We start from the raw sequence: 57671 nt of genomic DNA on the forward strand, positions 1-57671 counted from the left end.
CGCGCCTCAGCGTCAGTTACAGCCCAGAGAGTCGCCTTCGCCACTGGTGTTCCTCCACATATCTACGCATTTCACCGCTACACGTGGAATTCCACTCTCCTCTTCTGCACTCAAGTCCCCCAGTTTCCAGTGCGACCTGAAGTTGAGCCCCAGGTTTAAACACCAGACTTAAAGAACCGCCTGCGCGCGCTTTACGCCCAATAATTCCGGACAACGCTTGCCCCCTACGTATTACCGCGGCTGCTGGCACGTAGTTAGCCGGGGCTTTCTTCTCAAGTACCGTCACTCTCATAGCAGTTACTCTATGAGACGTTCTTCCTTGGCAACAGAGCTTTACGATCCGAAAACCTTCATCACTCACGCGGCGTTGCTCCGTCAGGCTTTCGCCCATTGCGGAAGATTCCCTACTGCTGCCTCCCGTAGGAGTCTGGGCCGTGTCTCAGTCCCAGTGTGGCCGTTCACCCTCTCAGGTCGGCTACGCATCGTCGCCTTGGTGAGCCGTTACCCCACCAACTAGCTAATGCGCCGCAGGCCCATCCCCAAGTGACAGATTGCTCCGTCTTTCATTATCACATAATGCTATGTAATAAATTATCCGGTATTAGCTACCGTTTCCGGTAGTTATCCCAGTCTTGAGGGCAGGTTGCCTACGTGTTACTCACCCGTCCGCCGCTAACCATCAGGAGTGCAAGCACTCCATCAAGTCCGCTCGACTTGCATGTATTAGGCACGCCGCCAGCGTTCGTCCTGAGCCAGGATCAAACTCTCCAAAAAGGTTTGACTTGCTCATTTAGAAACTGACGAGAATTTGTTCAATTCTCTATTTCAACGTTCCACCGAAGTGGTCCGTTTTACTCACTCGTTGTTCAGTTTTCAAAGATCAACTTCTTCGTTGTCGGTGCTTCTCGTTCGCACCAGCAACTCTTATAATATATCACACTCTCAAGTACTTAGCAAGCTTTTTTTTGAAAAACTTTCTTTCAATGAAAGCTGCGATATATATCCGCTCAGAAGCGGCAAGAAATAATATATCACAGCATTCTTATGTAGGTCAACCCTTTTTTTAAAACTAGGAAATGACTTCTTCTATATAGAGCTGTCGCTGCTGCACCAGATTGATAATCTCCCCTTGAACCGATACCATCGGCCTTGTCGGATGCTGGCTGTCGGTAAATACAATTTCCCCTGAGCTGCCATTGCTTAGACGCACCCTGGTTCCTGAATGCAAGGCTGTCACTTTATGAATGAAGGTCTGAACGATCTTCGGATCCAGTTTGCCGAAGGCTTCAAGCTGAATCTGTTCCAGCACTCGATACGGAGACTGGGCATTCCGATAAAACTTGTCCAGGGTCATCGCATGAAAGATATCCGTTACGGCTACGATTTTGGCATAGATATGAATCTTATTCCCTTCAAGACGAAGCGGATAACCTGAGCCATCTACTTTTTCATGATGCTGCAGGGCCGCGAGCCGCACCCCTTCATTCACCGCCGCCACATTCTTAAGGATCTGATATCCGTAAGTTGTATGCTGGCGCACTTCCTCGTTCTCTTCTTCGGTTAGTTTGGAAGGTTTGTTTAACACAATCGGATCAATTTTAGCATTGCCGATATCATGCAGCAGTCCCGCAAAAGCCACTTGCATCCAGTCTTTCTGCGGAAGCCCTACCCACTGTGCCAGCTTATATGAAGAAAGGGCACAGAGCACAGCGCTGTGATACCGGTAATCATGACGATTTGTCATGCGTGGAATAAATTTGAGAATATGATAATCCTGCTGATGCTTCAATAAATTATCCAGCTGATTACGAACCTCATACATTCGAAGCTCGCCCGTTATTGCAGATTGATAACAGTTTTTGACCAAGATCATGGTTTTGTCGTACTCTTCGTGCAGGGGAAGGTCTTTTCGAACGGGTGCCTCTTCGGTCCCATCCCCCTGCTGACTCCCTGTAAAAATCAGCGACGGCTTCTGCCCTGCAGATTTTACAGTTGGTATTCTTGTACTATCTCCTTCTACAGACTCTACAGCAACCTGATCCACCATAAAAGCTTTGAGTACTTCCAGATCCCGCGGAAGCAAGACCTTTCCTTTTTGAAGCAACAATCCTCCAAGAGGCGTGTGCACATCTTTAGCCAGCTTCACACCGGCCACCACTTCATTCACGGCTTTGATCGTCATGATCAACCCTCTCCATCTATTAGGCTGCACCATGGCAGCAAACTTCACCTTATATTATACATATTATAGTTCGACTTCCGCAGCCTGTACAATACCAATTCCCTGAATTTGTAATCCAAAAGCACAAAAAAAGAGCATAGATGCAAATCTGCATCTATACCCTCTTACTTCGTTATTCTTCAGTTGCCTCTGTCGGCGTTGTGTCGCCGTCCTGGCCTTCTTCATCTTCATCATCCGGTTCCGGATCATCGCTCTTATCCGCACGGCACACCGTACCAACAGAATCGTCCTCACGGATGTTGATCAATTTCACACCCTGAGCATAACGGCCCATGGTGGAGATGCCTTCCATGCTAGTACGGATAATGGTACCGCTAGACGTAATGATCATGAGATCTTCTTCCGATTTCACGACCTTCAATGCTACAACCGGTCCATTCTTCTCCGTAATATTAATCGTCTTGATCCCTTTACCGCCACGGGTCTGGCTGCGGTAATCACTCGCTGGCGTCCGCTTGCCGTAACCTTTGGTCGTTACAATGAGGATATCAAGCTCCCGATCCACAACGTCCATGCCGATGACTTCGTCATCGTCATCCAGCGTAATCCCTTTTACGCCTGTCGCACTTCTTCCCATCGAGCGCACATCGCTCTCCTTGAAGCGGATGGACATTCCCTGCGCCGTTCCTATAATGATCTCCTGCTGACCGTCTGTCAGCTTGACCTCAATCAAGGAATCATCCTCGCGCAGGTTAATTGCAATCAGACCTCCCTTGCGGATATTCACATAATCCTCAAGCGGGGTTTTCTTGACAACACCTTGGCGTGTGGCAAAGAACAGGAAATTATCGCTATCAAAGTTCTCCACCGGGATCACGGCATTAATCGATTCACCCTGCTCAATCTGAATCAGGTTGATGATCGGTGTTCCGCGTGCCGTACGACTAAGCTCCGGAATCTCATAGGCTTTCAGTCGATACGCCTTCCCTTTGTCCGTGAAGAACATGAGGTAATGGTGAGAATTCGTCACGAAGAGATGCTCAACAAAGTCCTCGCTCTTCGTGTCCATCCCCACGACGCCACGTCCACCCCGCTTCTGGCTGCGATACGTGTTCGCAGGCAGACGCTTGATATAACCGGTATGCGTAATGGTGATGATCACTTCTTCCCGTGGAATCAGATCCTCATCCAGGATGCTGTCTTCCCCAACCGTAATCTCTGTACGGCGCTCGTCGGAGAAGCGCTCTTTAATCTCTTGAAGCTCATCATTGATGATCTGAAGCACAAGATGCTCGTTCGCCAAAATTTCGCGCAGTTCCGCGATTTTGGCAAGAAGCTCCTGGTATTCATTCTCAATTTTCTCGCGTTCGAGACCAGTCAGACGCTGCAAACGCATATCCAGAATGGCCTGCGCCTGCTCTTGACTGAGACCAAAACGTTCAATCAAGCCCTCGCGAGCGGCCTCTGTCGTCTGGGACGCACGAATGAGCGCAATGACCTCATCAAGGTGATCCAGCGCAATCCGCAAACCTTCGAGGATGTGGGCACGCGCTTCCGCCTTTCTGAGTTCGAACTCGGTACGGCGGCGAATAACGATGACTTGGTGCTCCAGATAGTAGAACAACACGTCCCGCAGGTTCAAAATTTTCGGCTCATTGTTAACAATGGCAAGCATGTTAATACCGAAATTCGACTGCATGGCCGTATGTTTATAGAGGTTATTCAACACGACATTCGGGTTGACATCCCGGCGCAGCTCAATCACGATCCGCATACCGTTACGATCCGATTCATCCCGGAGATCCGTAATTCCGTCAATCCGCTTGTCACGAACCAACTCGGCAATCTTCTCGACCAGACGAGCCTTGTTCACCTGATATGGAATCTCATGAACGACAATGCGCGCCTTGTTGTTATTCTCTTCAATCGTTGCCTTCGCCCGCATCGTAACGGAACCGCGACCGGTGCGATAGGCTTGACGAATACCTTCACGTCCAAGGATAAAACCCGCTGTAGGGAAATCCGGACCTTGGATATATTCCATCAGCTCCATCGGTGTGATGTCAGGATTACGAATCATCGCCTGAACCCCATCGATAACTTCACCAAGATTATGAGGTGGAATATTGGTGGCCATACCTACTGCGATTCCTGATACGCCGTTTACCAGCAAGTTAGGATAACGCGCAGGAAGAACAACCGGTTCATGTTCCTCACCATCATAGTTTGGAGCAAAGTCTATAGTCTCTTTATTAATATCACGCAGCATTTCCATGGCAATTTTCGATAAACGCGCCTCTGTATACCGCATAGCCGCTGCCATATCGCCGTCAATGGAACCGAAGTTTCCGTGACCGTCAACAAGCATGTAACGCATGGAGAAGTCCTGCGCCATCCGAACCATGGATTCATAAACTGCGGAGTCACCGTGAGGGTGGTACTTACCGATAACCTCGCCAACGATTCTTGCCGATTTCTTATGCGGTTTATCCGGGGCCATTCCGAGTTCAGACATCGCATATAAAATACGACGGTGTACTGGCTTCATTCCGTCCCGTACATCCGGCAAAGCCCGGCTGACAATGATGCTCATCGCGTAATCCATAAAGGACTCGCGCATCTCGGTACCAATGTCCCGATCTTTGATTTGGGAGAAATTTTCTTCCGCCATGCTGGACCTCCTTCATTTTCCTATCAACCATGCCTTGATCTATGTGAAAAAAGCAGAATAGTGATCAGAAACCTAGAAACGCACTAACCTTTATTATATTACTTTCACAAACCGCGCACAATTAAACCCGGGATGGATAGTGAAAGAATGATTTTTGCCCGGATACCGGGATATACGCCCTGTCCTCCGTGCCGCTTTTCACATACAATGCATTGCAAAGAACTTTTTCGAATCATCACATCTTTATATTATACCACTGTTTGTCATACTTGTCCTATGTTTTCCGGGTGCAGCCTCTCTTGCTGGAGTCGGTCCAAATCTTTCATATGAGCTCGGATAAACATGACCTTTTGTTACGAGACAGGCAAAATCCTGTCACACATCACACGGCCGGAAAGGATGAAGATGGTTGGCTATACAACGCGTTGCAAGTAAATGGGCGAAAACGAAAATACTCTTGAACAATAAAGGTCTCGCCTCTTATATTCCCTCTACCCGCCAATATTCTATGGAGGCGCTTGAAGATATGCTTAATACGCACACGCTTGTGTATATTAAGCCGGATCGGGGGACCTACGGCATCGGCGTCATGTCAGTCGAACAGCTCCATTCCCTAAACGCTGAACCTACCGGGACCTCAACTGCTTCCTACAGGCTTCGTTATGACCAAAAGAACGATGTGTTTACCTCCCTCGAGAGTCTCCATAAAACACTGAACGCTCTGTTTCAAGGCCAAGAGTATCTGATTCAGCAAGGGATTCATCTTCTTCGTCATAAAGGGCGCCCCTTCGATCTTCGAGTACTTACACAGAAGAGTCCATCGGGTCAATGGGTGAGCACGGGCATTATTGGCCGGGTGGCAGCCAAGAACAAAATCATTACCAACCACCATAGCGGCGGCGTTGCCCAACACTATAAACCGCTGATGATTGAGCATATGACAGCACAAGAAGCAGAGAACATCCGAAGAGAGCTGAATGTGCTCGGGGTTAACGTCGCGGCTCAGCTGCAGAAATCCTATCCCAATCTGAAAGAGATCGGTCTTGACGTTGCCATCGATGAACGGTGGAACATCTGGATTTTGGAGGTTAATACTAAACCTGCACTATTCCCGTTCAAGAAATTTTTCAAAGATCCAAGCGTCTATAAACAGGTTAAAAAATATGCTGACGCCTACGGTCGCAAGTTATCCAGCAAGAAAAAAGCGAACTAACTTCTACTGTCGTACGATTCGGTCCTGATAAAGCTTGAACGATTTGTATAACAAGATCGTGAGAATCATATTCCCTGATGATAAAGCAATGTTGGCAAAAAAATAAAGGGGCCCCCAGGCCATCAAAGACCTTGGGATGCCCCTTTTGGCTTACATCCGTTTATACGTCCAAATTCCGGACCGTTTTTGCATGCTCTTGAATGAAATCTCGACGCGGCTCAACGTTGTCGCCCATCAGGGTATCAAACAATGTATCTGCCAGGATTGCATCCTCGATTGTCACCTGAAGCATGGTACGGCTCTCAGGATCCATTGTTGTCTCCCACAGCTGGCCGGCGTTCATCTCACCGAGACCTTTGTAACGCTGTACGTTGATTTTGACGTTCTCGCCGAATTCCTTAATGATCTCGTCACGCTCTTTCTCACTGCCGGCATAACGGATCACCTTGTTGCGCTCGACTTTAAAGAGCGGCGGTTGAGCGATATATATATATCCCGCTTCTACCAGCTTACGCATGTAACGGTAGAAGAACGTCAGCAGCAGGGTACGAATATGCGCACCGTCGACATCGGCATCGGTCATAATGATGATTTTGTGATAACGGGCTTTGGACAGATCGAAATCCTCTGCAATCCCCGTACCCAGAGCCGTAATAATCGCCCGGATTTCGGCGTTGGACAAAATGCGGTCAAGCCGCGCTTTCTCCACGTTGAGGATTTTACCACGCAGTGGCAAAATGGCCTGGAAATGTCGGTCGCGCCCCTGCTTGGCGGATCCGCCGGCAGAGTCACCTTCGACGATGTACAGCTCACTGATGGAAGCATCCTTGGAGGAGCAGTCAGCCAGTTTACCTGGCAGAGCACTCACTTCAAGCGCACTCTTCCGGCGTGTCATCTCCCGGGCTTTACGCGCAGCTTCACGCGCACGCGATGCCTGGAGCGCCTTCTCCAAAATTCGACGGGACACCGACGGATTCTCCTGCAGGAACTCCTGCAGCTTCTCAGCGAACAAGGACTCCACAATACCACGCACTTCGCTGTTGCCTAGCTTGGTTTTGGTTTGTCCTTCGAACTGTGGCTCCGGCACCTTGACCGAAATAATGGCCGTCAATCCTTCACGTACATCATCACCTGACAGGTTGTTGTTGTTATCCTTGATCATCCCGGTTTTGCGGGCATAGTCATTGATAATCCGAGTGAGCGCACTCTTAAAGCCGGATTCATGCGTCCCACCTTCGTGCGTATTGATGTTATTCGCAAAAGAGTAAATATTCTCGGTGTAACTGTCGTTATACTGAAGCGACACTTCAACCTGAATATTGTCCCTTGAACCCTCAACATAAATAGGATCTTCGTGCAGAGCTTCCTTCTTCTCATTCAGGAACTTGACGTATTCAATGATTCCGCCCTCGTATTTGAAAAAGTCGGACGCACCCGTACGTTCATCCGTCAGTGTAAGTGCAATGCCCTTGTTCAGGAATGCCAGCTCACGGATCCGTGTTAGCAGGGTGGTGTACTCATATACCGTCGTTTCCGTGAAAATCTCCGGATCCGGCAGGAAGGTTACGGTTGTGCCGTGCTCATCGGAATCACCGATGACTTTGATGTCATATTGAGGTACGCCGCGATGATATTCCTGCTGGTAGATGTGTCCGTCACGTTTAACCTGAACCACGACTTTAGAAGACAGTGCATTCACAACCGAAACGCCGACGCCATGCAGACCGCCGGATACTTTATATCCGCCGCCGCCAAATTTACCGCCGGCATGAAGGACGGTCATAACGACTTCCAACGTCGACTTCTTCAGCTTGGCGTTCTCACCGACCGGAATTCCGCGCCCGTTATCGATAACCGTTACACTGTTATCCTCATGGACAATAATCTCGATATGGTCGCATATTCCCGCCATCGCTTCGTCAATACTATTGTCCACAACTTCCCATACCAAATGATGCAAACCCTTGGCACTGGTAGATCCGATATACATCCCCGGACGTTTACGAACGGCTTCCAATCCTTCCAGTACCTGAATCTGATTCTCATCATATGTCGGTTGATTCATAGACATGCGTTCACCTACTTCTACAGATTCTGTTATGCCTGAGCTACAAAATGATTCGCTCGTTTCTTAAGCGTTGCAGAGGAGATCGGGGAGTAATAGACGATCGTTTTCGTCACCACAATGGATTTCGGATCTTCTTCGCCAATCATCTCCACGACTTTATGCTGCTGGGCATGCGTGACGAACTGCTTGGAGATCTTCGAAGATTTCTCTATCGAGATATCAAATATCCCAACCAGCTCTGACGAACGGATGATCTTCTCTCCGCCCAAATGAATATACATATGGAATCACTCCTTAAGAGCCCACCTGTCCATCATGGACATGAAAAATGCTGGCACCCTTCAATTTGTCGGTATTCAAACTCTCAATTCCCGTCGCCGTGATGAATGTCTGCACTTTGCTCTGGAATGTCTCGATCAATTGTGTCTGCCGGTACGGATCCAATTCAGACAGCACATCATCCAGAAGCAGCACCGGATATTCACCGATCTCTTCCTGTATCAGCTCAATTTCAGCCAGCTTCAAAGATAGCGCCGTCGTCCGCTGCTGGCCTTGGGATCCATACGTTTGGACTTCTTTGCCATTAATATAAAAAGCCAGATCATCTCGATGAGGACCTGCCAATGTCATACCACGCCGTATTTCTTGCTCTTTCATTTGTGATAATTTTATCATAAATGTCTCAAATAAGACAGCTTCATCTTCTTCCTCCGCGTCAGCAAAGGACGGAAGGTAGTGCAGCGAGAGATCTTCGAGGCCGTTTGTGATGCCCTGATGGATGCTTTCGGCCCACTTTTGCAGCTTTTTTATAAATTGTTTCCTCTTCTTGACGATTTTAACACCATGTTCTGCCAATTGGCTGTTCCAAATGTCCAGCATCGCTTGCTCGGCGCTGCCTTTTCCCCATAATTGCTTCAGCAGATTGTTGCGCTGCACAAGCACCTTCTGGTATTGCTGCAGATGAAACAGGTAGCTTGGGGCCACCTGCCCGATCTCCATGTCAAGAAACCGGCGGCGAACCCCCGGCGTGCCTTTGACAATCTCCAGATCCTCGGGCGCAAACATCACGACATTGAGCGAGCCGATGAAATCGCTGAGCTTCCGCTGCTCCAGCCCGTTAATCTTTGCCTTCTTCCCCTGCTGAGACAGACTCAGCTCAAGCTTTAAGGCGCCATACTTGCGATCGATCTCTGCCGAGACATGGGCATGCGATTGCTCGAATCCAATCAATTCGCGATCCTTGGAGGTGCGGTGGCTCTTCGTTAAAGCCAATACGAAGAGCGCCTCCATCAAATTCGTTTTTCCTTGCGCATTGCGTCCGATAATCAGATTGACATCACCAAACGCCTCAAGCTGCAGCTTCTCATAGTTGCGATAGTGCTGCAGGCTGACATTTTTGACAAACAAGCTTATCCTCTCCCTCGTCTTCCGCGCTTAGCGCCAAAGCGGCTGCGGGAGGCTGTCTATTGTGCTGCCACCTGAAACGTTCCGCAGTCCTCCACCTTGATGATGTCGCCGGGAACCAGTTTGCGTCCGCGCCGCTCTTCCTTTTCGTCGTTGACCAGGACTGCTCCTTCCTGCAGCAGAGCCTTTGCCATTCCACCTGTGGATACGCAATCTGAAAGCTTCAGGAACTGATCCAGCTTGATATATTCACTGTGGATAAATATTTGCTTCATGACTTCGTCCTTTCATCCCTATCAACATGGGGATAACTTTAATTGGCCGTACGGTACGGCAGAATAATATATTGGCTCTTGCTGTCGTCCAGCGGCTTCAGAACGATCGGGCTCATCACGCCCATAAAAGCGATCATCAGCTGTTCACTCTCAACTACCTTCAACACATCGAGCATGTACTTTGAGTTAAACGAGATGCGCAGCGGCTCCCCTTTGAAATCAATCAAATCCAATTCTTCACGCACTTTACCGAGCTCCGATGAGCTGGAGGAAATTTCAATGCCTCCGTGTTCCATCGTTTGCAGGAGGACAATGTTCGTTTTTTCCTCTTTGGAGAGCAGATAGGCACGATCGATCGACTCGCTCAATTTTTTTGTGTCCAAAACAAGTTCTGTTTTATGCGATGTTGGAATAATTCTAGAAGTATCGGGATAAATTCCATCGAGTATACGGGAATAGAACAGAACACGGTCAATTTTAAATAATACCTGATTATCTGCCACAACGATATCTACAAGTGTATTTTGGTCCGGAATGATCTTGCTCAGCTCATTGAGTGTTTTGCCTGCAATAACGACATTGTTGAACGAAATGTCCTGAGTCCCCTCAAGCTGTGCTGAACGCGTAGCCAAGCGGTGACGGTCCGTAGCGGTAAATTTCAGCTCGTTATCGTTAAGATTCCACAATACCCCTGTCAAAATAGGCGTTGTTTCATGGGTGGAGATCGAAAATACCGTTTGCTTGATCATATTTTTCAGCAGATCCCCGGGTATAGACACGGTTTGGCTGTCTTCAATGTTGGGCAATACCGGGAATTCTTCGGGATCCAAGCCGACCATCTGAATTTCCGTTGCTCCTGAAGAAATAAAGGTTTGGAAGTTGTCTTTAACCTCCATCTGAATTTCTTGGGAAGGCAGTTTCTTGATGATTTCAACGAAAAATTTAGCCGGCAGCACAACACTACCAGGCTGCTCTACTTGCACGATCGTATGTTTCTCATCTTCCGAAGGAATAAACGATTGAATGGAAATATCAGTATCGCTAGCGGTTAGTGTAACACCTGAATAAGTGACGTCCAGTTTAATGCCGCTGAGGATCGGGATTGTGGTTCGGCTGGAAATCGCCTTCGATACGTGTTGAATGGATTCGTTTAATACATTTTTTAATATGCTGATTTTCATCAATTTCACTCCTTACGGAAAAATGAGAGGGGTTTTTATCACGTGGCGAATGCCATGATGATCCCCCTCTTTATGGTTAATTTATTTATTAATTATTATTAGTAATAGTAATAGGGGCACTGAATATGTGGATAAGCCCCAGAAAAGGCATAAAATTAAGCCTATCCACATGTGTATAGATTGTGCATAGGCTTTGAACTTGTTCAGGATGGATTTTTGATTTTCTCTGTAAGATTATTGACCACTTTGAAAAGCTCCTGGTCATTTTTCAGAGATTGGGTAATCTTCTCATGGGCATGTATGACAGTGGTATGATCCCGGCCTCCGAATGCCTCTCCGATCTTGGGAAGAGAGTAATCGGTCAATTCGCGGGACAAGTACATGGCAATTTGCCGCGGAAACGCGACGGCTTTGGTCCGTTTACGGGCTTTGAAGTCTTCGAGCCTCAGGTTGTAATACTCGCCAACCTTCTGCTGGATGTCCTGAATCGTAATCATTCTCGGCCGGCTGGACGGGATGATATCCTTCAATGCCTCAGCTGCCAGATGTGTTGTAACGTCCTGATTGGTCAGGGAGGAATAAGCAACTACACGGATAAGGGCACCTTCCAGCTCTCGAATGTTCGTATCGATCTGATTCGCGATATACATCATGGCTTCGTTCGGGATATCCAAATTCTCGGCCTTCGCCTTCTTGCGAAGGATGGCGATCCGTGTCTCCAGATCCGGCGGCTGAATATCGGTGATTAGTCCCCATTCGAACCGGGAACGGAGCCGTTCTTCCAGCGTCGGAATCTCCTTAGGCGGACGGTCACTGGATATGATAATCTGCTTCCGCTCTTCGTGCAGGGCATTGAACGTATGGAAAAATTCCTCCTGCGTCGACTCTTTGCCTGCCAGGAACTGAATGTCGTCAATAAGCAGAATATCGACGCTGCGGTACTTGTTGCGGAAGCTTTCAGCGCGGTTGTCCCGAATGGAGTTGATGAATTCGTTGGTGAATTTCTCGGAGGAAATGTACACGACTTTGCTGCTGGGATTGTGCTCCAAAATATAGTGGCCGATGGCATGCATCAAGTGTGTTTTTCCAAGCCCTACCCCACCATATAGGAATAATGGGTTGTACGCCTTAGCCGGAGCTTCGGCAACAGCGAGTGAGGCAGCATGTGCAAATCGGTTGCCCGAACCGATAACAAACGTGTCAAACGTATACTTCGGATTCAGCATATGGGACTGAATTTCTTCCCCGGATATCTCAAGCGGCGGCGATGGCTGCTGCAGCACAGGTTCGTGTCCTTTTGCCTCTTCAATAACAAAGCGAACATCAACCTGCTTGCCCACCACCTCCAATACAGTTGCACTAACCAGCTTGGTGTATCGGCTCTCCAGCCATTCCACCGCAAATGTTGTCGGTGCAGAAATGACGACGGAGTGATCGTTAATGGTCAATGCCTTCGTAGCTTTAAACCAAGTGTCAAAACTCGGTTTGCTCAGCTTGGTTTGTATAATCGATAATATTTCTTGCCATAATTCGGAAGTATGGCTTTCCAAAACTGTCACTCCTTTAAATCTTCCAAATGTGGCTAGAGCCATGTGTGGAAATGTCGAAAGAAAATGAATGATGTCTAATTATCCCCAGAACTAAACCCTGTGGAAACAAAAAAATATGGATAAATTGAAATTGTTCACAACTTTATCCACAGCCTGTTGATAATATTATAGCTTCATTCACATATTCACAACCAAAAGTAATATCATCATAGCAAAAGAAGGCCTTATTTTCAATGTATGTCGCTAATTTATCCACAAATTCAATACGTTGTGCATAATTATTATTCACACCACTATATATTGTTTATAATCTGTTTAGCTTTCGACATCATCGGCTTCAAAGCGCGAAAAATTATTCACAGGTTGTCCGATTCGCAAGCAGAATTTTCTTCTCTCACCATCTGTTCATAACTTTTGGTTGAATGTTCTAGCAGTAAATAAATCGACCAAAGGTGAAAAATGGCTGTGGATAGTCCTCGATGAAATCGAAAGATTTCAATTTGAGGGCTTTTTTTGATAGGGATATTGTGGTTTTGCATTTATGATGAGCTGTATAAACTATCAAATCGATGCATCTCATGAGTAGAACTCACATTGGCAGGTTTATATTACGCTGGATGTTGCTAGGGGCTGGAACGCTGGAAGTTTCATTGCAACCTTCTTTATCCTGAACCCGTACTATTAAAAAATGGGATTGGGGGAAACCCAGCATGTGGACAGAGGAGGAAAGCAGCTTGGAGTGGAGAAAAATAGGGCTTGTACTCTTCTTAGCCATCGCATTGGTTCTGATCGGAGTGTGGGCGAAGGGCTATTATTCGAAGAAAGTGTTTTATGTGGAAGGAGTAAAGTACTCGAAAGTTGTCGAATCAGGGAGCGGGGTCATCGAATACAGGGCTTCATTCGGCCGTGGGGAGCCGTTATACGTCCATTCCTATGATGAGGAAAAACGGGTTGAGATGGGCGGCGAGCAGTATGAAATCCGGCCGAATGATCCGAAAACGGGCCATTCTACGTCATATGATGTGCTTTATCCTGACGGAAAGAAATATCGTGTGGAATTGTTCGGAGAACGGAACGGAAATTTATTTCATACGATGAACAGGGGGAAATGGTGATCCCCGGCATGAGGTTCACGGATAGCGCTGGCCAAATTCATCGATCCGATCCGCAAGAGCCTCGCTACTATCCTTCAGAGCTTGCTAAAGCTTCTAATGAGCAGTTTCATGACCCCAACGGCAGCGTAGGATTCTTTTTGATAGCCCTCGGGTTAGGGATCATGAATTGGTGTTTTTTCAGATATGAGCCTTTTCAACGTTTTATGTTTCATATGTCACCCTCGAATCTGATGATAGATAATCCGGAGCCTAGCGATTTCTACTTCTTTATGTGCAAGGTGGGGGGCATATTCGGTATGGGATTTTCTCTGTGGATATTTTTTAGTCATGCGCTGTAATAAAAAAATAAGAAAAGCCCGTTTTTCGACATGGATTTCCTCCGTCGAAAACGGGCTTTTACTTATATAGTAAGTTTACGATTGTTCGAATCTGCGCTGGAATTCGGTAATCGCTTCATAATCTTCCTCCAGCTTCCGCGAAATGCGGATAAAGATGGGCAGCAGCGCCTTATAAACGTCGGAGCTTTCTTTTACAGGATGGTGTTCGTGGGTACCGCCGACCATCGTTCCAACGATGTCGAGTGATTCCGCTCTTCCTGTAGCGTACAGACCGAGCACCACGGCACCAAGACAGGAGCTTTCATAACTTTCCGGTACGATAACCTGCTGATCAAAGATATCCGCCATCATTTGCCGCCAGATGGGAGAACGGGCAAAGCCGCCGGTGGCGTGGATTTTGGCCGGTCGGCCGATTTGCTCCTCCATCGCCAGCAGCACGGTGTACATATTAAAGATCACACCCTCCAAAACGGAGCGGATCATATGCTCTTTTTTATGATTCAGGGTCAAGCCAAAGAACGATCCCCGGGCATTAGGATCCCATAATGGTGCACGTTCTCCGGTCAGATACGGGTGAAAGAGAAGCCCGTTCGACCCTGGTGGAATACGGTCCGCGATTTTGGTTAACACATCATACGGATTGATGCCAAGCCGCTTGGCCGTTTCAATCTCCGAGGCTGCGAATTCATCCCGCACCCAGCGGAATATCATGCCGCCGTTATTAACCGCGCCTCCGATGACCCAGTGCTTCTCGGTAAGGGCATAACAGAAGATACGACCCTTGGGATCGGTCATCGGCTTGTCCACTACGGTGCGGATCGCACCGCTCGTTCCGATCGTGGCCGCAACGACGCCCGGCTGGATGGCGTTCACGCCCAAGTTGGATAGAACGCCGTCGGCAGCTCCCATCACAAATGGCGTGGACGGGGAGAGGCCCATGGCTGCAGCAAATTCATTTTTCAAGCCCTTCATGATATGGGTGGTGGGTACAATCGTGGACAAGTGGTCTTCGGTGATGCCGGCAAGTTCGAGGGCCTGCTGATCCCATGCCAGCTGCTCGAGGTTCATCATCCCGGTGCTGGATGCAATGGAATGGTCGACAACATACTGCCCGAATAATTTGAAATAGACGTATTCTTTAATCGAAATGAATTTGGCAGCTTGATTATATACGGATGGCAGCTCGTATCTCATCCACATGAGTTTGGTGACAGGGGACATGGGATGAATCGGTGTTCCGGTACGTTGGTACAGCTCCATGCCGCCCAGTTCTTTTTTTAGCTTCGCAGACCAGGCTGCGCTGCGGTTATCCGCCCAGGTGATGCAGCGGGTCAGCGGGGTGCCATTCCCATCAACGGCAATCACGCTGTGCATGGCCGCGCTGAATGAGACAAACAGGACTTGAGCAGGGGCTATTCCGCTCTGTGTCATGACCCCTTGGACAGAAGCAATGACGGTTTGAAAAATTTGCTCCGGATCTTGCTCTGCCGTAGAGGGGGTAGGGGTGAGCAGGGGATATTCACCGCCGGCTTTGGCTACAACCTCGCCATTCTCTTTGAACAGCACCGCTTTGGTGCTTGTTGTTCCGATATCAACACCGATCATATAGTTCTGCGTACTCAAGAGACATACCTTCTTTCTACGTAAGGGCACCCAGGCAGCTGCTTGAATATCAGCCTTCCGGGAGCCCTCATGTGTCTTATAGCTTTATTATACAATTACATTCAGAACAAGAGCCAACACAAGTCCAGTTACGGACAGGATGGTCTCCAGCACGGTCCAGGATTTGAGGGTCTGTGATACCGTCATATTGAAGAATTCCTTTACCATCCAAAAACCTGCATCGTTTACATGAGACAATACGATGGAACCTGCGCCGGTAGCGAGCACCACAAGCTCCACATTGACGCCTGGCGTCATGGCAAGCACGGGAGCGACAATACCGGCTGCTGTTGTCATCGCAACCGTTGCAGAGCCGGTTGCGACCCGTATAAGCGCAGCGACAAGCCATGCAAACAGTATGATGTTGATGTTTGCACCCGTCGCGATTTCGGCGATGGCGTTACCAACGCCGCTATTGATCAGCACCTGCTTGAACGCACCGCCCGCCCCGATGATCAGAATGATCGTTGCAACAGGGGCGAGACATTCACTGGTGAAGCGGGAGAGATCATGTTTGTTGAAGCCGCGGGCGAATCCAAGCGAGAAGAAGGAAAAGACCGCAGCAATCAGCAGTGCAATGATCTCATGACCGACGAATTTGCAGAACACGGATATAAAGCTGTTGGACTCCGGATCGATAATATCAGCCGCAGAACCAATGAGCATCAGAATAACCGGCAGCAGGATCGTAAACAGGGTGATGCCGAAGCCTGGCAACCCGCGGTCCGCTTTGCTTGAGAATTGCTCGGCCAGCTCTTCAGGCGGATCCGTCATGATACGTTTACCGATAAATTTACCGAACACCGGTCCAGCAAGAATTGCAGCAGGTATTCCAACCAGGAATGAGTACAGAATGGTCATGCCAAGGTCCGCATTATAAGCTTCAATCGCGATCATTGGAGCGGGATGGGGCGGCACCAGACCGTGTACGGTGGACAATCCGGCCAGAATGGGAATACCGATGTGCAGCAGGGACATTTTTGTTTTGCGGGCAACCGTGAAGACGATAGGGATCAACAGGATGACACCAACCTCGAAAAATACCGGTATACCTACAATAAAGCCGACAACCATCATGGCCCAGTGGACGCGCTTCTCACCGAACCGATCCACGAGGGTGGTTGCGATTTGCTCAGCGCCGCCGGATTCCGCCATCATTTTCCCGAGCATCGTACCCAGGGCGATAACGATTGCAATCGTTCCAAGCGTACCTCCTAAGCCGCCTGTAATCGAAGTAATAACGTCTGCAGGCTGCATGCCTGTCAATAAGCCAAGCATCAGTGCGGAAATCAATAGCGTAACGAAAGGATTCCATTTATATTTGGATATCAGCACGATCAGGAAGACGATCGTCAGCAGTGTCCAGATCATCAAAGTAGCATTATGACTGAGACCGAATAGTGAATTCATACCTTGCTTCCTCCTATAGTTGACCCATATTGAATCAGGAAAAAGATAATAGTTGAGATGTTCCGGGATAGTATACCCAAAACAAAGCGAATCTCATTGTATACTTGTCGACAACTTAAAGCATGCCAATCGTCATAAAGGAAAGGAGGATTAACCTAACCCTCCGGAAAACTAAGATGAAGCGTTTGACGGGAATCATCAAAATAACGCTGAACCGCCGTCTGAATCCTTGCCGAATCCAGGGATTCCATCTCTGCGATGAGCTGCAGATGTTTATCCATGACATAACGGACTTTGAATTCCCCACCACTGAACACCTGACGTGTCGTAATTAACATGACAGTGATCACGATCGGACGAATGCTCTTCCATAGATGAAGAATTCGTTTATGACGGGCTTCCGTAATGATTCGTTCGTGGAATGCCAGATCCTGATAGGAGAACTCAACCGGGTCCTGGTGCTTGGCGGCAAGCTCCATTCGGTCCACGATTTGTTTTAATTGTTGGACTAATTCAGGCTGCGGATGTACAAATACATGTCCCTGAACGAAGCTCTCAATAAGATAGCGGACATCGTACAATTCCTCAACTTCCTTAAGCGATAAGCCCATAACCACTGCGCCCATGCGTTCCAATTGGATTAACCCTTCGCTGGACAGCGTTTTCATTGCTTCCCGGACAGGGGATCTGCTGGTGCCGAATTCTCCCGCGATTCGGTTCTCGGACAGGATTTCCCCCCGTTTTATGGTGCCGCTAATAATTTGCAGTCTCAGTTCACTTGCGATGGCCTCTCCGAGAGAGGCTCCCTGAAGCCAGGTTGAGGGATATTTCATAGCATGATTCTCCAATCCGATGCTGATTCTTGTGTTTCTAGTGGTAATAATACCACATGCGAAGAGAAGGGGACCATGAATGCGTTCTGCGCAGGATGCCCTTATGTATCAGCAGGGATTAACGAAGAAAAGAGCTATTCCGATTTCTCAACTGCATGGCCGCCGAATTCATTGCGAAGCGCGGCCACGACCTTGCCGTGGAACGCATCCTGGTCAAGGGAGCGGTAGCGCATAAACAGGGACATGGCGATAACCGGTGCGCTTGCTTGAACTTCGAGTGCGGTTTCAACGGTCCATTTTCCTTCGCCGGACGATTGCATAACACCTTTAATGCCTTCGAGCTTGGGATCTTTGGAAAAAGCATTCTGCGTCAGCTCCATAAGCCAGCTGCGAATGACGGATCCATTCGACCATACCCGAGCAACGTCCTCGTATTGGAAGTCAAATGCGCTTTTCTCCAATACTTCAAAGCCTTCCGCAATGGATTGCATCATGCCGTATTCAATTCCATTATGAACCATCTTCAGAAAATGGCCGCTGCCGCTGTTCCCTGCATACAAGTAACCGTTCTCAACTGCCATATCTTTAAACAGGGGTTCGATGGTAGCAAATACGTCGCGGTTGCCCCCGATCATAAAGCAGCCTCCGTTATGGGCACCTTCCATGCCGCCTGAAGTACCGGCATCAAAGTAGTGGATCCCTTGGTCCGTCAGTTTGGCTGCGCGGGCAATGGAATCTTTGTAATGGGAATTCCCGCCGTCAATCAGAATATCGCCTGGCTCCAGTAGAGGTGAGAGAGAATCGATGACGGAATCTACGATATTTCCTGCAGGCACCATCATCCATAGGATGCGTGGTTTATCCAGCTTGGCCACAAGAACTTCGGTTGACGATGCGGGTTCGGCTCCATATCCAGCAGCTTGACTGACCAACTCCGTATTTAAGTCGTAAGCGACGACCTGATGCTGCTGATGAATCAGATTTTGAACCAGATTGAGGCCCATTTTACCTAGACCGATCATGCCAATTTTCATAAAACAATGCAGCTCCTTCTTAGGTGTATACTTGTATACAACTTTAATTCAGTTATTTATACTACTCTTTTATAGCTCCTGTGTAAATAAGGAAGCTTTGGAGAAATGGAAAGGACATGATGATGTCCGAAATGACATTCTCAAGTTGTTTAAATAGGTTATCCCCATGTGGATAATTCAAAACTAGCAAAAATGACTACTTGTGGAAAACTTATGTGTGGGAGCAGGACAAGTTGGGTTTGACTTTTGGGCACGAACGTGATTAAATATATAAAGGCATTTTCTGTGAAGATGAGAACATTATCCGCTTGCTTTTAGCGGTCTGTTTACAAGATATACGTCCATAGACGTCGGTTCAACAAATCGCGGTCTATTCTTCCGTGAAAGTGCGTCAATTGACGTTTTGATCTTAAAATATGGGTAAGAGAGATTCCTGTAAGGGGGTGCATTAATTCATGAGACCGACTTTCAAACCGAATGTGAGCAAACGTAAAAAGGTACACGGCTTCCGTAAAAGAATGAGCACGAAGAACGGACGCAAAGTATTGGCTAACCGCCGTCAAAAAGGAAGAAAAGTACTGAGCGCTTAATATTGTGCCGCGAAGACCACCGAGGTGGTCTTTTTTTCGTAATATCTCCTGGAGTGTGAGGAGAGTCCTATATTATGAACACCATGCGCGTTAAATTGGTCGTAAAGTATTCAAATATAGGTGTTTATCGCTGTTTTGGCATGACTATACTATTATAATAGTAGAGATGCCGGGAAGCTTACGATGTGTTGAACTTGATTAACGGCAGGCGGGAGAAACTTGTGCATAGAAAACTTCGTTTACGAAACCGCGCTGATTTCAGCCGGGTATATCGACACGGAAAATCCTTCGCCAATCATCAGTTTGTTGTATATTGGTCACGCAAAAAAGAGGTAGAGCAGTTCCGCGTGGGCGTTTCATGCAGCAAAAAGATCGGCAATGCGGTGGTCCGCAACCGGATGAGACGGCTGGTTAAGGAGATTGTCAGGCACCACCAGCATCAGATTATCGAGCATATCGACTTGATCTTTATCGTTCGAAAAGGCGCCCTCGATAAGTCCTATCAGGAGCTGGAGAAAAGCGTGCTTCATGTATTGAGAAAATCGTCCCTTTTGAAAGCGAAGAGGGGCTGAACCATGTGTTTATTTGTCCATATAAATATGTTATGATTTACCGTGGAATGGAATGGCGAAGAGAGGGGTTTTGAAGTGTCGTTCATGAAGACAAGACGAGGAAAATGGTTCCTCCTCACCGCTGTAATTCTTGCAGTGGCCGTTATCTCAGGTTGTGCACCTGGAGCAGACCAAACGCGTACCATTGAAGATTTGAAAAATGGGGGCTTTTGGCAGAGCAACGTTGTTTACTACTTTACATTGGCACTGGATACGTTTGCTACATGGTTTAACGGTGAATACGGATTGTCCGTACTCGTGATGGTGCTTATCGTTCGTACCTTGATTTTACCGCTGACTCTGAAACAGGTCAGAAGCTCGAAGGCAATGCAGGCCATCCAGCCTGAAATTCAGAAAATTCGCGAGAAATATAAAGATCAGCCTGAAAAAGTTCAAATGGAGACGATGAAGCTCTTCCAGGAGAACAAGGTTAATCCGATGGCGGGATGTTTGCCGCTGATCGTTCAAATGCCAATATTTATCGCACTCTATCATTCGATTTACTATAACAATCTCCTTCGTGACCATGAATTCCTGTGGCTTCAGTTGGGACAACCGGACAAGCTGTTCATTTTGCCGGTGCTCGCAGCGATAACCACTTACCTGCAAACTAAAATGATGATGAAGATGAACCCGTCTCCGCAAATGGGGATGATGCAGTTCATGTTGTTCGTTTATCCGATTTTGATCTTTGTGATGTCCTTCCAGTTCCCGTCCGCACTTCCGTTGTACTGGTTCTACAGTAACCTTTACACGATCGTGCAGAACTACTTCTTGTACCGCAACAATGACAAGGCTGCTGTCGTGGCGAGCGTAGCCAGTGCAACCGAAGGTCAGAAGAGCAATAAAAGCGGCAATAAGAACGGGAAAAAGGGTGGCAGCAAAGGCGGGAAAAAAGGTTCGAAGGGAGCCAAGAAGTCGAGATGAGTAAAATCGTCGCAACAGGAAAAACCATTGAAGATGCTGTCGCACAAGGGCTGGCCCGATGGGGTGTAAGTCAAGACCGTGTATCGGTTCAAGTATTGAGTCAGCCATCAAGAGGATTCCTGGGCCTGTTCGGGGTCAAGGAAGCGAAAGTAGAATTAACGCTCCTGCCTGACCATGCCGGCGGCGATTCACCTGTGAAGGAAGCTCCTTCAAATACGCAAGCTGCATCGGCCAAAGAGGTTCAGATCTCTCATACCTCTGTTATGACGCCTGAGACGGCTGTCACTACGAAGGCAGAGGGCCCTGGTGCAGCTTATATTGAAGGGAAGGACCCCTACCAGGAAGCCATCGCCTTTCTCCTTGATACGGGACAAGCCATGGGGCTTGATATTACGGTGGAGTTGGAGAAAGGGAAAGACTATGCAACGCTTCAAATTTCCGGTGCCGGACTCGGGCTGATGATCGGCCGCAGAGGTCAGACACTGGATGCCCTGCAGTACCTGGCGAATATTGTTGCGAATCGGTATTCCGACAGTTATCTTCGTATTGTACTGGATGCCGAGAACTTCCGTGATCGCCGTAGAAAGACGCTGGAAGATCTGGCAGATCGATTGGCGGGACGGGTTCTGAAGACTCGCAAAGAGATTGTGCTCGAGCCCATGCCGGCTGCCGAGCGGAAGGTAATTCACGCCAAGCTCCAGTCACATGGAGCCGTGAAGACTTACAGCAAGGGAGAAGAGCCAAACCGGCGGGTTGTCATTACACCCAAGTCTTCCTAAATAAGTTGAAGAGCATATATGATCAATGACTCCTTAAGTTCCAAGAGGGAGTCATTGTTTTTTAAAGAGACCTATACAAAGAGACTCCGGCAGGGGTATTTCTTTTAAAGATCATCAATATGGCGGCCAAGCGAGTTCGTAGTGGTTGTGATATTGAGGTTTTTTTAATGAAAGAGGTGAAGGAAACTATGTTCAGTGATACTATTGCAGCTATTTCTACAGCAGTCGGCGAAGGTGGAATAGCCATCATTCGTGTTAGCGGACCGGATGCTGTTCAAGAAGTGGAACGTATATTCAAAAGCAAAAACAAATTAACGCAGGTGGACTCCCATACCGTACATTATGGTCATATTGCTGATCCGAAGACAGGAGAGAACCTGGAAGAGGTGCTCGTGACCGTTATGCGTGCTCCCCGGTCCTTCACGACGGAGGATGTAGTGGAGATTAGTGCTCATGGCGGGGTGATCTCCGTAAAGCGTGTGATGGATCTGTTGCTTCTATTAAACATCCGCTTGGCGGAGCCGGGCGAATTTACGAAGCGGGCCTTCTTAAATGGCCGGATTGACCTGTCCCAGGCCGAGGCCGTTATGGACCTGATTCGTTCGAAATCGGATCGTGCCTTCTCGGTTGCTCTAAAGCAGGTTGAAGGAACGCTATCCCGCAAGATCAACGAGCTTCGTCACACTCTTGTAGAGACACTGGCCCATATCGAAGTGAATATCGATTATCCTGAGCATGATGTGGAATCACTCACCTCGGAGTTCATTAAGGAGAAAAGCCAGCATGTGATGCATGAGATTGATAAGCTGCTGAAGACTGCACAAGAAGGGAAAATCCTGCGTGAAGGAATTACGACGGCTATCATCGGCCGTCCCAACGTAGGCAAATCCTCGCTCTTGAATACACTTGCCCAGGATAATCGGGCGATTGTCACGGATATTCCGGGAACTACGCGAGATGTTATCGAGGAATTTGTCACGATTAACAACATTCCATTAAAGCTGCTGGATACCGCAGGGATTCGGGAGACGATGGATGTGGTAGAGCAGATTGGCGTTGAGAGATCCAAGCATGCGGTAAACGAAGCGGACCTGATTCTGCTCGTACTGAATGCCAGCGAACCACTGCATCAGGACGAACTGGAATTGATGGAACAAATACGCGGTAGACAATGCATTGTCATTATGAATAAAATGGACTTACCGTCCCAACTCGATCTGGACATTCTGCATCGGTACTACCCTGAGGAATTGATTGTTCCGATGTCTGTGAAGGCAGAAGAAGGTATCGACCGGCTGGAAGAAGCCATATCGAATTTGTTCTTCAGCGGCCAGATTGAAGGCGGGGATCTGACCTATGTAAGCAATGTGCGCCATATTGCCTTGTTGAAGAAATCCAAGCAGTCACTCCAGGATGCTTACGATGCGGCGGAACAGCTTATTCCGATTGATATGATACAGATCGATGTCAGAATGGCCTGGGAGCAGTTAAGCGAGATACTGGGCGAAGCGGTTGGTGATTCGCTCATCGATCAGATTTTTTCACAATTTTGCTTGGGTAAATAAGCTAGCAGGTTTACTATATAGAGGTGAGATTCTTTTGAATTTTCAGGGATATCCGCAAGGGTGCCCTAGATTACGTATATAACACATTTTAGAACAGGAGGGTGAGCTATGAGTTATATGGGTGGCACTTATGACGTAATTGTCGTGGGTGCGGGTCATGCCGGCTGTGAGGCTGCACTGGCATCTGCACGTATGGGTGCCGAAACGTTAATGGTTACGATCAATTTGGATATGGTTGCTTTTATGCCTTGTAACCCGTCCATCGGGGGTCCTGCAAAAGGACATGTCGTGCGCGAAATTGACGCATTGGGTGGAGAGATGGGACGCAACATCGATAAAACCTTCATCCAGATGCGGATGCTGAATACGGGAAAAGGTCCGGCCGTTCACGCGCTGCGTGCTCAAGCTGATAAATTTTCTTATCAGCATACAATGAAAGAAACGATGGAGAAGGAAGAGAAGCTTACGCTTCGTCAGGGCATGGTAGACCAACTCATCGTTGAGGATGGAGTGTGTGTGGGCATCCTGACCCAGACAGGTACAGAATATCGTGCGAAGGCTGTTGTGCTGACTACCGGTACGTACCTGCGCGGTAAAGTCATTATGGGTGAACTCATGTATGAGAGCGGCCCGAACAATCAACAGCCATCGGTTAAACTTGCGCATAACCTGCGTGAGCTTGGATTCGATCTCGTTCGGTTCAAGACGGGAACGCCACCGCGTGTTCACAAGGATACCATCGACTTCTCCAAGACCGAAATTCAGCCTGGGGATGACAAACCAAAGTTTTTCTCTTATGAAACAAAATCCTCCGATAATGAGCAGCTTCCATGCTGGCTGACCTATACATCGGTGGACACACATCAGATCATTAATGATAATCTTCACCGTGCTCCTATGTTCTCGGGCATTATTGAAGGAACGGGACCACGTTATTGCCCGTCCATTGAGGACAAAATCGTTCGTTTTGCCGACAAACCGAAACATCAGATTTTTCTTGAGCCTGAAGGTAAAAACACAAAGGAATACTATGTGCAAGGGCTCTCCACCAGCTTGCCTGAGGATGTGCAGCTTGCGGTCCTTCGTTCCATTCCGGGCATGGAAAAGGTTGAAATGATGCGCAATGGCTATGCCATCGAGTACGATGCGATGGTGCCAACGCAGCTGTGGCCATCCCTGGAAACGAAAAAGCTACCGGGCCTGTTTACAGCCGGTCAGATCAATGGAACCTCGGGTTATGAGGAAGCAGCAGGTCAGGGTATTATGGCTGGTATCAATGCAGCACGTAAAGTGCAAGACAAAGAGCCGGTCGTTCTGGATCGTTCACAAGGCTACATCGGGGTATTGATCGATGATTTGGTAACCAAAGGAACGAATGAGCCTTACCGTTTGCTTACTTCCCGTGCCGAATATCGTTTGCTGCTTCGTCATGATAATGCGGATCTGCGTCTCACCGAAATCGGTCATGACATCGGACTGATCTCGGAAGAACGTTATGCTAAATTCCTTCAGAAGAAGCAGTTGGTAGAGCAGGAGATCGAGCGTCTTCGTCAAGCGAAGGTGAAGCCGGTTGAGGTGAATGCTACGCTTGAAGCAGCCGGTTCTGCACCGATTGTGGATGGAAGCAATCTGCTGACAATCCTTCGTCGTCCGGAAGTATCGTTTGCGATGATCGAGTCGCTTTCACCATCTCCATATGATCTGGATGAGGATATGAAGGAGCAGGTAGAAATTCAAATTAAATATGCGGGTTATATTGAGAAACAGCTGGGTCATGTAGAGAAACTGCAAAAGATGGAGAAGAAGCGTATTCCGGAAGATATCGTATATGACGACATTAACGGATTGGCTATGGAGGCTCGGCAGAAGCTGAACAAGATCCGTCCAATCTCCATCGGTCAAGCATCGCGGATCGCGGGTGTAACACCAGCGGATATTTCGATACTTCTCGTTTACCTGGAGCACTACAACCGGGTGACCGCAGCGAAAGGATAAGGAATGGACAACATTCAGAAAGCTTTTGTTGACCGGCTCGGAGAGCACGGGATCACGATAGATGAGAAACAGCTTCAGCAGTTCGAGATGTATTATGAAGTACTGGTAGAGTGGAATGAAAAAATGAATTTGACGGGGATTACGGAGCGGGAGCAGGTTTATACGAAGCATTTTTACGATTCGGTAACGCTTGCCTTTTATGTGGATATGAGCAAGATTGGCAGTATGGCGGATATCGGATCAGGAGCTGGCTTCCCGGGTATCCCTCTGAAAATATGCTTTCCGCATATTAAGCTGACGATAGTAGATTCACTGAACAAACGAATTACGTTCCTTAAGTTTGTTGTGGACACCCTTGGTCTATCCAGCGTTGAACTGATCCATGGTCGTGCGGAGGAAGTTGCCCGCAAGCAGGGGTACCGTGATGGCTTCGACCTGGTGACGGCAAGAGCGGTAGCCAGAATGGCTGTGCTGAATGAGTTCTGCTTGCCTTTCACCAAGGTAGGAGGACGTTTTGCGGCGATGAAGGGCAGTGACCCTGCTGAAGAGGTGAAGGAGTCTGCTAGAAGCCTGAAAGAGCTCAGAGGGGCGCTGAACAAGGTGCATTCGTTCTCCTTGCCTGTAGAGGAGTCTGATCGGCACATTGTGGTCATCGATAAAAAGGGTGCCACACCTTCCAAATATCCTCGCAAGGCAGGTACGGCAGCGAAAACACCAATTATATAATCTACTTCTCTTCTTTAGAAGGGAAGTCATAGTAGAGAAGGACTCGATGGAGTCCTTCTTTTTTTATGAGTAGGGGTAGGGTTGCCTCCATAAGGGTGAGAAACTCGAGCGATAGCTTTCTATCAGAGCTTCTTAAAAGCATGAGATTACGAATTTGCTAGTAGGCTTTTGTGTGAGGTATTGGATTTGTGTAAAAGGCAGCTTCATTTTTTTGAAATGGGAGTAATGAATGTTGTTTGCTCTTACGATAGGCTGAGTATCATGATGACATTCGTATTTCTATTCCGGTTGAATCTTGGATAGGATGGAATTGTGCCTATGGATATATACGTTAAAATAAGAGAATGTTTCACGTGAAACATCCCAGAAGATTTATAAATTAAAACAGTCTCTTTTTTACACAGTTGCTGATACTTGAATGAAGGCCTCTTTACTACCATTGCAAGAACAAAATCAGGTTAGAGGATTGCTGGACTCGCAAACATTACCTGATAGTGTTTTCTCCGAAATTTTGAACCTGGGTGGGTCCATTCCGGGGTACAGATACAGATTAAGACGTAATTCTATTGGTATATCCCACAATCATTCTGACAACTCATATCCCATGAAGCATCATAGGAGTGTAGATTTATCTACCATTCTTATTTTGGAAGTCAAAAGTTTGGAACTGTGCACAAATCATGTATAAACCAAGCGAGAAATGCAGGAAAAAAGGTGATATTGGAGAATAGAGTTATAGGACAAAAAGTGGTAGAATAGAATCGTAGTATCCATTTGAGCAGGTGGGCGATTCTGCCCGTTCTTTGATGGGATGAAAGAGTATAAATCCTGGTTTGGTCACTTTTCCATCCTTGCTTCGTGCAGTCTTGATTAGAGAACTTGCGACTGCTGTTATTTGGAAGTTCCATGTCACCCAAGGGGACAGTGGTCTCTTACGAAGTAGAACTAATATATACAACTTGTGAGATATCGAAAGTTAGACAACATCATGATATGGCCTCCTGATATATCTCTCAAGAAGCAACCGCTTCATGCAGCGGGGTTTGATCAGAGAAATGCGGTCTCGCCATTAGGGCTTATTCTCTAATCAGCATGAAATTTGTTTTTGCAGGGAAATGCCTGGCTCCACAGTGGAATCTAGCACCATGACAGCTTGGAAATTGCTATATCTAAAATGGGCGCTGGATTCATAAGGAGTTACCTCACATTGTGGTTGTCCAATCGCTTATACCGATTCCGGGATTTTCCGGAGGCTCATCCGTGCTATCATGAAATTAGGTGGTAATATACGGAATGAAAGAACAATTTTCGAGATTGTTTGGCTTAGCGGCAGAACGGAACCAAGGGGATGAAGTGAAGCAGATCCCGGTAAACGAGATTGTCAGCAGCCCATACCAGCCACGGACGATTTTTGATGATGATAAGATTGATGAGCTGCTCCAGACGATTAAAACCCATGGAGTCATCCAGCCTATCGTCGTTCGTGTCCGTAATGGCGTGTATGAGATCATTGCAGGGGAACGCCGCTGGCGTGCGGTTAAGAAGCTGGGTCTGGACACGATTCCGGCCATTGTTCGGGAGTTCAATGATTCACAGGCGGCATCGATTGCGTTAATCGAGAATTTGCAGCGTGAAGGACTGACTTCGATTGAAGAAGCTGTTGCTTATCAAAAGCTGATAGATCTTCACCAATTAACACAGGAAAGCCTGGCACAGCGATTAGGCAAGAGCCAATCGACCATTGCCAACAAGATCCGTCTGCTGCAGCTACCGGAAGCAGTCAAGCTTGCACTGATGGAACGTAAAGTGACGGAACGCCATGCTCGTGCATTGCTTTCATTGGATAATGAAGAAACCCAGCTCAAGGTGCTGGATGAAATCATAACCAAAGAGCTGAATGTGAAACAGACGGAGGCTCGTATCGCCTTCTATAAAGAAGTAACTACGATGAAGAAATCCAAGCGCATATCCTACAGTAAGGATGTTCGTTTGGCCCTGAACACGATTCGTCAATCGATTGACATGGTCTCAGGTTCCGGAATGGCTATCAAAACAACAGAGAATGATCATGAAGATCATTATGAAATCGTTATAAAAATACCTAAACGTTAAGATATGGTGTGAAGCGGTATACATCGTACCGCTTTTTCTGTTGACCGAGGAGGGGAGATACCTCATTCAATTGAAATTCTCTTAACTCTCTTCGGCAGGCAGAGTCATATAGGTTTATTCTTACTTACAGATGAGAAACACGTGATTAATATTGTTGCTCATCGGCGCTATATCCTGGAGCATTCCGGTACATGGGGATTGTTCACATATTTTATGTACAGCTAATTTGCTGTATACATCTATTGCGACTACTTAGAAGAGTCTTCCTACATTGAGGTGAAATGAGTGTCAAAGATAATTGCCATAGCAAATCAAAAGGGCGGTGTCGGCAAAACGACGACTTCCGTCAATCTGGGAGCTGGATTGGCTTCGCTAGGCAAACGGGTGCTTTTGGTGGATATAGACCCCCAAGGAAACACAACGAGTGGGGTTGGCATTAATAAAGCCGATGTTGCAAACTGCATTTATGATATTATCATCAACGAAGTACACCCGAAAGACGCCATCTGTGGGACAAACATAGAAGGTCTGGACATCATTCCGGCTACCATTCAACTGGCTGGTGCTGAGATTGAGCTTGTTCCTACGATCTCCCGTGAAGTGCGTTTGAAAAAATCACTTCAATTAATCAAGCCCCAGTATGATTATATTTTGATAGATTGTCCTCCGTCGCTAGGCATTCTAACAATCAATTCTTTGACTGCGGCCGATTCCGTTATCATTCCGATTCAATGCGAGTATTACGCTCTGGAAGGTTTGAGTCAGCTGCTGAATACGGTACGTCTAGTTCAGAAACATCTGAATACATCCCTCAAGATTGAGGGTGTATTGTTAACCATGCTGGACGCGCGCACCAACCTGGGCATTCAGGTGATTGAAGAAGTGAAGAAGTATTTTCAGGAAAAAGTGTACAGAACGATTATTCCGAGAAATGTTCGTTTGAGTGAGGCGCCGTCTCATGGACAGTCGATCATCACCTATGATCCCCGTTCAAAGGGAGCGGAAGTATACTTGGAGCTGGCAAAGGAAGTGATCTCGTATGAGTAAACGTTTGGGAAAAGGGCTGGATGCGCTTATTCCTTCTTTGTCTATTCATGATGATGACAAGGTAGTGGAAATTCCGCTCAGTCAATTGCGAGCGAACCCGTATCAGCCGCGCAAGACATTTAACGATGAAGCGATCCAGGAGCTGGCAGAGTCGATTCGTCAGCATGGCGTAATTCAGCCGATTATCGTTCGGAGTGTGCTGAAAGGGTATGAGATTATTGCCGGGGAGCGCAGATTCCGGGCGTCTCAGTATTGTGGAAAAGCTACAGTTCCAGCGGTGGTTCGTTCTTTTAGCGATCAACAGGTAATGGAAATTGCCCTTATTGAGAACTTGCAGCGTGAGAATCTGAATGCCATGGAAATTGCGGTGGCCTACCAGGGACTAATGGAACAATTTTCCTTAACGCAGGAAGAACTGTCTCTGAAGGTGGGTAAGTCTCGCTCTCACATCGCTAACTTTTTACGGTTGCTATCTCTACCGGAAGAAGTGAAGGAAAATGTTTCACGTGGAACATTATCCATGGGTCATGCTCGAGCGATCGTTGGAATTAAGGATCCGATCCTTGTTAAACAATTAGCGAAGCAATGTGTGGAACAAGAGTGGAGCGTTCGTGAACTAGAGGAAGCGGTTAAGAATTTGGATCGCAAGCCTGCCGACAAAGCGAAGGCGAAAGTGAAAAAGCGAGATCCTTATATTGACCATCTGGAAGAGGATTTGAGAGAGCGATTTAAAACAACGGTGAAAATTAAGCACAATAAAGACAAAGGGAAGATTGAGCTTAACTACTATAGTAGACAGGATCTGGAACGACTGCTGGAGCTCCTTCAATAATAGATGAAGGTTGTTAGTGAAGAGGGCTCTAGCACGAGTGGGATAGGTTATAGTGTGACGGATTGAAAAGCAAACCAGAGTGATTAAAAACCAAAGACATGTCGACGTTCCTGTATGGGAATGAGATATGTCTTTATTTAACTGAATGTGCATGGTGACAGGGATGTGAGTGTACTACAATGTGTCGATGTTTGACCATGTATTATAAGGCATCCATTATAGAAGAGATGAAGGGGAAACATCATGGACCCGATCGTTTATCTGGATCATGCGGCTACTTCATGGCCCAAACCTCCTGAGGTGTTTGAGGCCATGAGGAAGGCGATGGAAGACGCTGCAGCTAATCCGGGACGGGGCAGTCACCGGATGGCCGTGAAAGCTTCCCGTGTGCTATACGGGACTCGGAAGACACTTGCGAATATCTTCGGGGTGAAGAACCCTAATGATATCGCACTAACCTCGAATACAACCGAAGCGCTGAATTTAGCAATCAAAGGATATTTGCATGAAGGAGATCATGTGATTGCTACGATGATTGAACACAATTCGGTGCGAAGACCTTTGGAATATTTAAAACGCACACGAGGAATACAAGTGGATTATGTCCCCGTGGATGAGGAAGGTCACCTGGATTTGCAACTAATTGAGGGTGCGTTTCGTTCAAATACCAGGTTGGTTGTATGCAGTCACAGTTCCAATTTGCTCGGCTCTATTGTTCCTCTCTATGAACTGGGAGACATAGTGAAGAGGAAAGGTGCTGTACTGCTCGTAGATGCCGCTCAGAGTGCGGGTATGCTGGATATCAACGTGGAGGACATGCATATTGGTATGCTGGCTTTTCCGGGGCATAAAGGGCTTCTTGGGCCACAAGGAACGGGCGGGTTGTATATCTCACCAAATATTGATCTGGAACCCTTAATGCATGGAGGTACAGGAAGCCAATCGGAAGCGATTGAGCAGCCGACGGTGCGTCCGGATCGATATGAGGCAGGAACACCTAATACGGTGGGATATGCAGGGTTGCAAGCAGGAGTGGAGAAGGTGCTGGAATGGACGCCGCAGCATATCTACCGGCATGAATGGGAGTTAACGCAATATATGATGGAGGGTCTGCAAGAGGTAAGAGATCTTCGCTTACTCGGACCAGCTTTAGGAAAAGCGCGAACGGGCATTGTAGCGTTTGTTTCAGAAAGGTACAGTGCATCGGAGCTTGCGTTTCGACTGGACCGGGAGTATGGGATTGCCGTGCGTGCCGGTTATCATTGCACACCGCTTGCACATATGGCATCGGGAACGGAAAAGACCGGTGCAGTCAGAGCCAGTGTAGGTATTTCCACACGCCGTGATGAGATTGATCTGATGAGAAGAGCTATTGCAGAAATTCACAGTTAAACGATTAGATCAAGATGGAGAAGAGGAAGGAAGAAAGCATGTCTGAATTAAATGAATTGATCATGGAGCAGCTTCATTGGTTTGTCGTCGGAATGATCATGATCATCTTGATCTTATGGATAACGATAATGGTTCAAGGGGCAAAACTGCGAAAAATGAGGCGTCGATACGATGCGATGATGGCAGGCAGCGGGGTAGAGGATATTGAAAGCCTGTTGGTCCAGTTGAAAATTCAAATGGATGAAATTGAAGAGGGACATGCCAGTCACCAAAAAATGCTGGATACGATCAGCAGCAGCATAAAAGGGATGAAGTCCAAGGTGGGCATCGTCCGATACAATGCATTTGGTGAACGAGGGAACGAAATGAGCTTCTCCCTGGCTATTCTCAGTGAACAAGAGGAAGGGATTGTTCTGACCGGCCTGCATAACCGGGAGAGCTCCTATGTGTACGCTAAACCATTGAAGGATGGACAGTCTAAATACCCATTGTCTCCGGAGGAAAAAGAGGCCGTTACTCTTGCGCTGCAAGAAGGGTAGAGCGGTTCCACTCTTTGATACCGGCAAAAAGACAGGTTGCAATGATATCAGATAACCGCATGACCAAGCTCAAGCGTGTGTTCTGCAATACAAAGTACTCCATAAAGCCGCCGACATTGACGATACCCGTTACATGGATATCGCCGACCGGCGGTAATTCTTTATGTACACCGGCTCCAGGCTTGAGAGGTCCGTCGGATACCTGAATAGAGCCTACACTTGATGATTGACCCAGACAGGCATCAATTCCGATCACAAAGGGGTTATCATATTTTTCATGAATAGCAGTCAGGGTATCCTTAAGATTCATAGCGTGGACAGGCTCGTCCAGTGTTCCATAGAGATGGAACAGGGGGCTGTTATAACGGGCAAGAGACGTGCCAACCAGAGGGCCCAGGCAATCACCCGTAGAGCGATCGGTACCGATGCAGACAATGACAAGCGGACGATGCTGAATACGAGCGTCAGAAAGATGGAAGAGCAGGCGATGTATAATAGCAGAATGGATGTTAGGGTCCGTATGTGGTATTTTTAAGCTTGAAGCCTCCGGGCGAGACGTGATTTTAGATAGACGGTTCATAGAATCTTCCTTTCGTCTGCATTTGGTAGTATCAGTATATGGATGAAAGACCGTTTTTATACTTTGGGATTTGCTTAAAATGTGATTTGGTGTTCATTTCAGACAGCTTCCTAGCTTAAAGAAAGAGGATGAGCCAGTCTTTACGGCTTTATACGGGTTTATATGAATAAGCTGAACTTTTTAACAGTTTATATAAAACTCTTATTATTAGGTCATGATGTTAAATAAGCATATTAATAGAAACGATAGGCATAATGGAGGAGGATGGAACAGTGGAGGGCGCGATGCTAATCGCATTTGATTCCACCCAGCAGGCGCTGCGTGCGGAGATGCTGCTGGAGTATGCGGATATCGAAATCGATCTCTTTCCTACACCGAAAGAGATTACGGCAGGCTGTGCATTATCGATTCAATTCCCGCCAGGTGCGTTAAAAGATGTTCAAGAGATCATCCTACAGGAGCATGTGGAGATCCGGGGCATATTTGCACTTGATAACAACATGAGGTATATAGGCATCGAAGAATAAGGGGAGGACATCAGGCTTGAGGAGCTTGGGTTATCTGACCGGGGAGACAGGTAGTTTACAAAACGTTGGTGAGGGAGCAGTGGACTTGAAAAATCAAATCGTTGGATTTTTTACCGATGAAGCGATGTGGATGAATATACTGACATCGGGCATTCGGGTCATTATCATTTTTATTCTGACACGTCTTGTTATTCGGGTTGTGTATAAAATGATTGATCAATTCCTGTTGAAGCAGGAGAAGAGTCGGATTCAAGTTAATTCACGACGATTTGTTACAGTGGGAGAGCTGTTAAAAAATGTAACTTCCGTCGTATGTAATTTTGTTATGATTCTAATCATTCTCTCGGAGTTCAACTTTAAGTTAGGGCCATTGTTAGCCGGTGCCGGGGTCCTTGGCCTGGCCATAGGTTTTGGGGCACAAAGTTTGGTTAAGGACGTGATTACCGGGTTCTTCATTATATTTGAGGATCAGTTTGCTGTAGGCGATGTGATTAAGAGTGGTGAATACCGGGGAACAGTAGAGATGATTGGACTCCGCACATCGCGTGTAAGAGGATTGAACGGAGAAACATATATTATTCCGAACGGGATGATTACGAGTGTCACGAACTACTCGCTGTCCAATTCGCTTGCAATTGTGGATTTGCCGGTTAAGAATGATCAGCAGCTTAAAGATACGGTTACACTTATTCAAACGGCGCTTGAGGGTATCACGGAACGTCGCCCTGAGGTGCAGCGGACACCGGATGTGCTTGGAATTCAAACCTTGAACACATCGGAATATGTCGTTCGAATTGTAGCGGAATGTAATCCCAATGCAAGGGAAGCTGTGGAGCGTCAGATTTTCACCGATATCAAACAGGCGATCGAAGCACGGGAGATGGGACAAGAACGTGCTCAGGGTTGATCAATTTCGTTATCTAATGATATATAATAGATAAGATGAAAGAGATGAAACCAAGGGAGCGGAAACCATGGAACGCAAGGTATTTCAGTTAGGGGATATCGTTCAGATGAAGAAACCTCATCCTTGTGGGAATAATGAGATGGAGATTATTCGCATGGGGATGGACATTCGGATCAAGTGTACCAAGTGCCAGCATAGTGTGCTGATACCCAGAGGAAAGTTCGAGAAGAACCTGAAGAAGGTTTTACGTTCGGCACAGGATTCCGAAGGGGCAGGGGATACTCCGTAATATCTCCTCCCGAGGAGGTATCCCAAGCAGCTGTATGCGAAGCAAGGGATCTAGGGAATGGATATTTGGATTTGAACTCCAGCTTCGGTCACTGTGTCTAAGGTAGGTCAGAGAACAGACAAGCTGTTGACGAGACAACGTTTCCATGCTATAATCAATCTTGCTGTGGAAAGGTACCCAAGAGGCCCAAGGGGGCTGACTCGAAATCAGTTAGGCGTCGCAAGGCGTGCGTGGGTTCGAATCCCACCCTTTCCGCCACCATCGTTTATACCCGCCATTACGCGGTTTCCAATACGGTATGTGATGCGCAAGCTGTTCGAAATACATACGTTATGGCGCTAGCTGATTATGAAGCGCCTTATTGATTCCGGAATACTCTCTACGTGATATCGCGTAGGGGGTATTTTTCGTTATGGATAAAAGAACCGGTCGTAAAACTGCAGGAGCGAGGGAACCGATCGCTAATGTAGCTCTGCCTTCGTATTCACTGCAGGAGGCCGTAGAGTTTGTCGTTAAGATTAAGCGCGCCAACAATCTAAAGGAGCGAACGATTAGCGGCTACATACAGAATATGAACTATTTTATTGAATGGATTACGGAGAGGTACGGCGAAATCACTATCCGCGAAGTGACGGCCGATCTATTGCGCGAGTATGTTTTATGGTGCGCGACGGATAAGGAATACTACGCAGGCCATCCGTTTAAGGCGGAATATGAGAAGGGAAAGCTCGGGCTGTCGCCGGCATCAGTAAACGTCCGCATCCGCGTGTTTAAGACATTCTTTGCGGTATTGCATGAGGAGGAGGTTATCGATCGGAATCCAGCCGTTAACGTCTCCCTATTACGTCAGGATATCGATACGATTATGCCGCTAAGTGACGAGGAGCTCAGGCGCTTTATGAAGTCGCCGGACCAACGCCAATGGGCGCAATGGAGGGATTACGTTATTATGACGCTAATCCTGGATACAGGCTTGAGACTCGGTGAAATATGTGCGTTAGAGAAAATGGAAATTGATTTCGTTAAAAAGTCGATTACGTTGCCAGCATCGAAGAACAAGAACCGTAAATCGAGAATGTTACCCCTATCGACAGAGACAGCGCGCCTATTAAAGCAACTTATTGCGGAAACGGAAAGGAATTTTGATACCACATATGTATTTACAACAAACTACGGTGAACAATTGAGCGAGAAGACGATCCAGAAGTCATTCGATAAATATGCAGAGAAGGCGAAGCTAGGGCGCAACGTATCGCCCCATGTACTGAGACATAATTTTGCCACGATGGCCGCCGAGAACGGAATGTCGGTATTCCACCTGCAGAAGCTCATGGGCCACGCAGACATTGCTACAACGCGTAAATACGTTCAGATTAGCGAGGGCAGCCTGGCGGAAGAACATAAGCGGTTTAGTCCATTAACACGCCTCACAAGCCGCAAGAAAGGTCCGCAATCATGACGAAGCCATCCGGAGGTATTGTTCGCGTCCAGAAGCGCGATAGCGGCTATGCTATACTGGACCCGTTCTTTCTATCCGACGATCAATTGTCCTGGAAGGCAGGGAAATTTAAAAGAAAATATACTTAATCGAGCAATTCTTTTAGCGAAGGCACACTATCCACAATGTGGTAGAATATATTTTGTGAGGTAAGTGGCCAGGGTGGTGATTCCTTGAACAAGAATTTATTATCCTTGATATTTACAGCAATGACATTCGTAGTGGTGTTATTCGGTGTTATTATTGATTTAATTGCATTAACGAAAAAATAAGAGTAGCCCATCTCTTGGCGGAGTTCCTGGGCTACTCAATTAAGAACATTCTATTACCCCTACCTCACAGTTTGTTTTTCAGGAGATAACGGAGTAACGATAATCAGATATCGTCAATTATATTTTACACCTGTCAAAGTAACGACACAACACAATTTGTTTCTGTTTATTTTAATACGTATGAATAATACTCTTCATGGGAGTGATAAGCGATGAAGTATCCCGCAATATTCACCTACGCAGACGACGGCATCTCCGTAGAATTTCCGGATCTCCCGGGCGCATTAACTTGTGGAGACACCGACGAAGAGGCGCTATACATGGCGAAGGATTGTCTCGCGCTGCATCTCTATGGAATGGAGACGGACGGCGACGAGATACCTGCGCCAAGTCGTGCGGCGAACGTCGTCGTTGGCGCCGATCAGAAGGTTGTCTTTATCGAAGTAAATCCAATAAACCGTTGATGAAGCAAGATTTAGCGGTAATCGATTCAGGCGGTATCTTCGGCTTTACGATTACACCGGAGCAGTATGACGGAGTTGTAGGCGCCGTTAACGCGGTGCTTGGCGTGCTGGTCGTTTTAGGTATCGTGAGCAATCCGGCAGATGGTAGCGGATATATGGACAGCGAAAAAGAATAAATAATTGCGCCCACGGCGGAGTTGATACGTATAGAATCGTATACACTTCGTAGTGGGCGCTTTTTTGCGTACGTGTTACCGAATATGAGCGTTGAATTAGCCGTTCTATTATGTGCTGAGAGTTAATATACGTTCGATAGTTAGAGCGCCTAATTTCGCGCTGAATGTTTCGCTAATAATCGCGTACATTTGTTCGTCAGCATTAGTCTTTGGTAATATTACAAGAAAAACTTCAAGGAGAATTATAATGTCTAGAATTCAAAGAACATCACAGATGACCAGTCGACATTGGGAGGATATATTAGAGGAGTTTCTAAGATTTAAGTTGCTTAACGGTATTGCTAAAACAACACACAAGGACTACATACGTACTGTCAATTTACTATTTAAAAGATTTCCGGATGCGTGGGGGTCTTATTATAAGTTGGAAGAGGCAGTTATCGATCATTTAAACCAAGAGGGAATAGCGCCAGCAACTTTCAATAGTCGTTTGACCTACTTACGGACGTTCTTCAAGTGGTGCGTGGAAGAAGGACATCTCAAAAAGAATCCACTTACCAAGATCAAAAAGCGTAAGGAGGGGTCGCGGATTGTAGCGATTAGCATAGAAACTTTGCAGGAACTGATTAGAGTACCCGACCAATCGACCTTCGTTGGTATGCGCGATTATACTCTCATAATTTTTACGCTAGACACTGGTATCCGGCCCTCGGAAGCACTGGCGCTTCAACCAAACGATTTTAATCTCATATCCGGCTGGGTTCGGATACCTGATGGCGCAGCAAAGACACGTGTTTCACGTACTCTTAATATTTCACCCGTTACTGTTGACGCTCTAAAACGGTTAATAGATATGAGGCCCCGATCGTGGGCGAATAAGGTTCCGGTATTTAGTACAGAGACTGGCAATGTCTTGAACAGGCATACGTGGGGCGACAGACTTGAGCGCCACAGTAAGCAGGTCGGCGTACATATCACGCCATATGCCCTTAGACATGCGTTTGCGCTCGAATTTCTTCGCAATGGGGCATCAGCGTTTAGTCTGCAAAAGACTTTAGGCCACGTAGATATATCGATGACTAAGCGGTATGTCGCCCTAGCAGATGAGGATTTAAAGAGGGATCATATTAAAGCGAGCCCACTAAATAAATTGATATAGCAAGAAAGACCGTTAATCCGTTAAAGGATTGCGGTCTTTCTTCGTTTCCTGTTACCGGTCTCAACGTTCCGTACGCGCACGTAATCGGCCGTATACCGTTCGATAAATCCTCGTTCGACTTCCGCATAGACTCCGGCCGAATCTTCCTCCCAAACGGAAATGAGCGTTTCCGATAAGGGTGCCGAAGAAATGGACGTCTTGATAAAGTTGCCGTAATTCGCGTTCTGTACTCATTGTGGCGATGATCCTATGCCGAAGAAGTATATGCCGGCAGCAATTGCACTTAATATTATGACAACAACGATAATTGCCGCTACAGTTCCCCATAAATTCTTCATTGCTTCTCATCCTCTATGTATTCGATAAGGTCGCCAGGTAACACGCCAAGCCCGCGGCAGAGTGCGTTCAGTGTCGGAAAGTCTATTCGCGCGTTTGCGTTTGTAGCCAAGGCTTTAACCGTATTCCGACTAATCCCCGAGATTTCTACTATATCTTTTTGAGTCAAATTACGCTTTTCCATTAATTTATCCAAAGAAAATCGAATCACAAATATTCCTCCAAATTAAATTAGTAAACTAGTTGACAAATGGTTGTCGTATAGTATACTAGATAACAAGTAAACTAGTTGACAAGTTCATATGTATACTAAGTATTACGTTCATTTTATCAGAGGGTTTCAACATATTCAATTAGGAGGTTTCATTATGAATATCGCATTCGAACGCACCGCCCGCCGCGGCTTTTACAGCGTCACACTAAACGGTAAACGCAGCTATGTCCCGTTCCGCCTTTTTTACGCAGTATTCCCACGCATGAATCGCCAAGTAACCAGAGGTACCGTCGAAGCCACGGACCGCCAGCTCGAAGCACTCGGCATCGTCGCGGAGATTATGGAGAAGGACCGCCACCAAATCCGCTATACAGTCGAACTCGGCTACGACATCTACGGGCGTCCTTGCGCCACGAACTACATAGTCAACGCGTTTCACCTCGGTCAGACTATCGCAATTGTGCCGGCCGCCTTCCGCCGCATTACTGGCGCACATGAACGGGCGACTGACGGTTGCATGGACGTGACCGGCGCGCAGCTCGGCGAACTCGGCTTTATCCGGAAGGAGGTCGTAAGTAATGCCGCAAGCAACGCAATATTATCCGCCTAGAACACGCAGGACAAGCCGCCGCGCACAACGTACGATTATCAAAGGCCTCGTTTGGGCTATCGGACTTATTTTACGGGAGGTGCTGTCGTGACCCTCGACTCTATTCCGGAGATCCGCGTTAGGCTCGAGAGTACCAGCGCATTGCAATTCCTTTGCCGCGACGTTCTTGATACCGGCGTCGACGTTGAATTTTCGTTATGATTTCGCTCCCCGATGATGCCGGCCGCGCGAACGGCTGATAAGCGGAGGGGAGTTCGGTACATACCGGCGGCAACCGGTAGTTGTGTAGTCGCGGCTCCAAACGTGACAGTCGGCGGTGCGCTAACACCGTTGATCCGAAGTTTTAATCGTCAGGATGGCGCCAAACATCGCTGGCGATCGATCAAAAACGCGCGATATGAGGCATGCAGGCCTCCCGGAAAGTATCGCGTAATCACGGCGACAGGCTGGCCGTTGAGACAATTGCGGATGAGGGAAACGGAATCCTTCGTCCGCTTTTGTTTATGTAATACGAGGGAACATACGTTTGGTTTCAGGTTTTTGTCCCATTTTCAAAAAAATTTGTCCTTATATTTTAGTAGACAAATGTGCGAATCGCCTCCGAATGTTGTTGAAGATAGTGTAGGCGGAAATATTTCACGCTAAAGTGTACGGTCCAGCCGATCGCGGTGTCATAACGTACGAAAGCGGAAATAAATTTCGCTGAGTTGTGCGGATCGCATTCAGTGTACGCGGAAATATTTAGCGACGGCCTGTACGGTTTCCGATCGGCGTCTGTCTAGGTAAGTGTAAGCGCGGAAATATTTTACGCAAAAAGTGTGCAGATGCTAAATGTCGCGTAGATAATACGATATCAGCGAAGAATTTTACGACAAATACAGTACAACCAAAAATTAAACGAAAAGGGAGACGATGAACAATGAAATTATACGTAATTAACGGGGGCCAAGGAAAAGCGGAAAAGGTGGAGGCCGAGCCTCAGTTGATTGATACTGTACTTTCGGAACAGAACAGTGCAACCGACTGGAAGGAAGAATTAAGAGAAAAATTCATCGCAGAAAACGAAGAAGAATGGGCGGAAGTAGGAAACGACTTGCGCGCGGCTCGAATTGAGCGGGGGATTTCTTTAGCAAGTGCAGCACGGCAGATTGGATTTTCTACGAGTACGTTAAGCAGATTTGAAAAAGGGCAGCCAGTTCGAAATGCTAATGTGATCGAGAGGTCTTATGGAATGATGATGACTATTCATGAATTAGAGTCGAGGCTTATGGCTGAGGGGAGAGATATTTATTATGACGAGGATGAAGAGCTCGAATTTGAGATACCTGAAGAAATTCTAAAATTCTCAATGCATGTAATGGGACGTGAGCATGAAGTGTGGGATTACGACTATAAGCGGATTCGCATCGACGCAGGTGGAGAGGAGTTTGTGATCGGAAAATGGGATTTCAAGTTCTCGACTGGGGATTTTAAGTGGACATTGTGTAAGATTGTTCGTAATCCAGACGGGTCGCAGCATCATATGGAAGAGTTAAAAAGTGGCTCAGCCAATTTCGAACAATTCACTTATTAATTCAGGAAAGAGGGGCGTCATCCTCGGCGCCCTACTATACGCAAAGGAGATGATTGGTTTGCCCGAAACAGCAACCGTTAGAAAGCCGCTACCCAACGATAAGACAACGTTATTAGACAATCCGCAAGGTTTCGAGGTTTATAACCGCGAGTTGGTCCGTAAAGTATTCCCACGTATTATAAACGAAGCATATGACGTTGTGTATGCGGACAAGGGTCGGAAACCGGAGATTCGCGATATAGTAGCGTTCTATTTCACGCTTCAATCGTATATTGACGGTAACCACTTGCGGGCGGACGGCACATATAATGACCGGTTCGGCGCGTGTTTCCTATCCTACGAAGCACTCATATCGTCGCTTCGAATCGATCGAACGCGAGTTAAGCTACTGGCAGACATACTAGAGACGAACGGTATAATCCGGATCGCGTCACACTACGAAGGGACGAAGCGCTTTAAATGGTATTTTCCGTCTTACTGTCCGCGAGTAACGGATGATGGATATATCGTTAACGAGGATGGCGAGATTATTAAGCCGGATTACTCCGTATATGGACGGAGAAAAAGAGGAAAGTCGCGCAGGACACACGACGGTTAGTATGCACAGGACACACTATGCATAGTATGCGCTGGACACACGGTAAAAAGAGAAAGGTGTAAAAGAGAAAGGTGTAAAAGAGAAACAAATAATACCGCGCCTTAACGGAATAGAACGGAATAAGAAAACCTTAAACACCGGTTTCGGAATAGAAGAACACTATTCCTCACGCGTCGTCACTTCGTTCCTAGCGAATATATACGAGTTAAACCTTTATATCACAAGTCAAAAGAATATCGCGATAGAAGTATATAAAACATATACCTTTGCGATGAAGATTATTCGAAGAAGAAAATATGCCCAGCCGTCGCGTCGAAATCGGAGGAGGAACCGTCCATGTCTACATCAGCGCCAGCCGCACTGCAAATAACACGAGAAGAGGTGTTTCGTCGCCATCGTGAGCATTTCACGGCACTACACGCGTCTATGATGCCGGCGGAAGTCCGCGCTGCATTGCCGAATACAAAACGAAAGCACTACCGATTATACGCGAGAACCTCGCAAACGGACCGGACAGACATTGTCGCGGATATGGCAGATATCTCCGATCGGTACTTTCGGGAGACACAACCGGACGGTTACGTTACTGAATTCGGAAAGCCAGCTCGCTGTCCAAAGCTACGCACACTTAACGCCTGCCAATCGCTTGAACTGCTTACGGATTATTTATTGGCGGAAGATCATTCAAAGGGGCTGTCACTGCGCGATAAGGCCAGGATAGAAGCTGGTGAGGACGAAGAGTACCCACCGTTGGACGCAGGTGCGCGGAGGTACATGGATTACGCCTATTACCTTGAATGCATTGGGGGAGGGTTGTCAGAACGGGAGAGCCACCGTTTGAAGGTTTGCGAAACCTGCCGTTGTGAATTTATTGACACATCGCCAGCTATTAATGCATTGGTTTGCGGAGAAAAATGCCGGCTTAAAAAGGACGCCATTCGTAAACGAATTGAACGAAACGATGACGATAGACTCAAGCGAAATCGCGAACGGCAGGCGCAGGAATATCCGTTCTACTCTCCGGTAGAAATGTACGAAATAACAACGCGTGGAGAGTCTGTCCGCGGGGATGTGATAGAAGCTGCAGATCGGGCCAGGATTAAACAAGAACGAGGTAAACGTAAACCTACGAATGTGACGATGGACTCCGACCGTCAGTATTACCCGAACAATCATAAACGTTGGCGTTCACAGAAGGAAGGGAAGGAACTAGCCGGCGAGGTAGTAACATATAATCTTCGCAACCAGCCTCTAACAGAAGAGTGGAAGAGTTGTCGACACCTCGGACATTTATCCTTATAGTTGGGAACGGATGTTCCTGCGTCTTTTATTTGACTAGCATGTAAGAAATTTAAATAAGAGAGGGGAATGTAAAATGGATGGGTTGGGTGTAATGGCGGTTAGAATCAATGCTGACATGACTCAGGTTGAATTTGCCGAAAAACTTCGTGTCAGTCCGGCGCTAATTTCTTTAGTGGAAAGCGGTCGAAGGACCGTTACAGAAGAATTACAGGTTCGGATCGCTCAAGCATTTGGAACAGGTCCAGATGTTATTCAAGCGATCGAGCGCGCGAGAGATTCGAAAAAACTAGCGCTTTAAAGCGTCTCTTTTATTTTTCGCACTCATATTTGAAAAAGTTTAAAATATCCCAATTTAATTTTACAACGAAATCAAACGGGGGTCAAGACTTGGGGGACCAAATTTTAAAAAGAATCCAAACACTCGCCCGCAATCACTGCGCAGCCTTCACAGGTACCTCCGGATGCCGATACGAACCCAACGGCCAGTCACGTTGCCAATGGTTTCGCGAAGATCCGCAGGCGCTACCGTTCATCGAGGCCGGTGACATGCAGTGCCTGGAATTTGAACGCGCTGTGCTGCCGACAGATCCCGAATTAGAATCGCGCTACTTTAACCGCGAAGAGAACTCGGCGACTTGCGAGCGCTGTTCAACTCCGATCGTTAAGACGTCGAACCGTACGAAGTATTGCGGAGAGTGTCGCGAGGTCAGACGGAAACAAGGCGCAGCTGATCGGGCTAGGAATCGATATTGGACGGCCAGAACCTAACGTTTTAGGACGTAAAAACCCGCGTAGTGATGCGGGTTCTCGGGCGTCAATTTAACGAGGTAGGGTGTTTATACCGGAAAGCTGAAAAACGACATCTAAAGCGTTAGAAAGAGAGGTGGAACATGAATGACAAACAAGCCGACGCAAAGCATTACTGTCCTTATTTTCGAAGCGATTGCGGCTGCGTTTTGCTTCAAGCGATGAATAAGGCGGATTTTCGTTGCAAGGTTTGGCGCGGCGCGGAAAGCATTCGCTGCAGATTCTTAGATACTCAAGTTGCGAAAAGGAGCGATTGAGATGATTAGCGTTGAATACGGCGCACGTTGGCCGATTAAATTCGAGCCATTTCCTGTGGACGAGGTGCCGGAGTTATATGACGAGTTGATTAGGTTCGTCGGCGGCCGGATCAATATCGAAACTTGGCGCGAACTGGATGACGTTAAACGATGCCGGCTAATCGAGAAACTTACGATCGAGTTCTGCAAAGAAACCTCGCCTAAGAAGACGTACGGAGTCGGACAGGCTATGGTGCGCGGCGGCATTATTGAATCGCTGGACATTTTCGGAGGAGGCGGCAGTCAGTGGCTAAGCAAATACGGGTCGTATCAATCGAACCCATCGAGTATTACCGAAGACTTGTCACCTTGCGAGACGAAGACGGAGCCGAGTATACGATTCATTACGGCGAGGCGGTCTCCGAGGAGTTCATACGCAAGTTCGCGCCAATGATGGTTACCGCAAAACATAAAAAACGGAGGTAGAAACTAATGACTAAGCCGGCAGATTACTACGTGTTCCATCGGGTTTATGAGATTGGATTCTGCGAGTACGCGACGGACACCACCGTCTTTATTGACGAAGATCCGACGCGATTCGAACGTGAATACGCCAACGTAAAACCGGAAGAGGCCATTAACTTCTCGCTTTCTGAGGCGGTAGCTCTTGCCTGGGAAATGATCGGCGAAGACGCCACCTGTATCATCGATTCCAACGGTTCGCCCTACGTGGATTGGCAGGCATTCAACGCAACACAATACGAGGAGGAAACAGTATATGAATAACGTTTACATGCTTCAAGATCACGTAGACCACGACCAGACAAGACGCTTAGAAGGAAAGGCGTACGCAGTTGATGCGGACAAGGCTCAGGAGTTAGTAGCGCGAGGAATCGCAGTTAAGGCGGATTTCCCAACGCTGGATAACATAAAGAGGAATATTGAGCGCGCGGTTGAGATGTACAAGGAACACGCCGACCGTACCGATAAGAACGCCGTCATGAGTGCGCATGAGCGGCAATACTCCGTACTTAAAGCGCGCGAAGCTCTTGACGAGAAGGTCGAGCAGCTAAAAAAGGACTACGAAACGGAACTCAAAGCGCTGACAGTTGTTGCGGCACAAAACGCATTTAAGGCAGAAGCGTCCACTCCGGAAGCACAGGCGTTTGTTGACGGCGTTCTCCTGCAAGTTCGAACAGGCAAGGCGGAGGATGTCGCGGAGATGATCCGTGCCCAACTGCCTACCATGCCCGCGGCTACAAAGGCTGAGTTAATGCGTAGGTTTGACGAGATCGAAAAGTATGCGCCGGCAACCGTTAACTCGTCCGGATCTGTTAGCGGTAAGACTGCGGGGATATTCCGTTCCTTGTTGCCGGCACTTCGTGATAACAGTTCCACGTTAGAATACAAGATGCTGACCACGATTCAAAGAGACGGCGCACCGGATACACCGTACCGTCTCCTTAAGATGAGACACCGTACGTACCAGCCGGGTTATCTTGCGTCAGAGGTATTTGGTCAGTACAGATCGGACCGCGAATATGAGGCCGCTATGCGCTCGCTAAAGGACGGTGAGTAATATGGGGAAACGTTTCAGGCTACCGCTGAACCTGCAGCTATTCGCGGAGGAAATAGAAGGCGAGGAACAGCCGCCAGCCGAATCGGATATCGACGCTTTGACCGGTAGGATTGACGAGTTAACAACCGCAATTAAGCGCCAGACACTCGCTAAGCTCGGATTGAAACCGGAGGAAATCGACTATGCTATCGAGCACATTGATGCGGATAACGAACGGGACATCCTGGCCGCAATATCGGAGTTTGGCGATGACTTGCCGGTCCTGGTCCGTGTTAAGCAACTGCAGCAATTGAGTGTACACGGGGCTGACCCAAACCTTAATAACGGATTTAGACAAATGCCGAAGCAGATTGACTATGCGGCCAAGGCTAAGCAAACAATCGAACGACTTAAAGCAAGCGGAAGAATAAGAAGATAACGGAGGCCCTTATCGGGGTCTCGTTTTAATTTAAGGGGGAATTGACATGTACGAAACAGAGATAGACGCACTATCAGCGCTCGAACCTGCCGCACGCCTAATCGCGCAGATAACGGAATGGCGGCGGCCAGGCGAGTACCGGTTCAAAGCGGATTTTCCAGCGGAATATAAACAATGGGTCCGCACCGCTAACATACTGCGTAAGTCTAAAGACCGGGATTTCCGCGACTACGGCCAGCACATGCGCCGGTTTAGCGATGTAACTACGGAACTGGACGAGCTGCCGAAGGATTCGCGCAAGTTCAGACGGAAGATGGCGGAGTTCGGGCGGGTCGTGGATCACGGCTTGAAGGTTCACGCCAGGATTAGCGAAAGGGTGGTGACTGACGATGGCATTTGATTTATTGGGGCGCATCAAGATTACCGATGATGGTGCGTCTCGAACGCTGGATAAGGTGCGCAGGGAAACCGACCAGTTACGGAGGATGACGGATCGGGCTAAGAGGGCAACGGATCTTTATACCGACTCGTCAGGCCGGTTACGTGACGCGCAAGGACGGTTTGCGGCCGCCGCTAGTCAGTCAGAATCCGCGCTCGGGCGATTCCGTAACTCGCTCGGAGGAACAAGCCGCGCACTCGGAACGGCTACGCGTCAGACAGGCGGACTTATTCGTCAGGTGGCCGCGCTTGGTACGGCTTATCTCGGAGTGCAGGCAGTCCAAGGGTTGTTTAGCAAGACGATAGGGGCGGCAGCTAATTACGAAATGAACAAAGTTTCGTTTGATGCGATGTTTGGCAAAGATTATACGAAGCAGGCTGGAGAATACCTTGCCTTTCTTCAAGAACGCGCGGATATATCCTCGCTCGAATTAAGCGACTTTATCACTGGGGGTAGAAGTGTTATCCCACTTACCAAAGACGTTGAGCAGCTTAAGAAGGCAACGAACCTTATGGAACGTTTGGCCGCGCTTGATCCCCTACAGGGAATGGAAGGAAGTTCACTAGCGATCCGTGAGATGCTATCCGGAGATTCCCAAAGTCTAGTGGAGCGATTCGAAATGCCTAGAAAAGTATTGAACGATATCAAGAATTTAGATATCGCGGATCAGCTCCGAGAACTCGATAAGTTATTTGAGAAGATGGGCGCAAGTAATGAGTTGATCGAAGCGCAATCCAAGACTTCACTCGGCCAATACAACAAGGCAATAGGGCGGATAACCACGTCGCTGAGAGAAATGGGGACGCGTGGACTCGATAAGATTGCGCCGTTGCTTCGTGATTTCAATAAATGGCTGGATAGCGCCGACTTCGAAAAACTCAAAGCGTGGGGTTCTGATGTGTTCTCTGGATTCGTTTCAGGTGCCGTGAATATGGTACGGAAGGCAACAGATTACCTCAATACCAACTTCATCAATAATCCGGAGTTCCAGCGGCTGCCCGACATCCAAGCCAAAATAAAATACATCTTTAACACTCTGTGGGATGACTTTACAGCATGGTACAACACTGAGGGTCGCGCAAAGGTTCAGGCGATCGCAACGGATCTCACGAACACGCTCGGAGCCGCATTAAGTGCGTCGCCTCCAGCGTTACTTGGCGGTGGTGCTGCGGCGAAGTTCCTCGGTGGTGGCGGAGGTAAGGGCGGCAAAGTCGCGGCATTAGCGATCAATCCGTACGTAGTCGGCGGTGGCGCAGCGTTGGCCGCGATGGGCTATAGTTCAAGCGTGTGGGAGAGCGTGAAGAGTAATCCGGACTCGATCTATAGTTCGAAGGTTATCGGCGGAGGCAGTAACGCGCCAGTAGTGCCGAACACGACGAAGATAACGGAATCGCAGGTTGACACCCTAGTCGGACATTTACGCGGCCATAACGGCGGACTCCTCCACGTCCCATACAACGGATATACTGCATCGTTGCACTCCGGTGAGGCCGTGTTGACTCGCGAAGAGGCCAAGCGTTGGAGGGGCGAGAGTGGCGCTAATTATGGTGACGGCGGTTCAGGCAGCGTAGTTATTACCGGAAATACGTTCCATGTACGCGAGGAAGCCGACATACAAAAGATAGCGCGGCAACTGGCGTATGCGATGGCGAGATAATTAACACTTGCGGAATCATTGGCGTTTAACACTGCGCTAGTGGTTCCGCCTTTTTTATTTACGAAGGAGGTACGCTAGTATGGCGAAGAAGAAACGCCGTTCACGTAGGCTGCCGCTAAATGAGCGCCACTATGCCGCAATCGAGTTATTATCGGATGTACCATCGCGTAATCACGAAGACATAGCGTATATTCTCGGGATTAGCCGCATGACGTTATACCGTTGGCGCCAACGTGAGGACTTCGACAAGGAATTACACAAAGCCATTATGCGGAAGGTACGCGCTAGACATCCTCGCAGAAAGACCCGATGGGAACTCGATACGCCTGCGCAGGTGGAGCGATTCTTTGTTGTTTCGGGATGGCTGTAACAAAAACGACAATTTAGTCGGATTATCCGAAATGTCTGCGGAATGGCTAAAAACGGCTGTATTTACGAGGAATAACCGTCGATTCGGCGGTAATTCTAGCGCGATTAACCTGTTACAAAACTACACTTTTCGGAAATTTTCCGTAGCCGACTACGTACGACTACTAGCGAATTTATCCGCCGCATGCCTGGGACGGACGTGCCCTCGAAAATTTCAGGGGGGTCCAACCGCATATTTATGCGCTAAATCGGTGTATAAACGGTTTGAATACGATGCATAATCGGACGTAATCGGACTAATGGCGTAACCATGCGGATTACAGCGTTAGCCGACACCGTTATGATTATCAATCAGCTAGGTATCGCGATGAATAACGAATGCATAACGGTCGATCCCGCGAAGGGCGGGGTGTGCCTCCCGCGAACGAACCCGAAATCTGATACCCGAAGAATCCGCGTAAAATTTTAAACTCATGGTGTTTGGGTAAGTATGGAAATGTTATTATATTTAGAGTAGGGAAATAGAGAGGGGCAAACTTTATGACGTCATTGGTTGTGGAACTTCAACGAGATGCACTAGACTCTAAAGTAAGTATTGCTGACTTAATAAAGAAGGCATATGTTGTTGCAAGAAAGCTGAATATTCCAGACTTCCAAAACTGGCTCCAAAATGAGATGAATGGGTACACTGGCGGGGATACAGTACCGGAGTATCGAAATATAAAAGGGCAGGCTCAGTTCTATAATCCTTACTATGGGTGGAGGCCAATTGAGTTTGATGGTAGTAAACTACAAATGTTATTTAGTTCAAGAATGGTAGGCCAATCTGTAACAGAGCTTGAGTCAGCTGTTAAGAATTCAAAGGGAACTTTAGAAATGAGTTATCCAGTAGAGGGAGTAAAATTACTACAAAAACAGACTCCATTTCAAACTTCGTTTAGAATGCAAATTTCAAGTTCACAGGTAGAACAGATTCTTCATTCTGTTAGAAATATAATATTGGAATGGTCAATAAAGCTAGAAGAGGATGGTATAACAGGAGAAGGGATGAGTTTCTCGGTGAAAGAAAAAGAAACAGCAAAAGAGCACTCCTATAATATTGTAAATATTATTGAAAATATGAACCAGTCTCAAATACAACAAGCTACAACAGGATCTGAACAATCCTTAAGTATATCAAATTATAATAGCGATTCCCTGATTAAGTTTGTAGAAACCTTCGATGAGAATCTAAGCAAACTCAACCTGGCAGCTGACATTGAAAATGAAGTAAAGAAAGAATTGGCTAACATTAAAGAAGAAGCTAACTCTGAGAATCCTGATCATGGTGTAATTAAGAAAGGACTCACTTTGCTTAAGAAAACTCTTGGGGGGGTAAGTACCAATCTAATTGCCTCCGGATTGATACATGAGATGTCCAAATTAGACTTTCCATATCTATAATTAGGTTGATGAGGTTGTATCTTCATGCTATTATAATAGTAGAAACTAATCCGATAAGCGTAGATGTGACCGAATCAATCCGTTATGTGGCCGTAAGCTGAACGTTGATAAAACGCCAGTTATACCGGAAACGATAACGAAAATGTGACTCGAAATCAGTTAGGCGTCGCAAGGCGTGCGTGGGTTCGAATCCCACCCTTTCCGCCACCATCGTTTATAAGTTCCGCTGTTATGGATGTAAACGAGACGGTTACATAAGTTAGGTGTAAGCTGTATATGCACCTTTGAATAAGACACTCTCTTGCAAGGTTATCCTGCAGAGAGTGTTTTTCGATTTGCTAAGGAATTTATCCAATCCACTTGCTGAAGTGAAAAAAAGAAGGACCCGATTGGGCCCTTCCTTCTGGGTAGGCGGTGCTTGTGAATTGGAATCATTTTATCAGCACTTATGCGAACCTTGTCAATAGCTTCACTTGTCCAAGAGGTCAAGCATTCGGCTCATTTCCTTAGCTTGCAATCCGTGTGAATATCAGAAACCTCATGCGTCGTTCAGCTGCAACGTTCAACGGAACCACACCTCTCTCATGCACCGCCTGATTATAATGTGCGCCTGAAGCATGATTTGTATGCATGGTTACGTTGATGGAAATATATGCCTCGCTGTTCAATGAGGGATTCACGTGGATGGATATGTGGATCCATAAAGCCCAATTGATGGCGGAACCTGTATCACGCGAATGCCATCTGCAGATACAATGAATCAACAGTGACGCGGCTTATTTGATAAAAGTGAGCACAGCTTTCTTTTGTTACTTAGGCTGTACTCTGCGTTTATTCAACCATACACGGTCATCATTCTGGGTTTCTGGAAAGGTGTCACCCCGGCTCATTTTGATCTGGCGCGGATTCTCGATCCCCATGATATGGTCTCTGACGCCTACTTCCATATAAACCCCGTTGTTAGGGGCCTTGTCGCCTGCACGAAATTCGGTCTGTTCTCCCATTGCGGGTCTACCTCCTCATTATGATGGATGGACTGCATGTATTATCATGCGCCAATGGACGGCAAATCATCGCAGGGAATGTGAGAAAAGCGCGGTAATAAAGGGAAGAGTGCCTGTACGACAGGGAAAAGAAACTTGCATCCGATCATCCGTTCTGATATAGTATTATGGTGCGAGTTAGACTCGCTCCTTGCTCTCAACAGGGATTGAGGGCCGAAGTCCATAAGGAGGTGAAACATATGCGCAAATATGAAGTGATGTACATTATTCGTCCTGACATTGAACAAGAAGCTGTTCAAGCTGCAGTCGATAAATTCCAAGGCATCATCTCCAACGGCGGAGAAATTACAAAGCATGACGTAATGGGTAAACGCCGTCTTGCGTATGAGATCAAGAAATTCCGTGATGGCGTATTCGTTCTGGTAAACTTCAACGCAACACCTGAAGTTGTAGCTGAACTTGAGCGTCTCATGAAGATTTCTGACGAAGTTATTCGTTATCTCATCACGAACGACGTTGCTTAAGATGTAGAAGACTTTGTAATTGATTTCGTTCTAGGAGGGGATTGGATTGTTGAACCGTGTCATTTTGATTGGCCGACTGACTAAGGATCCCGAGCTGCGATATACTCCTTCAGGTGTTGCTGTAACGCAATTTACACTTGCTGTTGATCGTCCATTTACTGGACAAGGCGGGGAGCGCGAAGCGGATTTTATTCCGGTCGTGACCTGGAGACAGCTTGCGGAGACTTGTGCCAACTATCTGCGTAAAGGCCGTCTGACGGCTGTTGAGGGGCGCATTCAAGTGCGGAATTACGAGAATAACGAAGGTAAGCGTGTATACGTCACCGAAGTCATTGCCGATAATGTTCGCTTCTTGGAGTCAAACCGTGAAACAAGCGGTGGCGGAGGAACTCGTGAGGAATCGTCGTTCAGCGGAGGAAGCAGCAGCAGCAATAGCAGCGGCGGAAACCGTGGGAACAATAACTACTCGCGAAACAACAATCAGGATCCTTTTTCCGATGAAGGAAAACCGATCGATATATCGGATGATGATTTGCCATTTTAATACGGAAAGGACTGACAACGCATGGCTTTTAAACAAAGAGAAGGCGGAGACAACGACAAAAGACCGGCACGCCGTGGCGGCCGTAACAAGCGTCGTAAAGTATGTTTCTTCACTGTGAACAAAATTACTCACATTGATTATAAAGATACAGATCTGCTCAAAAAATTCATCAGCGAGCGCGGAAAAATCTTGCCTCGTCGTGTAACAGGCACTAGTGCAAAATACCAGCGTGCTCTGACGATTGCGATCAAACGCTCCCGTCAAATCGCATTGCTTCCATACACAACTGAGTAATCATTGTGCTCCAGCGATCCAGCCTAACCATAGGCTGGATCGCTTTTTTATTGTGTAAGTCAACAGCTTGTCTGCGAGCAGAGGTAGCTTAGCAGGCATGATCCTTCTTGCTAGAGGTATAAATTGCCCCTCTGATAAAAGCTGAACGATCAGCAAAGAGAAAATGCCTGGGCTCATATCATCACAGCAGTGAAAGTAATCATCAAATTTATGGTGATATCAGTTTAACCAAATGTTGGGATACAATGTCTTCGTAGAAGAATACTGTCTCCTCAGAGTGTACATTTTGATTACATGGCTGTGCACAAGAAATACAAGTGCGGTGTAAAGCTTTCCAGTTTTAAAGCCCTGAAACCCTGTCTGTTTCAAATGGACATTGTCTATTGCAAGCAATACATTGTCAAGAATGATTTAGACCTTCATTCAGAAAGAAAAATTAAAAATAAACGGCTGAAAACCACCCTTCGAAAAAAATTCCTTCTATTATATATAGCTATACAGAGGCCACCTTAAATAAGCATGAAACCCATTAAATAAACAGTCCAAGAAATCTACAAGAGATGTATCGAAAAATGAGATCATTACAGCATCATTTATGCCTCTATATAGAAGAGGATGTTCTGCCTATTTAATCAGAGAGAACGCACATTGCTGTAATATTGCACTAAAGAAAATTTAATATTGTGATTACATAAAATTTGCAGAAATCTTTCAGTTCCCTGATGTCCACTCCAGGGATACAAGCGTACATGAAGTGGAAGCTCAATGATGTTAGTCTTATTATGCATATTCCTCCTCCATTATCCAAACGATAAGGAAAAAGGAGGTAGTTGTATGTGCAGAAGATTCTCACTATCCGCAGGGATCGATGAGGTGAATGAACGTTTTGGTATCCATCGGGTAATGTATTATTATAAGAGCCGGTATAATATTAGTCCAACCCAAACCATGCCCGTCATCGTACAGGAGCAGGGGGAGCGCGTGCTTGATGAGTATCGCTGGGGGCTGGTTCCATATTGGGGAAAGGACGCGGTCAATGCCGATTTTACGACAGTGGATCAGAACCCAACATACCGGAGAGCAATCGATACGAGACGATGCGTTATTCCATGCAACGGTTTATATTACTGGAGAACGATTGGTAAACGGGGTTATGCTGTCAGAACGGTTATCGGGGAGAATGAAATTTTCGGCATGGCAGGGCTATATGAGACATGGCGGGATGCCAGAGGCAACGAAATGAGAACATGCACGGTCTTAATGACAGAAGCGAATGAAGCCATTCGGGAATTCGAAACGCGCATGCCAGCTATTTTGTCAGAAGAGAATATGCGCAAGTGGTTAGATCCTGAGGTCCAGGGAACGAATGCGGTCTATCCGCTGCTTAACACGTATCGGGGACAGATGCGGATGTATCCAGTAACACCACTTATAGCTGACGATTCGCATGATCATCAGCAGTGTATTGAAGAAATGGATTTAAAATTAGCTTGGGTGAAGAACCTATAGTTCGTAAGTATGAAAGACAAAGGTCGATTTATCTGACATGGAATTCAAAGCAAAAAGCAATCTGGAGCTGTGCTCGGGTTGCTTTTTTAGCGTTAATGGAGCAGTGGACTAAACTATGAAAATATGGAAAGCGGATGAATTACGTCATCTAATAACGAGTAAAAGCTTATGGTCAGAATGATATATAACATGGAATTAAGTTCTTGCTTTATCAAGAAGGAACTAAATGGTATTGTGTAATATAACATAACATTTATTTGACCGAAATATTGAAAAACAAAAGGTTTTAAATGATTAATAAAATACTGTGTTATGATTCATGACGTAAACAGTGCAAATACCAATGAGTTTATAGTTATTTATTGTAAATAAATCTTGATATTACATACATTTTCAGTAAACTAAGGATATACAACGGAAATAAACTTAATTATTACCCCCAAAAACGACGTTAAAAACATGATTTTTGAGAAAAATGAAAAAAAGTAATTGACGTTACCTAAATTTACACGTATCATAACATTAATTTTATAGGCAAGAAGATATTGCTAGAGACTTTGGCACTAATTGACCAATGGTATATTTTCTGTAAATCTTTCAATTTATTTCACATCATGCAATGACATCCCAGGAACTTTTAAGTATAAGTACCCGAAATTATTTAAGGATGATTTCAATATTCGTCCTGATAATTTATAGCAACAACATTTTTTAAGAGGAGGATTCGCATGAAGAAAAGAATGTCACTCTTGTTCGTGATCATGCTCATGGCCGTTACGGTTCTGGCAGCGTGCTCGGGCGGAGGAACAGCAGAACAGCCACCAAGTCAAGGGGAGCAAACAGAGCAACCACCAGCTGAAGGCAATGGCACAGAAACTACAGAACCGCCAGCCGAAGGTGGAGATGAGAGCCAAGGTTACTTCGAAGCTACTGATCCATCATTGAACCCAGCAGCTGCATTGAATCGTAAAGATACACTTATTGTTGGTATGACAGCACCAAAAGGGGTATTTAGCCCATTCTACTGGCAAACTGCATATGACAAATTTGTTGTAGAAGCTATGTTCGACTCTTTCTTCTCTATTCAAGGTGACGGTACTTACGCGAACCGTTTGGCTGAAAGTGTTGAGGTTTCCGAGGATAAGTTGAAGTATACATTCAAATTGAAACCAGGCGTTACCTATTCAAACGGTGACCCGGTTACAGTAAAAGATTATGCGTTTGCAATGAAGGTTTATCATGATTCCAGCTATGACGGTCAAACCGATATGCTGTCTGTCAACATCAAAGGCGGTAAAGAGTATAACGAAGGCAAAGCTACCGATATTTCCGGTATTAAAGTTATCGATGATAACACGATTGAAATTGAAGTTACAGAAGCAAATGCGATGACAAAAGACAATCTCGGAACCGTTTCGTTTGTTCCAGAATCTTACTATGGCAAAGGTTACAAGCAAGGAAATCTCGAGTACATGAAAGAACTGCACGCTAAACCTATTGGCAGCGGTCAATATGTACTGAAGAGCTTCTCCCCAGGTCAAGAGGTAGTATTGGAAGCAAATCCTAACTATTTCCTGGGCGCACCAAAAATCAAAAACGTAATTTACAAAACAACAACTGAAGAAACCAGATTGGCTATGTTCCAATCCGGTGAGATCGATATGGATATGGTTACAGTAAACGAGGATAATGTAGAGGCTTTGAAAGAAATGGGCTTCCTGGACATTAACATTTTCCCAACCAATGGTTATGGCTATGTTGCAATGAACCATAAAGATCCAAAATTCCAAGATCCTAAAGTCCGTCAGGCTTTGATCTATGGTTTGAACCGTGCAGAAGTTGTAGAAATCATCTATGGTCAATATGCTAACGTGATCAACATTCCACAGTCCAGCCAATCATGGGCTTACACAGAAGAAGGCATTGAGCCTCACGAGTTTGATATGGAGAAAGCGAAGCAGCTTCTTGATGAAGCAGGCTGGGCACCAGGTGCTGACGGCATCCGCGAAAAAGACGGCAAGAAATTTGAAATTCATTTCTCTGCTACAGCAGACAACCCGGTAATTGATGCGCTGATTCCAGTAATGACTCAAAATTACCAAGAGTTGGGTATCAAATTAACCGCAGAAACTTTGGATTTTAACGCCATCATGGACAAGAAGGATAAAGGCGAGTTCGAAATGTTCTTTGCTGCATGGGGCTTGACTCCAGATCCAGACTCCACTGTATATATTACGGATGGAAATCAGAACGATATCGGATACTCCAATCCTGCTTATGACGCAGCTATGAAAAAAGGTTTGAACGCCTTTGATCTGGAAGAACGTAAAGCAGCTTATGCAGAAGCATATCGAATTCTGAACGCAGATGTTCCGGACCTCCCGATTTATCAAAGACGTGATGCATGGACAATCAACTCCAGATTGAACGGCATCGATATTACGCCTTACAAAACTTTCGCTATTGATCTTTACAAAGCGGAAATTGAACAATAGCATCAAGAAACATATGCTCAGCTCGCAAGAGCTGGGCATATCCACTTATAAGCCGGGAGGAATATTATGAAGCAGTACATTATCCGGAGGCTGCTGCAGATTATCCCGACAATGATCGGGATTTCAATTATCATATTTGCTATATCATCTTTGGTACCAGGTGATTATATCACTGCAGTGAACAACCCGACGATGACTGCTGAGAAGGCAGCACAGCTTCGGGCAATTTACGGTTTGGATAAGCCGCCAGTCGAGCGTTATCTGACGTGGGTCGGCAATATGTTAAAGGGTAATCTCGGAGATTCCCTTGTGCACAAACAACCTGTTACAACCGTAATGGGGAACTATGTATGGAATTCCTTTTTTATTGCCTTTTTCAGTTTGATATTGAGTTGGATTATTGCAATATTTGCTGGCGTATTCTCAGCCAAGTTCCAATACTCTTTATTTGATAAGATTGTCACATTAGTTATCTTTTTGTGTATGTCACTGCCTTCTTTCTTTATTGGACTCCTTCTTATCAAGTTTTTAGCTTTGGATTTAGGGTGGTTCCCGGTTGGCGGCATGAAGACTTCAGGGTTTAATGGAAACACATGGGATCAACTTGTTGATATTGCATGGCATATGTTCATGCCGGTTACCGTACTTACCATGCTAAGCACAGGTGGTTTGACGCGGTATTTCCGTACAAGCATGCTGGAAGTTATCCGTCAGGATTACATTCGGACTGCTCGGGCTAAAGGCTTGAAAGAACGTACGGTTATCTTCAAGCATGCGCTGCGCAATGCAATGCTCCCTGCGATCACTTTGATGGGCTTCGAACTACCAAGCTTATTTGGTGGGGCCATCATTTTGGAGAAGATTTTCATCTGGCCCGGGGTAGGTCAAGTATATCTGGAATCCATCAGCATGCGGGATTATCCGTTTATGCTAGGTTTCACGGTATTCATATCTATACTGACACTTCTCGGCAACCTGTTGTCTGACGTTCTGTATGGAGCTGCAGATCCAAGAATTCGCTTAAAGTAGGAGGAGATTCATTTGTCCGCAGAGGCTGCACCATTAAAAACGAATCTACCAGTTCAGAAGAAGCAGCCGGATTCTCCATGGCGAATAGCTATTCGCCGTTTTTCCAGAAACCGTCTCGCTGTCATTGGACTTTTCATAATCGTATTTATGTTTTTGTTATGTTTTGTTGGCCCAGTATTCTCACCTTATTCCTTATATGATTACAGTGTAGCTGACAAGAATTTGCCCCCAAGCTCGAAGTTCTGGCTAGGAACCGATAAACTGGGGCGTGACATTCTCCTGCGTATGATGCTCGCGGGCAGAATATCCCTTACGGTTGGACTTGTAGCCACAGGGATTTCCATTATTATCGGTGCCACCCTTGGCGCTTTGGCAGGATTTTATCGCAGATGGGTAGATACGCTGATTATGCGTATGGCTGACATCTTCATGGCCTTGCCTACACTGCCGATCCTCATTATTTTGGGTGCTATCTTGTCCGACTTGAAGGTCGAACCAGCAGATCGTATCTATTTCCTAATGCTGATTATCGGTGTACTCGGCTGGAGCGGTATTTCCCGTCTCGTGCGGGGGCAAATATTGACTCTTCGTGAACAGGAGTTTATGCAGGCAACGGAAGCTTTGGGGCTTAAAGATCGTCGGAAAATCTTCCGTCATTTGCTGCCCAATACGATTCCTATCATTATTGTATCGGCAACATTAGGCGTAGCAGGTGCGATTATTTATGAATCTGCATTAAGCTTTCTCGGGGTTGGTGTTGTTCCACCA

At 46.8% G+C, this 57671-nt stretch carries 58 protein-coding genes, 1 tRNA gene and 1 rRNA gene (1 of these 60 running past the window's edge); 44 read left to right on the top strand and 16 right to left on the bottom strand.

All coding sequences use genetic code 11. From position 1 onward, the window contains the following. The 3 genes from M2277_RS20770 to gyrA form a co-directional block, all read right to left on the bottom strand. Nucleotides 1-774: ribosomal RNA gene (locus M2277_RS20770) — 16S ribosomal RNA — on the bottom strand; the annotation flags it as partial. A gap of 295 nt (nucleotides 775-1069) precedes the next feature. Further along, on the bottom strand, nucleotides 1070-2182 hold the full coding sequence (locus tag M2277_RS20775; RefSeq protein WP_280755477.1) for an HD-GYP domain-containing protein: 1113 nt from the start codon (nucleotides 2180-2182) through the stop codon (nucleotides 1070-1072). A gap of 172 nt (nucleotides 2183-2354) precedes the next feature. Next, nucleotides 2355-4853 carry a DNA gyrase subunit A gene (gene gyrA, locus M2277_RS20780; RefSeq protein WP_036640567.1) on the bottom strand — a complete coding sequence of 833 codons (2499 nt, stop codon included), beginning with the start codon at nucleotides 4851-4853 and terminating at the stop codon, nucleotides 2355-2357. Nucleotides 4854-5262: 409 nt separating this feature from the next. Here gyrA and M2277_RS20785 point away from each other — a divergent pair, with 409 nt between their 5' ends. Next, entirely contained in the window at nucleotides 5263-6066 is an 804-nt protein-coding gene (locus M2277_RS20785) for a YheC/YheD family protein (RefSeq protein WP_036640566.1), read from the top strand. A 160-nt stretch (nucleotides 6067-6226) separates the two neighbouring features. Here M2277_RS20785 and gyrB read toward each other — a convergent pair whose 3' ends face one another. The 6 genes from gyrB to dnaA form a co-directional block, all read right to left on the bottom strand. Then, nucleotides 6227-8137 carry a DNA topoisomerase (ATP-hydrolyzing) subunit B gene (gene gyrB, locus M2277_RS20790; protein WP_036640565.1) on the bottom strand — a complete coding sequence of 637 codons (1911 nt, stop codon included), beginning with the start codon at nucleotides 8135-8137 and terminating at the stop codon, nucleotides 6227-6229. Nucleotides 8138-8163: 26 nt separating this feature from the next. Next, nucleotides 8164-8415 carry an extracellular matrix regulator RemB gene (gene remB, locus M2277_RS20795; protein WP_006207389.1) on the bottom strand — a complete coding sequence of 84 codons (252 nt, stop codon included), beginning with the start codon at nucleotides 8413-8415 and terminating at the stop codon, nucleotides 8164-8166. 13 nt (nucleotides 8416-8428) lie between these two features. Further along, nucleotides 8429-9541 carry a DNA replication/repair protein RecF gene (gene recF, locus M2277_RS20800; protein ID WP_006207388.1) on the bottom strand — a complete coding sequence of 371 codons (1113 nt, stop codon included), beginning with the start codon at nucleotides 9539-9541 and terminating at the stop codon, nucleotides 8429-8431. A 56-nt stretch (nucleotides 9542-9597) separates the two neighbouring features. Continuing rightward, the gene (gene yaaA / locus M2277_RS20805; protein ID WP_006207387.1) at nucleotides 9598-9813 is read right to left on the bottom strand and encodes a S4 domain-containing protein YaaA; all 216 of its coding nucleotides are present in this window, start codon (nucleotides 9811-9813) and stop codon (nucleotides 9598-9600) included. Between the two features lie 38 nt (nucleotides 9814-9851). Then, on the bottom strand, nucleotides 9852-10994 hold the full coding sequence (gene dnaN, locus M2277_RS20810; RefSeq protein ID WP_006207386.1) for a DNA polymerase III subunit beta: 1143 nt from the start codon (nucleotides 10992-10994) through the stop codon (nucleotides 9852-9854). A 203-nt stretch (nucleotides 10995-11197) separates the two neighbouring features. Beyond that, nucleotides 11198-12544 carry a chromosomal replication initiator protein DnaA gene (gene dnaA, locus M2277_RS20815; protein WP_006207385.1) on the bottom strand — a complete coding sequence of 449 codons (1347 nt, stop codon included), beginning with the start codon at nucleotides 12542-12544 and terminating at the stop codon, nucleotides 11198-11200. A 734-nt stretch (nucleotides 12545-13278) separates the two neighbouring features. Here dnaA and M2277_RS20820 point away from each other — a divergent pair. Next, nucleotides 13279-13659, top strand: coding sequence for a hypothetical protein (locus tag M2277_RS20820; RefSeq protein ID WP_280755478.1), 381 nt, complete (start codon nucleotides 13279-13281; stop codon nucleotides 13657-13659). A gap of 161 nt (nucleotides 13660-13820) precedes the next feature. Next, entirely contained in the window at nucleotides 13821-13997 is a 177-nt protein-coding gene (locus M2277_RS31770; protein ID WP_481857781.1) for a DUF6199 family natural product biosynthesis protein, read from the top strand. Between the two features lie 75 nt (nucleotides 13998-14072). On the opposite strand, the gene gntK is transcribed toward M2277_RS31770, so the two are convergent. The 4 genes from gntK to gnd form a co-directional block, all read right to left on the bottom strand. Beyond that, nucleotides 14073-15620, bottom strand: coding sequence for a gluconokinase (gntK, locus tag M2277_RS20825; protein WP_006207383.1), 1548 nt, complete (start codon nucleotides 15618-15620; stop codon nucleotides 14073-14075). An 87-nt stretch (nucleotides 15621-15707) separates the two neighbouring features. Continuing rightward, nucleotides 15708-17069 carry a GntP family permease gene (locus M2277_RS20830; RefSeq protein ID WP_006207382.1) on the bottom strand — a complete coding sequence of 454 codons (1362 nt, stop codon included), beginning with the start codon at nucleotides 17067-17069 and terminating at the stop codon, nucleotides 15708-15710. Between the two features lie 155 nt (nucleotides 17070-17224). Beyond that, nucleotides 17225-17902: a GntR family transcriptional regulator gene (locus M2277_RS20835; RefSeq protein ID WP_006207381.1), complete on the bottom strand. Its 678-nt coding sequence runs from the start codon at nucleotides 17900-17902 to the stop codon at nucleotides 17225-17227. A 134-nt stretch (nucleotides 17903-18036) separates the two neighbouring features. Then, nucleotides 18037-18936 (bottom strand): phosphogluconate dehydrogenase (NAD(+)-dependent, decarboxylating), encoded by a 900-nt coding sequence (gnd, locus tag M2277_RS20840; RefSeq protein ID WP_006207380.1) that lies wholly within the window; start codon nucleotides 18934-18936, stop codon nucleotides 18037-18039. Between the two features lie 455 nt (nucleotides 18937-19391). Between gnd and rpmH the strand changes: the two genes are divergently transcribed. The 12 genes from rpmH (at nucleotide 19392) to M2277_RS20900 (ending at nucleotide 32051) form a co-directional block, all read left to right on the top strand. Then, entirely contained in the window at nucleotides 19392-19526 is a 135-nt protein-coding gene (gene rpmH / locus M2277_RS20845) for a 50S ribosomal protein L34 (protein ID WP_006207379.1), read from the top strand. Between the two features lie 221 nt (nucleotides 19527-19747). Continuing rightward, nucleotides 19748-20098 carry a ribonuclease P protein component gene (gene rnpA, locus M2277_RS20850; RefSeq protein ID WP_009591465.1) on the top strand — a complete coding sequence of 117 codons (351 nt, stop codon included), beginning with the start codon at nucleotides 19748-19750 and terminating at the stop codon, nucleotides 20096-20098. 75 nt (nucleotides 20099-20173) lie between these two features. Continuing rightward, nucleotides 20174-21064, top strand: coding sequence for a YidC/Oxa1 family membrane protein insertase (locus M2277_RS20855; protein WP_006207377.1), 891 nt, complete (start codon nucleotides 20174-20176; stop codon nucleotides 21062-21064). Then, nucleotides 21061-21843: an RNA-binding cell elongation regulator Jag/EloR gene (gene jag, locus M2277_RS20860; protein WP_006207376.1), complete on the top strand. Its 783-nt coding sequence runs from the start codon at nucleotides 21061-21063 to the stop codon at nucleotides 21841-21843. The genes M2277_RS20855 and jag overlap by 4 nt, the downstream gene beginning before the upstream one ends. 188 nt (nucleotides 21844-22031) lie before the next feature. Next, nucleotides 22032-23408, top strand: a complete 1377-nt coding sequence (mnmE, locus tag M2277_RS20865) for a tRNA uridine-5-carboxymethylaminomethyl(34) synthesis GTPase MnmE (protein ID WP_006207375.1) — start codon at nucleotides 22032-22034, stop codon at nucleotides 23406-23408. Between the two features lie 108 nt (nucleotides 23409-23516). Further along, complete coding sequence (gene mnmG, locus M2277_RS20870) at nucleotides 23517-25403, top strand: tRNA uridine-5-carboxymethylaminomethyl(34) synthesis enzyme MnmG (RefSeq protein ID WP_006207374.1); 1887 nt, start codon at nucleotides 23517-23519, stop codon at nucleotides 25401-25403. A gap of 3 nt (nucleotides 25404-25406) precedes the next feature. Then, nucleotides 25407-26129, top strand: a complete 723-nt coding sequence (gene rsmG / locus M2277_RS20875) for a 16S rRNA (guanine(527)-N(7))-methyltransferase RsmG (RefSeq protein ID WP_006207373.1) — start codon at nucleotides 25407-25409, stop codon at nucleotides 26127-26129. Between the two features lie 1293 nt (nucleotides 26130-27422). After that, nucleotides 27423-28241, top strand: coding sequence for a nucleoid occlusion protein (gene noc / locus M2277_RS20880; protein ID WP_006207372.1), 819 nt, complete (start codon nucleotides 27423-27425; stop codon nucleotides 28239-28241). A 285-nt stretch (nucleotides 28242-28526) separates the two neighbouring features. Continuing rightward, nucleotides 28527-29288: a ParA family protein gene (locus tag M2277_RS20885; RefSeq protein WP_006207371.1), complete on the top strand. Its 762-nt coding sequence runs from the start codon at nucleotides 28527-28529 to the stop codon at nucleotides 29286-29288. After that, nucleotides 29281-30120, top strand: a complete 840-nt coding sequence (locus M2277_RS20890; protein ID WP_006207370.1) for a ParB/RepB/Spo0J family partition protein — start codon at nucleotides 29281-29283, stop codon at nucleotides 30118-30120. Before M2277_RS20885 ends, M2277_RS20890 begins: the two co-directional genes overlap by 8 nt. A 243-nt stretch (nucleotides 30121-30363) precedes the next feature. Beyond that, nucleotides 30364-31512 (top strand): aminotransferase class V-fold PLP-dependent enzyme, encoded by a 1149-nt coding sequence (locus tag M2277_RS20895; protein WP_006207369.1) that lies wholly within the window; start codon nucleotides 30364-30366, stop codon nucleotides 31510-31512. A 38-nt stretch (nucleotides 31513-31550) separates the two neighbouring features. Further along, on the top strand, nucleotides 31551-32051 hold the full coding sequence (locus M2277_RS20900; protein ID WP_006207368.1) for a DUF4446 family protein: 501 nt from the start codon (nucleotides 31551-31553) through the stop codon (nucleotides 32049-32051). Here the strand turns inward: M2277_RS20900 and yyaC are convergent. Beyond that, entirely contained in the window at nucleotides 32026-32631 is a 606-nt protein-coding gene (gene yyaC, locus M2277_RS20905; protein ID WP_036640550.1) for a spore protease YyaC, read from the bottom strand. The genes M2277_RS20900 and yyaC overlap by 26 nt on opposite strands. Before the next feature lie 272 nt (nucleotides 32632-32903). Here yyaC and M2277_RS20910 point away from each other — a divergent pair, with 272 nt between their 5' ends. The 8 genes from M2277_RS20910 (at nucleotide 32904) to M2277_RS20945 (ending at nucleotide 37923) form a co-directional block, all read left to right on the top strand. After that, nucleotides 32904-33158: a putative Se/S carrier protein gene (locus M2277_RS20910; RefSeq protein ID WP_006207364.1), complete on the top strand. Its 255-nt coding sequence runs from the start codon at nucleotides 32904-32906 to the stop codon at nucleotides 33156-33158. Between the two features lie 16 nt (nucleotides 33159-33174). Beyond that, nucleotides 33175-34065 carry a mechanosensitive ion channel family protein gene (locus M2277_RS20915; protein ID WP_006207363.1) on the top strand — a complete coding sequence of 297 codons (891 nt, stop codon included), beginning with the start codon at nucleotides 33175-33177 and terminating at the stop codon, nucleotides 34063-34065. A 67-nt stretch (nucleotides 34066-34132) separates the two neighbouring features. Beyond that, the gene (locus tag M2277_RS20920; protein ID WP_006207362.1) at nucleotides 34133-34354 is read left to right on the top strand and encodes a DUF951 domain-containing protein; all 222 of its coding nucleotides are present in this window, start codon (nucleotides 34133-34135) and stop codon (nucleotides 34352-34354) included. A 167-nt stretch (nucleotides 34355-34521) separates the two neighbouring features. After that, nucleotides 34522-34612 (top strand) — tRNA-Ser (locus M2277_RS20925). Nucleotides 34613-34766: 154 nt separating this feature from the next. Continuing rightward, a complete protein-coding gene (locus M2277_RS20930) occupies nucleotides 34767-35813 on the top strand; it encodes a tyrosine-type recombinase/integrase (RefSeq protein WP_006207361.1) in 1047 nt (348 codons plus the stop codon). A gap of 523 nt (nucleotides 35814-36336) precedes the next feature. After that, nucleotides 36337-36588 carry a type II toxin-antitoxin system HicB family antitoxin gene (locus M2277_RS20935; protein ID WP_006207358.1) on the top strand — a complete coding sequence of 84 codons (252 nt, stop codon included), beginning with the start codon at nucleotides 36337-36339 and terminating at the stop codon, nucleotides 36586-36588. Then, nucleotides 36588-36764 (top strand): hypothetical protein, encoded by a 177-nt coding sequence (locus tag M2277_RS20940; RefSeq protein ID WP_200860813.1) that lies wholly within the window; start codon nucleotides 36588-36590, stop codon nucleotides 36762-36764. Before M2277_RS20935 ends, M2277_RS20940 begins: the two co-directional genes overlap by 1 nt. Nucleotides 36765-37011: 247 nt before the next feature. Next, nucleotides 37012-37923, top strand: a complete 912-nt coding sequence (locus M2277_RS20945) for a tyrosine-type recombinase/integrase (RefSeq protein WP_006207356.1) — start codon at nucleotides 37012-37014, stop codon at nucleotides 37921-37923. 334 nt (nucleotides 37924-38257) lie between these two features. Here the strand turns inward: M2277_RS20945 and M2277_RS20950 are convergent, their stop codons facing one another. Next, nucleotides 38258-38470 (bottom strand): helix-turn-helix domain-containing protein, encoded by a 213-nt coding sequence (locus M2277_RS20950; RefSeq protein WP_006207355.1) that lies wholly within the window; start codon nucleotides 38468-38470, stop codon nucleotides 38258-38260. A gap of 157 nt (nucleotides 38471-38627) precedes the next feature. Here M2277_RS20950 and M2277_RS20955 point away from each other — a divergent pair, with 157 nt between their 5' ends. The 14 genes from M2277_RS20955 (at nucleotide 38628) to M2277_RS21020 (ending at nucleotide 49504) form a co-directional block, all read left to right on the top strand. Continuing rightward, nucleotides 38628-39083 carry a hypothetical protein gene (locus M2277_RS20955; protein WP_006207354.1) on the top strand — a complete coding sequence of 152 codons (456 nt, stop codon included), beginning with the start codon at nucleotides 38628-38630 and terminating at the stop codon, nucleotides 39081-39083. A gap of 919 nt (nucleotides 39084-40002) precedes the next feature. After that, entirely contained in the window at nucleotides 40003-40656 is a 654-nt protein-coding gene (locus M2277_RS20960; protein ID WP_006207352.1) for a helix-turn-helix domain-containing protein, read from the top strand. Nucleotides 40657-40705: 49 nt separating this feature from the next. After that, nucleotides 40706-41254 carry a hypothetical protein gene (locus tag M2277_RS20965; RefSeq protein WP_040680087.1) on the top strand — a complete coding sequence of 183 codons (549 nt, stop codon included), beginning with the start codon at nucleotides 40706-40708 and terminating at the stop codon, nucleotides 41252-41254. A gap of 336 nt (nucleotides 41255-41590) precedes the next feature. Further along, nucleotides 41591-42556 carry a hypothetical protein gene (locus M2277_RS20970; protein WP_006207350.1) on the top strand — a complete coding sequence of 322 codons (966 nt, stop codon included), beginning with the start codon at nucleotides 41591-41593 and terminating at the stop codon, nucleotides 42554-42556. A gap of 73 nt (nucleotides 42557-42629) precedes the next feature. After that, on the top strand, nucleotides 42630-42854 hold the full coding sequence (locus M2277_RS20975; protein WP_006207349.1) for a helix-turn-helix transcriptional regulator: 225 nt from the start codon (nucleotides 42630-42632) through the stop codon (nucleotides 42852-42854). Nucleotides 42855-43102: 248 nt separating this feature from the next. Continuing rightward, on the top strand, nucleotides 43103-43324 hold the full coding sequence (locus M2277_RS20980) for a hypothetical protein (RefSeq protein ID WP_138917765.1): 222 nt from the start codon (nucleotides 43103-43105) through the stop codon (nucleotides 43322-43324). A 297-nt stretch (nucleotides 43325-43621) separates the two neighbouring features. Continuing rightward, nucleotides 43622-44053 (top strand): hypothetical protein, encoded by a 432-nt coding sequence (locus M2277_RS20985; protein WP_006207348.1) that lies wholly within the window; start codon nucleotides 43622-43624, stop codon nucleotides 44051-44053. A 38-nt stretch (nucleotides 44054-44091) separates the two neighbouring features. Further along, nucleotides 44092-44385 (top strand): hypothetical protein, encoded by a 294-nt coding sequence (locus M2277_RS20990; protein WP_006207347.1) that lies wholly within the window; start codon nucleotides 44092-44094, stop codon nucleotides 44383-44385. Next, nucleotides 44378-45178, top strand: a complete 801-nt coding sequence (locus M2277_RS20995; RefSeq protein ID WP_006207346.1) for a hypothetical protein — start codon at nucleotides 44378-44380, stop codon at nucleotides 45176-45178. The genes M2277_RS20990 and M2277_RS20995 overlap by 8 nt, the downstream gene beginning before the upstream one ends. A 1-nt stretch (nucleotide 45179) precedes the next feature. Beyond that, the gene (locus M2277_RS21000; protein ID WP_006207345.1) at nucleotides 45180-45596 is read left to right on the top strand and encodes a hypothetical protein; all 417 of its coding nucleotides are present in this window, start codon (nucleotides 45180-45182) and stop codon (nucleotides 45594-45596) included. A gap of 46 nt (nucleotides 45597-45642) precedes the next feature. Then, nucleotides 45643-45996, top strand: a complete 354-nt coding sequence (locus tag M2277_RS21005) for a hypothetical protein (protein WP_006207344.1) — start codon at nucleotides 45643-45645, stop codon at nucleotides 45994-45996. A gap of 85 nt (nucleotides 45997-46081) precedes the next feature. Further along, on the top strand, nucleotides 46082-47692 hold the full coding sequence (locus M2277_RS21010; protein WP_280755479.1) for a hypothetical protein: 1611 nt from the start codon (nucleotides 46082-46084) through the stop codon (nucleotides 47690-47692). Nucleotides 47693-47771: 79 nt separating this feature from the next. Next, nucleotides 47772-48062 carry a phBC6A51 family helix-turn-helix protein gene (locus tag M2277_RS21015; protein WP_006207342.1) on the top strand — a complete coding sequence of 97 codons (291 nt, stop codon included), beginning with the start codon at nucleotides 47772-47774 and terminating at the stop codon, nucleotides 48060-48062. 539 nt (nucleotides 48063-48601) lie between these two features. Continuing rightward, complete coding sequence (locus M2277_RS21020) at nucleotides 48602-49504, top strand: AbiTii domain-containing protein (RefSeq protein ID WP_280755480.1); 903 nt, start codon at nucleotides 48602-48604, stop codon at nucleotides 49502-49504. An 809-nt stretch (nucleotides 49505-50313) separates the two neighbouring features. Here M2277_RS21020 and M2277_RS21025 read toward each other — a convergent pair. Further along, nucleotides 50314-50508, bottom strand: a complete 195-nt coding sequence (locus M2277_RS21025) for a YjzC family protein (protein ID WP_006207336.1) — start codon at nucleotides 50506-50508, stop codon at nucleotides 50314-50316. 239 nt (nucleotides 50509-50747) lie between these two features. Between M2277_RS21025 and rpsF the strand changes: the two genes are divergently transcribed. The 7 genes from rpsF to opp4C all read left to right on the top strand — a co-directional run. Next, nucleotides 50748-51032 (top strand): 30S ribosomal protein S6, encoded by a 285-nt coding sequence (gene rpsF, locus M2277_RS21030; RefSeq protein ID WP_036640509.1) that lies wholly within the window; start codon nucleotides 50748-50750, stop codon nucleotides 51030-51032. Between the two features lie 46 nt (nucleotides 51033-51078). Continuing rightward, a complete protein-coding gene (gene ssb / locus M2277_RS21035; protein ID WP_006207334.1) occupies nucleotides 51079-51576 on the top strand; it encodes a single-stranded DNA-binding protein in 498 nt (165 codons plus the stop codon). A 21-nt stretch (nucleotides 51577-51597) separates the two neighbouring features. After that, nucleotides 51598-51870, top strand: coding sequence for a 30S ribosomal protein S18 (gene rpsR / locus M2277_RS21040; protein WP_006207333.1), 273 nt, complete (start codon nucleotides 51598-51600; stop codon nucleotides 51868-51870). A gap of 834 nt (nucleotides 51871-52704) precedes the next feature. Beyond that, nucleotides 52705-53379 carry an SOS response-associated peptidase gene (locus M2277_RS21045; protein WP_036640504.1) on the top strand — a complete coding sequence of 225 codons (675 nt, stop codon included), beginning with the start codon at nucleotides 52705-52707 and terminating at the stop codon, nucleotides 53377-53379. Between the two features lie 728 nt (nucleotides 53380-54107). Further along, entirely contained in the window at nucleotides 54108-55874 is a 1767-nt protein-coding gene (locus tag M2277_RS21050) for an ABC transporter substrate-binding protein (RefSeq protein ID WP_036640502.1), read from the top strand. Nucleotides 55875-55940: 66 nt separating this feature from the next. Continuing rightward, nucleotides 55941-56903, top strand: a complete 963-nt coding sequence (locus M2277_RS21055) for an ABC transporter permease (protein ID WP_006207328.1) — start codon at nucleotides 55941-55943, stop codon at nucleotides 56901-56903. Between the two features lie 12 nt (nucleotides 56904-56915). Then, nucleotides 56916-57671: the 5' portion of an oligopeptide ABC transporter permease gene (opp4C, locus tag M2277_RS21060; RefSeq protein WP_006207327.1), read on the top strand. The gene runs 168 nt beyond the window's last position; 756 of the gene's 924 nt are visible here — the first part of the coding sequence; its start codon is at nucleotides 56916-56918; its stop codon lies beyond the right edge, outside the window.

Source organism: Paenibacillus sp. LBL (genome assembly GCF_029893715.1).
Classification (GTDB): Bacteria; Bacillota; Bacilli; order Paenibacillales; family Paenibacillaceae; genus Paenibacillus_AQ; species Paenibacillus_AQ glucanolyticus.

Coding starts and splice junctions, on each gene's coding strand:
- M2277_RS21000 (WP_006207345.1), top strand. CDS start 45,180: ATGGGGAAACGTTTCAGGCTACCGCTGAACCTGCAGCTATTCGCGGAG.
- M2277_RS21025 (WP_006207336.1), bottom strand. CDS start 50,508: ATGGGAGAACAGACCGAATTTCGTGCAGGCGACAAGGCCCCTAACAAC.
- M2277_RS20940 (WP_200860813.1), top strand. CDS start 36,588: ATGAAGCAAGATTTAGCGGTAATCGATTCAGGCGGTATCTTCGGCTTT.
- M2277_RS20900 (WP_006207368.1), top strand. CDS start 31,551: ATGTCTGAATTAAATGAATTGATCATGGAGCAGCTTCATTGGTTTGTC.
- M2277_RS21050 (WP_036640502.1), top strand. CDS start 54,108: ATGAAGAAAAGAATGTCACTCTTGTTCGTGATCATGCTCATGGCCGTT.
- M2277_RS21010 (WP_280755479.1), top strand. CDS start 46,082: ATGACGGATCGGGCTAAGAGGGCAACGGATCTTTATACCGACTCGTCA.
- M2277_RS21015 (WP_006207342.1), top strand. CDS start 47,772: ATGGCGAAGAAGAAACGCCGTTCACGTAGGCTGCCGCTAAATGAGCGC.
- gyrA (WP_036640567.1), bottom strand. CDS start 4,853: ATGGCGGAAGAAAATTTCTCCCAAATCAAAGATCGGGACATTGGTACC.
- M2277_RS20835 (WP_006207381.1), bottom strand. CDS start 17,902: ATGAAATATCCCTCAACCTGGCTTCAGGGAGCCTCTCTCGGAGAGGCC.
- M2277_RS20930 (WP_006207361.1), top strand. CDS start 34,767: ATGGATAAAAGAACCGGTCGTAAAACTGCAGGAGCGAGGGAACCGATC.
- M2277_RS21005 (WP_006207344.1), top strand. CDS start 45,643: ATGTACGAAACAGAGATAGACGCACTATCAGCGCTCGAACCTGCCGCA.
- M2277_RS20975 (WP_006207349.1), top strand. CDS start 42,630: ATGGATGGGTTGGGTGTAATGGCGGTTAGAATCAATGCTGACATGACT.
- M2277_RS20990 (WP_006207347.1), top strand. CDS start 44,092: ATGACTAAGCCGGCAGATTACTACGTGTTCCATCGGGTTTATGAGATT.
- gyrB (WP_036640565.1), bottom strand. CDS start 8,137: ATGTCTATGAATCAACCGACATATGATGAGAATCAGATTCAGGTACTG.
- M2277_RS20895 (WP_006207369.1), top strand. CDS start 30,364: ATGGACCCGATCGTTTATCTGGATCATGCGGCTACTTCATGGCCCAAA.
- M2277_RS20970 (WP_006207350.1), top strand. CDS start 41,591: ATGTCTACATCAGCGCCAGCCGCACTGCAAATAACACGAGAAGAGGTG.
- rpsF (WP_036640509.1), top strand. CDS start 50,748: ATGCGCAAATATGAAGTGATGTACATTATTCGTCCTGACATTGAACAA.
- M2277_RS21055 (WP_006207328.1), top strand. CDS start 55,941: ATGAAGCAGTACATTATCCGGAGGCTGCTGCAGATTATCCCGACAATG.
- M2277_RS20890 (WP_006207370.1), top strand. CDS start 29,281: ATGAGTAAACGTTTGGGAAAAGGGCTGGATGCGCTTATTCCTTCTTTG.
- dnaN (WP_006207386.1), bottom strand. CDS start 10,994: ATGAAAATCAGCATATTAAAAAATGTATTAAACGAATCCATTCAACAC.
- noc (WP_006207372.1), top strand. CDS start 27,423: ATGAAAGAACAATTTTCGAGATTGTTTGGCTTAGCGGCAGAACGGAAC.
- M2277_RS20935 (WP_006207358.1), top strand. CDS start 36,337: ATGAAGTATCCCGCAATATTCACCTACGCAGACGACGGCATCTCCGTA.
- yaaA (WP_006207387.1), bottom strand. CDS start 9,813: ATGAAGCAAATATTTATCCACAGTGAATATATCAAGCTGGATCAGTTC.
- M2277_RS20955 (WP_006207354.1), top strand. CDS start 38,628: ATGAATATCGCATTCGAACGCACCGCCCGCCGCGGCTTTTACAGCGTC.
- M2277_RS20995 (WP_006207346.1), top strand. CDS start 44,378: ATGAATAACGTTTACATGCTTCAAGATCACGTAGACCACGACCAGACA.
- M2277_RS31770 (WP_481857781.1), top strand. CDS start 13,821: ATGAATTGGTGTTTTTTCAGATATGAGCCTTTTCAACGTTTTATGTTT.
- M2277_RS20960 (WP_006207352.1), top strand. CDS start 40,003: ATGAAATTATACGTAATTAACGGGGGCCAAGGAAAAGCGGAAAAGGTG.
- jag (WP_006207376.1), top strand. CDS start 21,061: ATGAGTAAAATCGTCGCAACAGGAAAAACCATTGAAGATGCTGTCGCA.
- M2277_RS20830 (WP_006207382.1), bottom strand. CDS start 17,069: ATGAATTCACTATTCGGTCTCAGTCATAATGCTACTTTGATGATCTGG.
- yyaC (WP_036640550.1), bottom strand. CDS start 32,631: ATGAACCGTCTATCTAAAATCACGTCTCGCCCGGAGGCTTCAAGCTTA.
- M2277_RS20965 (WP_040680087.1), top strand. CDS start 40,706: ATGATTGGTTTGCCCGAAACAGCAACCGTTAGAAAGCCGCTACCCAAC.
- M2277_RS20980 (WP_138917765.1), top strand. CDS start 43,103: ATGCAGTGCCTGGAATTTGAACGCGCTGTGCTGCCGACAGATCCCGAA.
- rpsR (WP_006207333.1), top strand. CDS start 51,598: ATGGCTTTTAAACAAAGAGAAGGCGGAGACAACGACAAAAGACCGGCA.
- remB (WP_006207389.1), bottom strand. CDS start 8,415: ATGTATATTCATTTGGGCGGAGAGAAGATCATCCGTTCGTCAGAGCTG.
- rpmH (WP_006207379.1), top strand. CDS start 19,392: ATGAGACCGACTTTCAAACCGAATGTGAGCAAACGTAAAAAGGTACAC.
- gnd (WP_006207380.1), bottom strand. CDS start 18,936: ATGAAAATTGGCATGATCGGTCTAGGTAAAATGGGCCTCAATCTGGTT.
- M2277_RS21020 (WP_280755480.1), top strand. CDS start 48,602: ATGACGTCATTGGTTGTGGAACTTCAACGAGATGCACTAGACTCTAAA.
- M2277_RS20945 (WP_006207356.1), top strand. CDS start 37,012: ATGTCTAGAATTCAAAGAACATCACAGATGACCAGTCGACATTGGGAG.
- rsmG (WP_006207373.1), top strand. CDS start 25,407: ATGGACAACATTCAGAAAGCTTTTGTTGACCGGCTCGGAGAGCACGGG.
- mnmG (WP_006207374.1), top strand. CDS start 23,517: ATGAGTTATATGGGTGGCACTTATGACGTAATTGTCGTGGGTGCGGGT.
- M2277_RS21045 (WP_036640504.1), top strand. CDS start 52,705: ATGTGCAGAAGATTCTCACTATCCGCAGGGATCGATGAGGTGAATGAA.
- M2277_RS20775 (WP_280755477.1), bottom strand. CDS start 2,182: ATGACGATCAAAGCCGTGAATGAAGTGGTGGCCGGTGTGAAGCTGGCT.
- M2277_RS20985 (WP_006207348.1), top strand. CDS start 43,622: ATGATTAGCGTTGAATACGGCGCACGTTGGCCGATTAAATTCGAGCCA.
- M2277_RS20920 (WP_006207362.1), top strand. CDS start 34,133: ATGGAACGCAAGGTATTTCAGTTAGGGGATATCGTTCAGATGAAGAAA.
- mnmE (WP_006207375.1), top strand. CDS start 22,032: ATGTTCAGTGATACTATTGCAGCTATTTCTACAGCAGTCGGCGAAGGT.